This window comes from Thermomicrobiales bacterium, assembly GCA_041390825.1.
Classification (GTDB): Bacteria; Chloroflexota; Chloroflexia; order Thermomicrobiales; family UBA6265; genus JAMLHN01.
The window spans coordinates 1-57472 of sequence record JAWKPF010000025.1 but is presented as its reverse complement, the minus strand read 5'-3'; the positions used below and the strand labels follow the sequence as shown (position 1 = coordinate 57472).

Here is a 57472-nt window from a genome sequence, read left to right as displayed (position 1 = left end):
TCGGCAGCCTGGACAATGGGCTGGATCGGCGCGAGCCCTTTGGCCTGGCCACGCTCTTCGCGCTGATTACGCTGCAGGTCGAGTTCGACGCATCACGCCGCGCCAAACTTGCCCTGGTGCAGTCCGGTATCGTCGATGGCGGCGTGCCGAGGCTCGGGAGAGCAAAGGCGTGGATCTTGGTTCTGGGCGCGGCGGCATGGACCTATGTTGCCGGGTTCCTCGCCTCGCTTCTCTCGCTCTATTGGGTCATGCTGTTGACCGGCATGTCTCGCGACGAATAGCGGGTTCGCGCTGGCGAACACGCATGCCCGGAGGAAGCGCTCGGATAGCAATGTCCGGGCGCTTCGTTTACCCGGTGGTGTCGATTCGCAAGCGCCGCAACTTCGACGAGGCGATCCAGCGCTTCGTTCTCATAGAGATAGACACCCAGCGATTGCTGAAATCCGCCGATCACCAGCGCATTCGCGTTGCCCGCCTGGTTGTCAGACACCATGCTTGTCCGGGTGTGGCGGCGACTTGAACCGCATATCGCTGGCAAGCCCAACGATTCCCCAGTAGCGGCTCGGATCGACGTATTTGTTGAGACATCGAAGTATCCGGCCTCCCAGTTCGTTCCGAGTCCTCGCTGAGCTGGCACAGAACGACATTGCTGTTTTCGAGTTCGGCGATATCCCAATTCGTAGATCATGCGGGCTTGTTGACCTGGACGCCCTTGTTGTTGATTGGCTCGCCTGTTCGACAGTAGACATCGAACCCCAGCGCCCGCACCTTCGCCGCCAACCGAAGGTTATACTCCTGATCCGCCAGCGAAAACATCGGCCCGCTCAAATACACCCGCATGCCGCGACCTCCTCGGGAGTGCTCCATTCTAGCGGCCAAGGGCACTGGTTTGGTACACTCGCCGCAATCGATCATTACCGGAGAAGAGGTCACTGATGGTCATGAAAGCAACTGGCACGTCGTCGACTTCGCGGCTGGTGTCGCAGTGGGCGCCGTGGCCGGGGCAGGCATCGCCTATTTGACCACGCCTCGCAGCGGCGACGATCTGCGCCAGGAAGGGATCGATCTGGTCGATTCGGCGCGGATGCTGGTGAACGTGCCCGCATCGACCGCGAAGCAGAACTGCGCGACAAGTTCCGCATGCAAGTCGGTCGCCGTGACGCCCTCACCTCGACCCCGACAATGTGCGTTCGCCGAGTCGCATCCGCCCACGATTCCGCTCACCTGAGTCTCGATCCGAAAACTCAACAAGTCGATCGCGCAGGCATTGCAAATGCGAACATGTGTGCTATTCTGTTCGCATGGCAGCTACGAACTATGTCGACTCCCGTTGCAAGACCGCCATCAACCGCGTCTACGGCATGCCCTTCAAGTGGTCGCTCAATCCGTACATCGCGGCTGCATGCACGCCTGCCACTACTGCTATGCCCGCGAGTCGCACACCTTCCTGGGTCTCAATGCCGACAGTGACTTCGAGCGGCAGATCTGCCAAGAGCAACATCGCGGAAGCGCTCGATCGTGAACTGAGCCGGCCCGGCTGGGCGGGCGAATCGATCGCGATTGGAACAGCCACCGATGCGTATCAAGCCGCCGAGAAGCGCTGGCCTATACACGGGCCTGTCTCGAGGTCCTCCAGAAACACAACCAGCCGTTCAGTGTGGTCACGAAATCGCCGCTGATCGCACGCGATCTCGATCTCAGCCCGGCGATCTCCTGCCGGCGCGCGTGCATATCTACTTCACGGTCACCACCGTCGACGAGTCGCTCTTGACGATCGAGCCAGGAGCGTTCCCGCCCTGGCAAGCGGCTCGAAGCGCTGCTAGGGGGATGTTGCGGCAGAGGGCATCGTCTGCGGAGTCATGATGGCTCCGGTCATGCCAGGGCTGAACGATCGGCAGGACAGATCGAGGCCGTTGCAGAAGCTGCGGCAGCGGCGGGGGCAAGCACTTTGGGCAGGTCCGCTCCGGCCTGCGCCGCCGGTCCGCGAACTGCTTCTTCGCGTTCCTCCAACGCGAGTTTCCAACGCTCCTTCCCCCGGTACATGCGACGCATGGAAGGGCAACACTCCGCCTTGAGTCTGCGCAGTAACAGCGCATCGAGGACTGCGCCGCCAACGCGCGAGCGCGTTTCGGCCTTGCCGTGACGGAACGTCGCGCACATCCGAACCGGCGCGGTTCGGCCACTGCCGGCGCAACTCGCGATTCCACTTCCGGAACTCGATCCTCCCATGCCTATCCTGCCCGGTATGATCTCGCGCCTGACCGGCGCGATTCGAGGAGGAAGGAGCGGGGACCAATGGCGTCAGTCAGCCGGTGGCGGTTGGGTCGGTTCGAGGCGATCTCTGAAGCAGCATGGTGGCTGGCAAAGACACCGCTTGCCGCCCAGTTCGGCGCGAAGGTGCTGGAAAATGGCGGCAACGCGGTGGATGCGGCAGTGGTGACCGCTGCCGTCGCCGGCGTGGTCGAACCCTGGATGAACGGGTTCGGCGGCGGAGGTTTCCTCTGGTCCGACACGACAGCAAGAGCGGCGAGTCCTCGGCTGTTTCCTATCCCATGGTCGCTCCGTTATCAGCCACTCCGGACATGTTCCCGCTTTCTGGGAAACCAGATGCCGGAGCTGGCTGGCCAGGCGTTGTCGGCGTGGCGAACATCATTGGCGCACGATCGGTCTGCGTTCCGGGCACGCCTGCCGGTCTCGCGTTGGCGTTGCAGCGCTACGGGACCTATTCGTTCGCGGAAGCCCTGAACCCAGCCATCGACCTTGCGCGACACGGAATTCCAGTTTCCTGGCACATGTCGATGGAGATCGCGCGCGATCTGGAGAACTTGCGCAAGTTCGAGGCGACCGAAGCTCTTCTCTGTCCCAACGGGATCGTGCCCTGGTCGACCTCGCAGGACAATCCAACCCTGCTGAAACAGGAAGAACTCGCCGCGACCCTGGAATCAATTGCCAGGGACGGCGCCCGATCGTTCTATGAAGGTCAGATCGCGCAACAAGTCGTCTCACACCTCAACGGACTCGGCGCGAACCTTTCCTCGACGACTTCGGCCGCCGATATCAAGCAACCATCGAAGACGCGCTCATCGGCACCTACAACGGTCACCAGGTCGTCACGACGAACAACGGCACGGGCGGACCGACCCTGGCGGAATCGCTCGGCCTGCTGGACGGATTCGACCTGTCTCAGGTGCCAATAACTCGGTCGAGGCGCTGCACACAGCGCATTCGCCATCGCCTTCGCCGACCGTTTTGCCTATCTGGCCGATCCGAACTTCGTCGATGTCCCTATCCAGGCACCTCTCCGATGCCTGACCTCGACGGCGCTGCGAAGACATGGCTAGACCGCACGCGGTTCTACGGGCAGGCAGTAGGAACAACTCGGCGTCGCTCATGGGCTGAGGGCTCGATGCCCGACTACCGAGCGGGGGAAGCACGACCCATCTGAGCGTGATCGACAAGGACGGCGTGGCGGTTTCGCTGACACAATGCCGCTGAGTCTATGGGGCAGCCGGGTGACCGTTCCGGGAACCGGGTTGATCATGAACAACGGGATGATGTGGTTCGACCTCGAACCCGGGCGACCAACCGATCGAAGGCGGCAAGAAACCATTATCGAACATGTCGCCGGCCATCCTGGTTCGCAATGGAGAAGCTGCTGCCGCGCTGGGCGCCAGCGGTGGACGGCGATCATGAATTGCATCGCGCAGATTGCCATGAACTTGCTCGACCATGAACTTCAATGCAGGAGGCGGTCACATCGCTGCATCGACCGGTCGACCCCGACGCTCTTCGCCAGCAGCCGTCTGCCAAAGGCAACCGTCGATGGCCTCACTTCGCTGGGACATCGGGTGTCGGTGCGCGATGAGACGCTTTTCTTTGGCGACTTCGCGTCACCCGCGTGTGTCGAGCGGATTCCGAGTGGTCAACTCAAAGGCGGTGTCGACCCGTTCTACTATCCTGCCACGCTCACGGCGCCTGATCTGCTCGGGCCGTTATGGCGTATCGTTGGGGGAGCGCAATCCGTTTACCTCCAGGCGTGGAGTACTGAGTGCCGAAACGACAATCCGCCCTTCGAACGTCCCAAAGGCGGCTCATCCGCGTCGCCATTCGCGTACCGCCTGGACTTTTCCTCGCGCTCGCGGTCACGCTCGGCTTCCTCGAGCTTCACGCAGCGCGCATGCCGAACTAGAACGCACGATCCCGAGTCAGGATGCCATCCTCTCAAGCCCGCCGGAGAATTTACAGTTCTGGTTCACCGAGCGCGTGTCGATGGATCCGACTCCACCGGTCATCACGGCTTCTCGATGAGGACGGAAACAAGCTCGAGACCACTCAGTGTGACACTGATCCGAATGATCCGCGTCACCTCACGGCCGAGGTGTCGGGTTTCGTCTCCGGCACCTATACCGTCAGTTGGACGGCACCGGTTGACGACGGCCACACCCTGAGTGGCACTCTTCGGTTTTCGCATTGGCACCGCCGGGCGCCAGGAGCCGCCACCGCCGGCGAGCAGCCCGCAATCTGGGCGGTGGTCTTGCGCTGGATCACCTTCTCGGGGCGTGAGTGCCGCTGCCGCCGGATTGATCTGGATCGGGTTCAGCGCACGGTCTGATTCCGACAACAACAAGCCAGGCGTGGCGCAGCTGCGATGGTCGCTGCGGTCGCCGCGCTTCTGGCCACATTGCTCGAACCCGTACTGCAAGCCCAGTTCCCCCCGTCCGTGTCACCAAACCAACCCTTTCCGAAGCCGTCGCCGGGCTTCCCCAACCCGTGGTGGCTTCGTCCAGCGGGACCGGCAGTGCGTGTCGCTGCGCTCGGTGTCATGCACTTCTACCGTAAGAAAGACGCGCGGAAACCGATCGGCCTTGTTGGCGCGCTAGGCGCCTTGGCGGCATTGCTCGGGCTCGCGCTCACCACGCACGCCGCCGCTCAGGAAGACTGGAATCTGGCCGGCAAGCTCTCCGTGTCGCTGTACGGTTCTCCGGTTGGGCTGGTCGGGGGATTGATCCTGCTTGGTGTCTGCCTGGCCTCGCGGCGCGCCTGCGGAAGGCGAGACGTCCGGCAAGGATGCGCTGCGTGAGTTTAAGGCCGTGCCATGGTGTTGGCGCCGATCGGCATCGTGACCGGGATCGTGAATTCGGGCCTGATCTTGCCCTCGATCGATTCACTCTGGGAGACGAGCTGGGGCAAGATCCTGATCGTCAAGGTGGCGATTCTGGCGCCGGTCATGATCTCCGCGGCGCGCCATCACCCCCGGCTGCGCAAGCATCTACAACGGATCGGGAATGCCCTCAGGGAAGCGTGCGGCTTGAGACTGCGCTCGTCGCGGCAGTAGTGCTTGGCGGAACGATCCTGGCTCTCTCAGCGCCGCCAACCACCTCGAGCGGCGAGGTCACGAGCATCGACCTGGCGGCACCGCTGGCTGGCAACGATCAGGTCAGCGAGGTGCTGCACTCGATCATGTCGCCGATGCGCGCCGGCGAAAACGAGATTCGTGTGAATGTCGGCCTGCTCGACCCTCGATCAGGGGGCGAGGTGATCCTTATCCAGCGCGTGCGGCTCGACCTGATCAGCTTGAATCACGAAGCCGAGCAACGCGACGTCGAACTGGTGCAAGACCCCGCCACGGGTGATTTCGTTGCGAACGGACTGCAACTGACGATCAACGGCTGGTGGGAAATCGACGTGCTCGTCCGCCGCGGCGGACTGGAAGACGAGATCGTGCCGTTCTTCTTCTCATCCCTGATCCGAACATCAACGGGTTCGACGCGCCGCAATTCGACGCTCGTCGGATGAGGCACAAGGCTCTTCGAGAGTGCGCTGGATATGGAGATGACCACCAGCGTGCACTACACTGAGCGGCTGGCGTCCGGGTTGGGAGGTGTGGCGATTTCCGAACGAACGGTGAGCACCGGCAATAAAATGGTCGCCACTACCTCCCTAAAGCGGCAGGTGACCAGTGCATCGAGCTACTGACCATTGGCGACACCTCGGCAGCACGCTGGGCAACGAGTGGATCGAGCGGATCTACATTCCGATCTTCCCACCATCTGAATGGGGAGCAACCTACGACGGCGCGCGCGACTTCCAGCTCGGACGCCGTGTTGGTCGGCGACGACGTGGCGCGGTTATCACGTTCTATGTGACCCGGAGTCGGACACGTAGATTGCAGCCTGGTATGCGGTGGATCGATGAGGAGACCGGGCACCTCGTCAACGAGACGATGGTCTCCCGACTGCACTATATGCGCTGGCGGTTCTTCGACTTCGATGCCCCGGTCGATATCCCCGTTCCAGGAACCGTGGCCACACCGGTTGCGTCGCCTCAGGCGTCTCCGGTTGCCAGTCCGGCCGCGTCTGCCGGAGACGGACCGATTCCTGGCCTGAACAGCTCGTCATGACGATGGCCCGATCCAACCGCCACCGGGTCAGGCGCAATGCATTGGCTGTGACGAGCAATGACGTGCCAAGGTCGACCGCGACGGCCATCCAAAGCGTGGTCACCCCGACAAGGGTCAGCGCAAGCGCGACCAGCTTGACCGCCAACGAGATTCCGATGTTCTAACCGGATGATCGCGACGGTTCTGCGCGAGAGGTCGATTGCGCCTGGAACGAAGAGATCGTTTCGCAGGATTGCATTATCAGCGGTTTCCACGGCGAGGTCGGAACCGGTCAGCCCCATGGCAAACCTGACCGTGCTGCCCAGGGCAGGACCGTCGTTGACACCGTCGCCCACCACCGCCACGGCGCCGGGTTCGTTCACGCAGCGCAGCAACGCGAGACGCTTTCTCACCAGGAAGAAGCTCGGCCATCACCTCGTCGATACCGCACTCCCGCGTCCAATGACACTCGCGGTCGAGCGGTTGTCGCCGGTCATCATGGCAATGGGCTCGATACCCTGTTGGCGCAACCGCGCTGCCAACTGCCGCGCTTTCGGGACGGATCTGGTCAGCAAGCGCAATGGCGCCAACGGCGACAGCCTGTTCCTCTTCCTGGCGAGCTACGAGAAGAACGTATTTGTCGCCCAGTCCGTTTCAGTGCCGGGTACTGACCCCAAGCTCGACGAACCACGCCGGCGAACCGACCCAGACGCGCGAATCGTCGAGGATGGCGCTTGCGCCGCGACCGGCAGTGGCCGCAAACCCTGCTGCATCCTGAATCGGCACACCATCGCGAACCGCTCGCTCGACGATGGCAAGCCCAGGGATGTCGGAAAGCGCCTCGACAGCCGCCGCATGGAGCAGCACATCGTGCTCGCTCCCTCAAATGCGATGATCGAGGTCACAACCGGCTTTCCACGGGTAAGCGTGCTCGCCCGTCGAAGACAACCGCTCGCACCGAAGCGATTGCTTCGAGCGCCGCACCGCCCTTGACGAGGAAGCCTCGTTTCGCCGCGACGCCCACAGCAGAGACAATGGCCACCGGAGTCGAAAATGATCAGAGCGCATGGACACGCGATGAGGAGCACCAATCCGCGAGTCGCCCAATCCCGCCAGTCGCCGGTTGCTGCGCCACCAATGATGGCTACGAGAACGGCGGCTCCGACGACAACCGGGGTGTAGATAGCCGCGAAGCGATCGATGGTCTGTTCCGCATGACCACCGCCGCGGGCATCCCTGACCACCTGACGATGTTGGCCAGCAAATTCCGCTGCCGTGCAGGACACGCGCACCACGACCGAACCAGATCCGTTCAGCGATCCCGCATAGACTCCGCGAACCAGGGAACTTGTCGGCGGGCAGCGATTCCCCGGTGATCAACGATTCATCGACCGTGTAGTCGCCCCTTCGTCCAGCACACCATCTGCAGGAAATCGCTCGCCGGGCCGCACGCGGATGAGATCACCCGCGACGGCGTGACTCGATGCCGACGAGCCTTCTTCATTGCCGTTGGTGACGCGAAGCGCTTCTGACGGTGCTAGGGGTGGAAAGCGATGAAAGCGCTTCGGGTGCGATCGAAGGTGAGGCTTTGCGCGAGATTTCCGATGGCAAACAGCGGCGGCAGCAGGCGGCTTCCGCGCCCAGTCCCCAGCAGCAACGCACCGAGAATCGCAAGCGTCATCAAGACGTTCATGTCGATATGCAGGTTGCGTGCGGCTTGGCAGAGCGGCGCGGCCAAACGTCCACGCTCCGGCGACCACGGCCGCTGCGTATGCGATTCTGGCGACATCGTGACGATCGCCGATCAGGATGATCGCACCCCCCAGGATCCAGCGACCACTGCGGCGATCGCCAATTGGGAACGGCGGTCAGCAGCGCGAAGGAGCCCGGACGCGCGGGCTGCGCCTTGCGAAACAGCGCGATACCCCGCGACCTCGACAGCGTGCAACACACGCGGTGTCACGTCCACCTGGCTGCGGGAATCCGTCTCGACCGTCAACGTGCCGGCGCCAAAGTTCACCGTCGCTGCTGCGACGCCGGGGAGACGTTCCACCGCGGTAGCGACGCTCCTGGCGCATTCAGCGCATCCATCCCCGCACGTCGTAGACCGTGCGCGTGCCGGCAGCTCACCGCGCGGGGGCGTCATCCGGCTTGCTCTTCCGCGGTGGCAACGTCTTCGGCAACATGGTCCGACGCAACCGAAAGGATGTGGGCGACATGATCGTCGTCGAGCGAATAGAAGAGCACGCGGCCGTCGCGAATGATGCTTGACAAGATGGTTCTCGCGCAGGATACGGAGTTGATGAGAGACCGTAGTGCGGTTGATGCCCGTGGCTAGCGCGAGATCGCAAACGCAGAGTTCACCATCTCCAAGCGCTGCCAACATCCGCTGCCGAGTTGGATCGCCGAGCACTGGAGAACAAACGGGCCATTTCTGCCATCTTGGGCAGGTCCGAAGCTGCTCGCGGGCCGCGCGGACCTGATGAGGGTGAATACCAGTTCCTCGCAAGCGACCGTCGTTCACGCCAGCCTCCCATATGTGCGTTGTCATGCACATGTTACGACGCGAGCGTTCCCCGAGCAAGATCGTATCGAGTTCTGTGGCTAGGATCGGAATCCGGACAGCACCAGACCGATGAGCACGATGGAGGCAATGATGCGGTAGATAACGAAGACCGCAGTCGATTTCGTTTGCAGATACCGCAACAGAAAGCGAATGGCCAGGAAGCCAGAGACAGCAGATGCCGCCGGCGCCTCGGCCACGATTCGGGTGATTTCGGTTCCGCTTGGGTCTGACTGATCAGGTCGGCCAGTCCCTTGAGACCAGCGAAGGTCACCAACGGGATACCGAGCAGGAACGAGAAGCGTGCGGCATCCGCTCGCGTGAAATCCCGGAACAGCCCCGCCGTCAGCGTCACGCCCTCGACCGTGAGGTTCTGGCGAGCGCGATCGCCTGCGCCACTCCAATTGCAACGGCGTCGGGCACCCGGATCGAGCGCAGGATAATGGATCTCCTTGCCGTACTTGTCAGCGCCACAGCAGAATCGCAAAGGCCGCGAGCAAGACCGCAATCACGATGATCGCCCGCTCTTCGTTCGTATCGCTATGAAAGAAATCGTCGAGGCGATCCTGGAACAGGAGCCTGATGACTCCCGCCGGGAATGGAACCAATCACGATCAGAATGCCGAGCCGGGCATAGAACGCCGCACGATCAACGCACGCTGGCCCGACTCGCCGGGTTCGGGACCTTTGAGAAGTGAGACGTTCTTGTGCAGCATGGTTGGAATGGCGCGGAAGATGTCGACCAATTCACGCCAGAAATAGGTGAACACCGCGAGCAGCGTCCTGAGATGCAATGCGGCATCAGCGCGTGTCCTGGGGTCTCCCAGCCAAAGAGCCAGGGATGATGATGAGGTGTCCGGGAGGACGAAATCGGCAGGGAACTTCGGTGAGTCCCTGCGCAATACCCAGGATGATTGCCTCGATCAGCTCATGCGGCGCTACGAATGCAGCGGAGCGCCAGCGGCGGTCCGGGGAGTCGAGCTGCAGTTCGGACGCGTCCGTGTCCGCCTCGGGCTCGAGCCACGAATACTCGGCAGCTTCGACCTGCCGGAGGGAAAGGTGCGGCGGCTCCACCTCGATCACGCCTCCCAAATGGTGGAGCCGGGAAGCCAGAGCATGACATGCACCAACACACCATAGGAAAGCGCCAGCTCTCGGCTTCAACCCCAAAGCGCCGCTGAGCACCAGGATGACGGCGGCCTCGTACGGACCAACATAGCCGGGCGACGAAGGCACCAGCGCGCGAGATTTGCGATGCCGGTCGTGAGCATCGTTTCGCACGCCCATGGCCGCTTCGATCTGCCCACCAAAGGCGCGCCACCATGTAGTACATCGAGGCTTCGAACCCCAGGCGACAAGGGACGAAATGGAGACCAGCGCCAGTTCCCGCCAGCGATGAAAGATGCCCAGACCAGTTATGAACGACTCGGCCATGCGGTTGACCTTGACACCGAGCGATGCCGGCAATGGTCCGAGCGCAAGCTGGAGCATGCGGTCTCGCAGGCGACCGCCCTTCGCGAGAAGCACGAGCGCAACCAGCCCTTGCGAGGCCGAAGATCAGCATCGCCAGTTCGGCCACGCGGCTCAGTTGACTGGTGAGATCGACGAAGAGCATGGACGTCGCAATGAATGCGAGCAGCGCCATGCCGTCGAAGATGCGCTCGACCGCAATAGTGGCGAGCGCGGTCGGCTGGTGACGCTGGTGCGTTGTGATAGCGCGTAAGCGCGCACAGACTCCCCCGTGCGCAACGGCATGACGTTGTTGGCCATCAATCCGACGGCGTTGATGCCGACCAGTTTGCGAGCGGGAACCGCCTCGACCGGGCGGAGCAAGACACTCCAGCGATAGGCGCGCACCAGCAAACCGATGAAATAGAGGCCGAGTGCTGGGACGAGGTACCAGTAGGTAACCTGCGAAAACGCTTCCTTGATGGCCGCGTAGTCTTGTCCGCGGAGCGCGAAAACGAGGAAGAACGCGCTTACCGCAAATCCCAGAATGATGCGACGACGGTTCATGCCGGCCGGAGGGCCCTCTCAGATGCTGGGCGCTTCGCATCGCTTGTGACGAGCGCATGCCCTATCCACGCCTCGCCGCGCGGCGAACGTGCCCGAAGGAGTATACGACGGCAATTGACGACAGAATGGCGCGTTCTGATTGATTTCCGCAATCCGACCGAGGAATTCGCATCTCCGATCGGGTGAATCCATCGCTTAGAATGCACAGCACACGAGAAGCCTCCCCTGGGCGGGTCGATCCCACCCCTCTTGCCGCAATGAGGCGACTCCAGGAGGTAGCTCAAGACATGTCCACTTCCCCTGATTCGACCGTCTCCGACCGATTCGGCGCGCGCTCCCGACTGACAACCAAGGACGCCCAAACGGTTGCCTTCTATCGGATCGCAGCGCTCGAAGAGCGTGGATTGGGGACGATCGACAAGCTGCCGTTCACTGTGCGCATCCTGTTGGAAAACGTCCTGCGCAATGCGGGGAGCGAGTTCGTCGACGATAGCGTCGTGGAACGCCTGGCCGCGTGGACCCCACAATCAGCAGGCGAAGAATTCGAGCTGCCGTTCATGCCGGGTCGTGTGGTCCTGCAAGACTTTACCGGTGTGCCAGCGGTGGTCGACCTGGCGGCAATGCGCTCGGCAGTGGGGCGACTGGGAGGCGATGTCACACGCATCAATCCGCTGGTTCCCGCCGATCTGGTGATCGACCACTCGGTGCAGGTCGACCAATATGGCACCCTCCGCTCCTTCTTCTTCAATGTGGAGATGGAATACAAGCGCAACAGCGAGCGATACGCGTTGCTGCGCTGGGCCCAGCAGTCGTTCCAGAACTTCCGCGTCGTGCCGCCAGGCACCGGCATCGTGCACCAGGTGAATCTGGAATATCTGGCGCCCGTCGTCGCGACCAAGACCGAAGGATCGGAAACGGTTGCCTTCCCGGACACGCTCGTCGGCACCGACTCGCATACCACAATGATCAACGGGCTCGGCGTGCTGGGTTGGGGAGTCGGCGGCATCGAGGCCGAGGCAGTGCTGCTTGGCCAGCCGCTGTACCAGCTGATGCCAGAGGTGGTCGGGTTCCGTTTGACCGGGCAGCTGCAACCGGGCGCCACCGCGACAGACCTCGTCCTCTATGTGACGCAGATTCTGCGCAAGCATGGCGTGGTCGGCCGATTCGTCGAGTATTTCGGAAAGGGATTGAGCAGTCTGTCACTCCCCGACCGCGCGACGTTGGCCAACATGGCGCCAGAGTATGGCGCGACCGCCGGGCTCTTCCCGGTCGATGATGAGACATTGCGTTACTTGCGCGTGACAGGGCGCCCGGAGGCGCTGATCGATCTGGTCGAGCGCTACACAAAGGAACAGGGCCTCTTCCGCACCGATCAGACGCCCGATCCGGTGTTCAACGATGTGCTCGAGCTCGACCTGGGCGATGTTCAGCCGAGTGTGGCAGGTCCCCGCCGTCCGCAGGACCGGGTGTCGCTCCCGGACGTGAAGTCGACCTTCCGGGGCGCGTATCAGGACCAGATCGGATCGAACGGCGCGCATCACCTGGGCGCGGTGCCGGTGGTCATCGGCAACGAGAACGAAGAACTGCATCACGGCGCAGTCGCCATTGCAGCTATCACGTCCTGCACCAACACGTCGAACCCGGCGGTCATGCTCGGCGCCGGCCTGGTAGCCAAGAAGGCGGTGGAACGCGGACTCGATGTCCCGCCCTATGTCAAGACAAGCCTGGCGCCTGGTTCGCAGGTGGTGACGGCGATGCTGAACAAGGCGGGACTCACTCCTTATCTCGAAGCGCTCGGCTTCCACACCGTCGGCTATGGCTGCACGACCTGCATCGGGAACTCTGGTCCGCTGCCCGTGCCTGTGGCCGAGGCAATCGACGAGAACAAACTGGTCGTGGCAGCGGTGCTCTCCGGTAACCGCAACTTCGAGGGCCGAATCCATCCGCAGGTCCGCGCATCGTTCCTGGCGTCGCCGCCCCTGGTAGTTGCCTATGCGCTGGCGGGGAGTGTCGATGTCGATCTGGACAAGGATTCGCTTGGCGAGGATCCAAATGGGGAGCCGGTCTATCTCAAGGATATCTGGCCAACCCCGGAGGAAGTCCAGAACGCGCTCACCGTGGCGGTCGACTCCGAGATTTTCGCCAACGAGTATCGCAGCGTGTTCGAAGGCGACGAGCTCTGGCAGTCGATGGAGATTCCGAAGGGCGATCTCTACGAGTGGAACAAGGAATCGACCTACGTCCAGGAGCCGCCCTACTTCATCGACTTGTCTCCAACTCCGGAGCCATTGAGCGACATCAACGGCGCGCGGGTGCTGGCGCTGCTGGGCGATTCGGTCACGACCGACCACATTTCCCCGGCCGGATCGATCGCGAAGACAAGTCCTGCGGCGCAGTACCTCATCAACAACGACGTCGCGCCGGTGGAGTTCAACTCCTACGGTTCACGACGCGGCAATCACGAGGTCATGATCCGCGGGACGTTTGCCAACATCCGCCTGCGCAATCAACTGGTGCCTGGCAGCGAAGGCAATATCACCCGCTACTTCCCCACGGGTGAAGACATGTCCATCTACGATGCGTCGATGTTCTACCAGCAGAACGGCACGCCGTTGATCGTGATCGGCGGCAAGGAGTACGGTTCAGGCTCCTCGCGCGACTGGGCGGCCAAGGGAACGCTGCTGCTCGGCATCAAGATGGTGCTGGTGGAGAGCTTCGAGCGTATTCATCGGAGCAACCTGGTCGGCATGGGCGTGCTGCCTGCGGTCTTCCTGCCAGGTCAGAACGCTGAATCGCTCGGTTTGACCGGCGAAGAAGTATTCGATGTTTCCGGCATTGCCGAGGGACTCAAGCCAAACGGTCGCATCCAGATCAAGGCGACCAAGCCCGACGGCACGGTGACCGAATTCGAAGCGGTCGCCCGCATCGACAGCACGGTCGAGCTCGAGTACTACCGCAACGGCGGCATCTTGCAGACGGTGCTTCGCCGCCTCACTGCTCCGGTGGCATAGGACCCTGAGATCTCAGCACGACGACCCCTTCCGGGATGCCTGGGAGGGATCGCTTGCTCTGATGCGGAAACCGGACAACTGCTAAGGGGTATATCCCAGCGTTTCAACGGTGGAACTGCGCGGAGCGAAGGTGGAATTGCCCAAAGCTGGACTCCGCATGAAGCGTCTTGGCGCTTCGACCGAAGCGCTCAGATTGCGATGTACCGATCTCCACGGAGGGCATTCGAGGCGGCAATGGCGACCCGGTAGTGGTACCGGTCGAGACCGCACGCGAACTCGCTGCGCGTGACAAGCGTCGGGGTCAGGATTGCAGAACCAGCTTTGAGCTCGAGTGCGTCGGCAGCCACAATGCCATCCCCGAAGATGGCGAGCACATCGGCAAGCGGGAGCTGGACGAGAGATTCGAGCTCTTCCGGATTCGGCGTAAAGGCGGAGAGCGGTTCGTCCACACGCCACAGAAACACGGTCTGGATCTCCCGGTCGAGGATGCCGGGCGCGTCTTCACTGACGCCGAACCGAACGCCAACTGGCAGGAGTTCCGCAAGCGTCACGGTCCGGCCAATCTCTTCCTGAACCTCACGCAAGGTGTCTTCGACCGACTCACCGGCGCGGAGATGCCCCCCAACGGTGGCGTCGAGCTTGAGAGGCAACGTGTCCTTGAATCTTCCTCGCCGCTGGAAGGCGAGATAGGGTCCGCCCTGGTCGATCCCGTAGACCCAAACATGGATCGAGGCGTGCCAATCCCCGTCTCGATGCACCAGAGCACGCTGTTTGGCAACGCCGGTGCGCTTCCCATCGGCGGTGAGCACGTCGAATAGTTCAGTGAGGTCCTGAGCGCGGTCGGTCACACGGTTTCTCCCTGGTCGGTTCGCAGCCTGCCGAAGATCAGCACATCGTGCCAGGCGCCGTCGAGATACCTTGCCTCGCGCAACCGCCCCTCCAGGATGAATCCATGCTTGGTGAAGAACCGGTGCGCATCGCTGTTGAATGCCTCGGAACGCACGGTGAGTCGGTGCAGGTTCCATTGACTGAAAGCGACATCCGCAATGGTGTCGAGCGCGTCGCTCCCAAATCCTCGGCCACGATGCTGCCTCGTGAGCACGATGCTGAGCTCTCCATTGCGGTCGACCTGCCCGATATCAGAGAGCACGAGCAGCCCGCACGTTTCTCCTGCCAAAGTTTCGATGAGAAAGGCGACAGGATGCCCAAGCGCTTCTTCCGATGCGAGCCACTGCTCGATGCGCTGCACGACATGGTTGCGGGACACGGCAGGCACCCCGTATCCCCAGAAGCGCATGAGCTCGGGATCATCCAGCCAATCGTGGACAAGTTCGAGGTCGGATCGATCGATCGCGCGGAGGTTGATGAGCTCGCCGGAAATCATGAGGCAGAGACCGAGATTGCGAGAACAGATAGACAGGCGCGATCTGGGAGGTTTCTGGCTCTGTCCGATTCGACCGGACGCAACGATCCCCAGAGTGGGCGGGCGGCCAATCTCTGGGGATCGATCATGGATCTCGATCGAGCACCGTGCTCAGGGGTTGTTGACCTGAGCAGCGTCCGGGGTCTCCCCCGACTGCGCGATGGTGAGCGCGCTGGTCCAGTCGTCGCTCAAGTCGACGATTCCGGCCGAGAAGAGACCAAGGACCAGATTGCCGATGACCAACAGAATGATGGCGACGTTCAACAGGGTTGTGCGCAGCGGTTTGAGCTCCGCCTGGTTGCCCGGACTGAAATACATCACCGCTACAACCCGCAGGTAGAAGTAGGCGCTGATCCCAGAGGCGATAACGACCGCGATCGCCAGCCAGAGCATGTCGGCTTCCATGGCTGCCAGGATCACGTAGTACTTGGCATAGAAGCCGATAAGCGGCGGAATGCCCATGAGGGAGACCATGAAAACCGCCATGGCCGCTGCTGGCAATGGATCGGTGCTGGCAAGTCCAGCGAAATCGTCCAGTGTGGCGCCCCGACCACGCGACTGCACCCACACGATGACCGCAAAGGCGCCGACATTCATGAAGACGTAGGCGAGCATGTAGTACAGCAGTGAAGAAACGCCGCGGGTGCCAATGACATCCTGCAGGTCGTTCCCAAAGCCGGTTCCCTCACGGTAGGCGGCCAGACCGACCATCATGTAGCCGGTGTGGGCGATCGAGGAATAGGCCAGCATGCGCTTGAGGTTCCGCTGCGTCAGGGCAACGATGTTGCCGAGCAGCATGGTCAGCACAGCCAGGACCGCGATGAGCCAGCGCCAGTCGTCCGACAGCGGGCCGAGCGCCTGCACGAGAATGCGGATCATGGCGGCGAAACCGGCGGCCTTCGGAATGACCGACATATACGCCGTCACGGGAGTGGGCGCGCCCTCGTAGGCATCGGGCGTCCACATGTGGAACGGAACCGCCGCGATCTTGAAGCCGAGCCCAACGATCAGCAACAGCAGCGCCAGCAGGACCGACGCTTCGTACCACTCTTTCCCTTCGACCGCGGCGCCAATGCCCGAACGGATGTTATCCAGGCCGGTCGAGCCCGAGAGCCCATACGCCCAAGACATGCCGTAGAGCAAAATGGCGCTCGCGAAGATGCCGAGCAGGAAGTACTTCAGGGCGCCTTCGACTGACTGGGCATTCCGCTTGGTGAATCCGGTCAGCACGTAGGTTGCCAACGCGGAGAGCTCGATGCCGACGAAGATCGTGATCAGATCTCCGGCGGACGACACCACCAGCGCGCCAAGCACGGAAAACGCGAGCAGGATGTAGTACTCGCCGACTGGCACCCGGTCGCCATAGTCCTTGATGTAATTGGCCGAAACCAATACGGAGAAGATCGCGGCAACAAGGATGATGAGCGACAGAAAAACGGTCAGGCCGTCCGCGCGGAAGCTCCCCTGAAAGGTCTCGCCGAGGCGGTCATGTTGCCGATAGAGCGCGCCCATCGCCAGGACGTAGCCCACCAGTGAGATCCCGGTCAGGATCTGGAAGCTCCGGTGCTTGGGAATGAAGGCATCAGCAAAGACCAGCACCACCGCCAGGATGAAGACGATGAGCTGCGGCCAAAGCAGATGCCAGTCTGGAGCGCTAAGGTCGAGATTGAAAAGGTCCACCCGATTTGCCCCTATCCGCCCAACGGGCCGCGCAAGAACGGATCCATGATCCGCTCGAAGGACGGACCGACAATATCGAAGACTGGATTGGGATAGATTCCCAGCACGATCGTAAGCACCGCCAGCGGAACCAGCGTGATGAGCTCTTTCCGGGTCAGGTCCGGCCAGAGCGACGAATCATGCTCGTCGTGGTCATGGTCGTGCGAACCACCCGAAACAGGCGCAAAGGCGACCCCGTGATCGTCGTGGCCATGCCCGTGGCTGTCGCCGTGCGCAGCCAGCATCGCCTTTTCCTCGTCGGTCAACAGACCGTCGCCATGATCCGGCAATTCGTTGTGCGCGCGCCCGAGGACGACCCGCTGGAACATCGAAAGCATGTACCAGGCGGCAAAGATGACCACCAGGAACGCGACGATAGCGATCCACTTGTGGTACTGCCAGGCACTCAGGATCGCCAGGAACTCACCGACGAAGCCCGACATGCCAGGCAGACCGATACTGGCGAAGGTGAAGAGTCCCAGGAAGAAGGCGTAGAACGGCATGCGCCCCGCAATGCCGCCGAACGCCGCGATCAGGCGGGTGTGCGCGCGTTCGTAGAGCATACCGACCAGAAGGAAGAGCGCTCCGGTGTTGAGACCGTGGGCGATCATCACCATCATCGAGCCGTTGAACCCGCTGAGATCGGAGCGGGAGGTCAGGAAGATGTTGGTAAAGATGCCCAGCGTCACGAATCCCATATGGGAAACGGAAGAATAGGCGATCAGCTTCTTGAAGTCTGGCTGCACAAGGGCAACGAGCGCTCCATAGATGATGCCGATCAGGGAAAGCGCGATGATGATCCAGGCCCAGTCCTCTGACCCCTCCGGGAAGAGCGGCAGATTGAAGCGCAAGAGACCATAGCCGCCCATCTTGAGCATGATCGCGGCCAGGATGACCGACGCGGCGGTCGGCGCCTGGACGTGCGCATCCGGCAACCATGTATGGAACGGCCACATCGGGATCTTGATGGCGAACGCGATCAGGAAGGCTGCGAAGACCGCTCCCTGGAAGACATCGCTGTAGGCGCCCTTGTCCCACCCGGTCTGCAGCTCGAGGATGTTGAGCGTGCGGACGCCAGTGGCGTTGTAGTACGCCTGATAGGTGGCGACGATGCCGATCAGCATCAGCAACGACCCGATCAGCGTGTAGATGAAGAACTTGATCGCCGCGAAGACGCGGTTTTCAGATCCCCAAATACCGATGAGCAGGGCCATCGGGATAAGTACGAGTTCCCAGAAGATGTAGAAGATGAAGAGGTCGAGCGCCATGAAGACGCCGAGCATACCGGTCTGCAGCAGGAGCACGGTGATGTAGTACTCACGTCCCCGGTTGTTGACCGAATCCCACGACCAGATGACCGCGATGACCCCGATGAAGGTCGTCAGCACAATCAGGAGAAGCGCGATACCGTCGATACCCATCCGGTACGAAACGCCGAGCTCCGGGAGCCACTTGACGTACTCGGTGTACTGAAACTCCGCGTTCTTGTCGAAGTCCTTCAGCATCCAGAGCGAGAGCAGGAAACTGACCACGGTCGCGACAAGCGCAATCAGACGCGCTTGCTCCCGCTTGACCGAACGGAGGGCGAAGATCAGCACCGCGCCGACCAGGGGCGCGTATGCCGTCATGCTCAGAATGGGCAGGTTGTCCATAACTGTCTCCTACCCCCTACCGGAAGAGATCGCTGAAGGCGGCGAAGTAGACGCCGACGATAACGACCATACCAAGCGCAATGGCGAGCGCGTAATTTCGAACCAACCCAGTCTGCAACGTGCGCAAACCCTGGCTGAGTTCCTCGACTCCCCTGGCGACACCCATGAGGGTGCCGTCGATGACTTTCACATCGATCACGGTCCAGAGGTACATCGCAAGTCTCCGCATCGGGAAGACGACATCGGCGTTGTACACCTCGTCGAAGTACCACTTGTTGTAGAGGAACTTGTAAAGCGTCGGATGATCGGCCGCAAACGCGACCGGGTCGATGCGCCGCTTGAGGAACACCAGGTAGGCAAGCAGGATCCCGCCGAGCGCCAGAATGGTGGAAATCGCGGCAAAGCGAATGATGACTTCGTTGGAAATGTGATGCGCCCCTTCCTCATGCTCGGCGGCCTCGGCAGCGACGCCCGCCTCGCCGGCTTCCTCTTCATGGGTCGCGTCTTCCGCAACGACCTCCACATCATGCTCCTGCGCCGTCGCAAAGACCGGCTCGAGGAACTTGTGGAAGCGCCCGGCATCCGGCGGATACCCCACCACGCCGAAGAAGATGGTGACCGCCGCCAGGATGATGAGCGGAATCGTCATCACGGCTGGTGATTCGTGCGGATGCACATGCGCTTCATCGAAGCGCGGCTTGCCGAAGAAGGTCAGGAAGACCAGGCGGAACATGTAGTAGGCGGAAATGAAGGCCGTGATGAGCGCGACGACGGTCAGCAGGTCGCCGAAGCGCGGAAAGATGCTGCTCTCCCACGCTCCGGTAATGATCTCGTCTTTCGACCAGAACCCTGCGAACGGAAAGACACCGGCATTGGCCAGCGAGGCGATCAGGAAGGTGCCGAAGGTGACCGGCATGAACTTCCGCAAACCACCCATCTTCTGGATGTTCTGCTCTTCGTGCATTCCGTGGATCACCGAACCGGACCCAAGGAAGAGGCATGCTTTGAAGAACGCGTGTGAAACGAGGTGGAAGATGGCGGTCACCCAGGCGCCGACGCCGAGCGCAAGCGCCATGTAGCCGAGCTGGCTGACCGTCGAATACGCGACCACGCGTTTGATGTCGTTCTGCACCGTGGCAATCGATGCGCCCAGAAAGGCGGTGAAGCAACCGATCACCGCAACGACCAGCATCGCATCGGGCGCCTGCATGTAGATCGGATTCGAGCGCGCCACCAGGTAAATACCCGCGGTGACCATGGTGGCCGCATGGATGAGCGCGGAAACCGGAGTCGGACCCTCCATGGCGTCGGGAAGCCAGACATGCAGCGGGAACTGGGCGCTCTTGCCGATGGCGCCAGTAAAGAGCAGGATGCCGATACCAGTCAGGATCTTCTCGGACGTGTGTCCCTCGCCAACCTGCGCGAAGACTCCATGCTCGCCGGCGAAGGAGATGGTGCCGAAGGTCGTGAAGATCAACATGATGCCGAGCCCGAAGCCCACGTCACCGATGCGGTTGACGATGAACGCCTTCTTGGCGGCATTCCCGGCGGACCGGCGCTTGTAGTAGTAGCCGATCAGCAAGTAGGAGCAGAGTCCCACGCCTTCCCATCCGAAGAAGATGAGCAGGTAGTTATCGGCCATGACCAGGCAGATCATGGTGAAGACGAAGAGCGGCAACCAGCTAAAGAAGCGGTAGTAGCTCGGGTCGCCGTGCATGTACCCGACCGAATAGATGTGCACCAGCAACGACACGAAGGTCAGCATCACGAGCATGACCGCGGTGAGCTGATCCGCGTAGAGCCCGATCTCGGCGTGGAAGTTGCCCGAGGCAATCCAGCTCCAGAGATGCTGATGCAGCGGCTCCTCGTTGTCGTAGAGGTCCTTGAAGACCAGCACCGACAGTACGAACGACCCGGCTACGCCCAGGATCGCGAAAATGTGCGACTTATCCGGGAAGTACTTCCGGGACACCAACAGATTGAACGCGCTTGCCAGCAGCGGCAGCAGCGGAATGAGATAGAGATACCTCTCCACGCTACGCTCCCATCTGCATTGGCAACCGCATATCGGCTCCCATGCCCCACGAACCCATGATCATCACGATCCCCTGCGTCTCCCGCATCAGTCTTTCAGCGACCGGAAGTCATCGATATCGACCGACCGGGTGCGCCGGCTCATCGCCAGGATGAGAGCGAGGCCCACCGCGGCTTCCGCGGCGGCCACGGCAATCGAGAACAGCGCAAACGATTGGCCATCGAGCGTATTGGTCTCACGGCCGAACGTCACAAAGGTGATGCTGACCGCAGCGGTCATCAATTCGACACAGAGGAAGATGATCAGCACGTTGCGGCGAACCAGGACGCCCATCAAACCGATGATGAACAACGCCGCGCTGAGGCCGAGAAAATAGTTGGCGGTCAGTTCCATCTGGCGCTCCCGGTCATGACCGTCGTCCTCCAATGTTCATCGGTTGATCGTCGGGATCGCTTGCCATGATGAGCGTGCGCCCCACACCGGCCGGCTCGGCATTCGGCCGCGAAGAAATGCGCGCCGCCTCTTCACCAGACTCGATGGGAAGCACCGCATCGGTGCCCCGCGGATGCCCCAGTGAAATCGTGTCGCGCCGGCGACCCGAATCGAGTCCGAGCCGCTCCGGGAGGGCCAGCACGATTGCGCCAAGCACGCCAACCGTCAGCACCATGGAAATGAGTTCGAAGGGGAGAAGGTACTTGGTGTACAGCACGCGGCCGAGCGCCTGGGTATTGCCACCGACCAGCGCGACATTTTCCGGAGTGGCGGCGCCTTGCGCGCCAGTGATGGTGCGTGTGCCAATCGCAATCGCCACCTCGATCAGCAGCATGATGCCGAGTAGCGCGCCGATCGCCCGTGTCAGTGGTTCCTGCGTGTGGAACTCAGGCAAGTCGTCGATATCGACCAGCATGAGCACGAAGAGCAGCAAGACCATCACGGCGCCGGTGTAGACGATGATCTGGATCACGGCCAAATACTCGGCCCCCAGCATCACGAAGACGCCGGCAACCTGGATGAAGCAGATCACCAGGAAAATCGCCGAATGAACCGGGTTTGTCATCGCCACCATTCCGAGTGCGGAGATGATGGCCAGCCCCCCGACGAGTAGGAATATCACCAGATCCCAGGGCATCAGAAGAGCTTCCCGTCGCTTGCCAGCCGGATCGCGGCCGTGACTACCAGGTTCAACAAGACCAGCGGGAAGAGCACTTTCCAGGCAATTCCCATCAACTGGTCATATCGGAATCGAGGAAGGGTAGCGCGAAGCCAGACATAGAAGAAGAGGAAGATGATCGTCTTGGCGAAAAGATAGATCAGCCCCAACCACCAGTGATTCGTGGAACCGGGACCGCTCGGTCCTCCCAGGAACAGGGTGGACGCAAAGAGCGAGATCACGATCATCGCGATGTATTCGCCCAGGAAGTAGAACGAGAAGCGGAACGCCGAGTACTCGGTGTGGAACCCCGAAATCAGCTCGGTTTCGGCTTCCGGCAGGTCGAACGGGGCGCGGTTGGACTCCGCCACCGCCGCGATCAGGAAGATCACGAAGGCAAGCGGCTGGCTGAAGATGTACCAGTTCTTGATCTCGACCGGGCCGATGCTGAGATTCTGCTGCTGCTCGAGCATGATGTCCCGCAAGCTGAGCGAACCGGCCAGCAGGAAGATGCCGGCAAGCGAGAGCCCCAGGATCAGTTCATACGAGACAACTTGCGCCGCGGAGCGAAGACCGCCAAGCAATGAGAAGCGGTTGGCCGAGGCCCACGCGCCCAGGATGATGCCGTAGACGCCGATACCGCTGACAGCCATTACCAGGAGCGCGCCAACGTTCAGGTCGGCGGCATAGAGATTGACATCACGGCCAAAGAGATGAACGGTCGTGCCAAATGGAATGACTGCCGACGAGACAATCGCCGCTACGAAGACGACCAGCGGGGCGAAGAAGAAGACCCATTTGTCCGCGTTGCGCGGAATGAGGTCTTCCTTTCCGAGCAGCTTGATGCCGTCGGCGATCGGCTGCAAGAGCCCCTTGGGACCCGTGCGCGTGGGCCCCATGCGGTCTTGCATGGCCGCGAGCACCTTGCGCTCGAAGTAGGTCATGTACGCCATGCCAATCAGGAGCACGTTCATGATGATGAACGCGACCAGAAAGGTTAGCCAGATCGGCTGGTCGTTCATGTACTCCCTTGCTCCGCCCACTTCGTGCCGCTCGACGGCGGTTCGACTGCGTTTCCGGTGCGCTCACGCGCTGACGAACACGCAAAAGCGCGACTCCCCAATTCGCCGCGCCAGTGCGAATCTTACTCTGTCACTTGCCGCGGGGCGATCATGCGATCCCTCCCGCGACCGAACCTGATCCCTAGCGGTCGACCGACCCGAGCACGATATCGATCGTACCGATCAGCGCCACCACGTCCGCCAACATCGCCCCATTGGCGACATATGGCAGCACGCCGAGATTCACGAAGTCTGGAGAGCGAATCCGGAATCGATACGGAATCGACGTGCCATCGGAGACGACATAGTAGCCATTTTCGCCCTTGGGATGCTCGACGGCGACATAGGCTTCACCGACCGGCGGACTGAAGCCCTTGATCACCCATATGAAGTGCCGCTGCATGTCCTCGGCAGTCGTCATCGTCCCCTTGTGGGGCGGGATGACATAGGCCGACTCGTACGCCATGAGCGGTGTGTCCATCGATTCGACGGCATCCAGGCATTGGCCAATGATGCTGATGGCCTGGCGCATCTCCTCCATACGGACGAGATAGCGGTCATAGACATCGCCGTGCGTGCCGATGGGCACCTCGAAGTCGAGCCGGTCGTAGACCAGGTACGGCATCGCCTTGCGGATGTCGTAGTTCACGCCTGAACCGCGCAGACAAGCGCCGGTCAGGCAGTAATCGATGGCAGCTTGCGCGGAGATAACGCCGATATCCTTGGTGCGCGCGATCCAGATCGGGTTCGCGGTCAGCAGTTCAGCATATTCCTTCTGCCGCTGCGGGAAGACCTTCAGGAAATCCCTGATCTGATCGGGCAGGAACTCGGGAATCGGCCGCGAGAACCCGCCGATTTCCATGATGTTCGTCGTCAACCGGGCGCCGCAATACGCTTCGAAGACATCGAGGATCAGCTCGCGCTCCCGGAAGCAGTAGAGCGACATCGAAAGCGCACCGATATCGAGAGCGTGGGTGCCGAGCCAGACGAGATGCGACGCAATACGCGCAAGCTCCGAGAAGATCACGCGCCAGTACTGTGCCCGTTCCGGCGACTCGAGACCGGCCAGCTTCTCGAACGACATGACGCAGCCGAGATTGTTCATCGGCGCGGCGACGTAGTCGGTTCGGTCGGTCCAGGGAACCACCTGGGCGTAGCGATGCGACTCGCCAAGCTTCTCGACCCCGCGATGCAGATAGCCGATGATCGGGTCGCAATCGACGATCACCTCGCCATCCAGCCGCAAGACGACCCGCAGCACGCCATGGGTGCTCGGATGCTGCGGCCCCATGTTCAGCACCATCTGGCTCTCGGTGTCCGAGAGGCGGACCTCATCGGTGATGGTGTAGGTCCCGGTTGCCGGAACGTCCTGTATCAGGTCGATCGCGTCTGGCGTCCACTTTGGATCGGTGGTCGTGCTCATGCTCAAACTCCCCGGCCTGTCCAGCGGGTGCGTGTGCGCGGCACCATCCGCTCGGTGTTGTAGCTCGGGTATTCCTTCCAACCGCGCAATGGATAGTCCTTGCGCAGAGGGAAACCTTCGTCCCAGTCATCCGCCAGGAGAATGCGCTTCAGGTTGGGATGACCTTCGAACACAATACCGAACATGTCGTAGGTTTCGCGCTCCAGCCAATTGGCGCCGGGCCAAAGCGGCACCAGGGACGGCACCGCATCACCGTCGTTCACTCCCGCTTTGATGCGCAAGCGAACCCGGTTCTTGATGGAATAGAGAAGCGCAACCACGTCGAACCGTGGAGTCGTGCGCAGCTTGAGCATATCCACCGCGGTGACATCAGTCAGCGCGACGAATGCCAGCTGCTGATGCGTGCGCAGGTAGTCGCAGAGGTCGCGGAAGTACTCCGGCTTCACGTGAATCGTCGTCTCGTCGCGAAATCGCACGACGCTGACGATCGCCGGTCCGAAGACCGCGCGCGTTTCACGCACGGCGGGATGCCGTTCCACGTCCTCGTGGAAGTAGTTGTCGCGTGACCAGAGATCCTCCGGCTCAGAAAAGGCCGATTGGAACTCGGAAAGGCTGACGTCGTCGCTCACCAGATGCCCCAATCGTTCCTACGCGCGAACCGCGGACATGGCCACCTGACGCTCGATCTGCCGGAAGTTCTCCGCTTCAGCGAGACCTTGCTTCTTGGCCATGGTGTCGTACTTGATGACCTTGTTCTGCAGTTCCAGGATGCCGTAATAGAGCGATTCAGGCGTGGGCGGGCAACCCGGCACATAGATATCGACCGGCACAACCTGGTCGACACCCTGCACGACGGCGTAGGTATCGAACGGGCCGCCCACGTTGGCGCAGGAACCCATCGAAACGACCCACTTGGGATCGGACATCTGGTCGTAAAGCGTGCGGACCACCGGCGCCATCTTCTTGGTCACCGTGCCCGCAACGATCATCAGGTCAGCCTGACGGGGCGAAGCGCGGTAGAGCATGCCAAAGCGCTCGGCGAGATCGAACCGCGACATCGATGCGGCGATCATCTCGATCGCGCAGCAGGCCAGGCCAAACTGCAGCCACCAAAGCGATGAACGACGCGCCCAGTTGAAGACGAAGTCGAGCGATGTGACAAAGACGTTCTTGTCGAAGCGATCGTCGATCAAACCCATTCGAGGGCTCCCTTCTTCCAGGCGTAGACGTATCCATCGAGCAGGAGAAAGAGGAATACCAGCATCGCCAGGAAGCCGTACCTTCCCAGGGCGTCGAACGCGACGGCCCAGGGGAAGATGAACACAGCCTCGATGTCGAAAACGACAAAGAGCATCGCAACCATGTAGAAACGAGGCGTGAAACGAGCTCGAACGGGCGAGACGTCGGGCACACCAGACTCGTATGGGTCGCCCTTGGTCTTGTTCGGCCGGGATGGACCGATGAGAAGGTTGAGTCCGAGAAGAAGCAGGCCCATACCCAGAGCCGCAATGGCCATCAGGCCGACGATCAGCCAGTTGTCACCGAACGTCTCCAATTGCCGCTTTCTCCAGCTCGTCGACCGTTCGGATCGGCCGGCCTCGTCAACCCATGTCGCTTCGTTTCCAGCCTGAGCGGCCACCCGTTCGGGCGCACCTCGGGCACCGTCGCGACGTGCGCAATCCTAGCATAGTCAGGATCGCGTTCAGGCCCGACATTCCGCAACAATTCATGGCATTTTGGTCGGAATTCCTGGTTCACAAAGCAGCACCTCGATCGGTGAAACTTGACTCGACGTCTGACGAAGGGACAGCGTCGCGAGGTGCGGCAAGCTCGGTCCGGATGCGATGAGCCAGGCGGTGCATTCCCGGCCAATGTCCATGCGGCGATCTGCTTTCGGTCACAAGCGGGCGACTGCAATGCAATTCAGATCCAGGTCGGAAAACCAGCGAAAACAGGCGCTTCTCGATCAACTGCGGAAGCAAGGGATCAGGGATGGTCGCGTGTTGGACGCCATGGAACGCATTCCGCGCCAGATCTTCGTGGAGCCAGGTTCGGAGGAAGCTGCCTGGGACAACACTGCCCTGGCAATCCCGTATGCCCAGACAATCTCCCAACCGTTTGTCGTTGCACTCATGTCCCAGGCGCTCGAGCTCACGGGGACCGAGCGCGTGCTGGAGGTCGGCACGGGTTCGGGGTATCAGGCTGCGCTGCTCGCGATGCTGGCGCGCGAGGTGATCACGATCGAGCGCATTCCGGAACTGGCAGAGTCAGCGGTGAGTCGTTTCGAACAGTTGGGACTGAACAATGTCATGTCGATCGTCGGGGACGGGGCATTGGGCTGGGAACCGGGAGCACCCTACGATGCAATCATCGTGACCGCGGGAGCGCGTTTCGTGCCGTCCGCGTTGCTCGAGCAACTCTCGGACGCCAATGGGCGCATGGTCATCCCGGTTGGCCGCGAAAACCATGCACATCTGCGACGCTTGCGCAAGCAGAACTGGACGATCGAATCGACCGATCTGGGAGCGGTTCGTTTTGTGCCGCTCATTACGGGAGACGAGGACACGAACCGGGCATGACAGACATCGATCGAACGCAAACGGCGTTGCACGACGCGCTCGCAAATGCGAGGCTGGGATTTACCGGCCGGCAATCCTTGTACGCGAAGAACCTGACAACCGGCGAGATCGTTGCGACGGACAGCGACGTCGAGGTTCCCACCGCCAGCGTCATCAAGGTGCCGATCATGGCCGCGCTCTATCACGAAATCGACCGCGGCCGATTCAGCTCGGACATGCTCTTGCCGATGCAGGAAAGCGATCGGCGCTACGGCACTGGAGTGATGCGGGATCTCACCGTTGGCCGCGAATTCTCCCTTTTCGATCTCTGTCGATTGATGATCGTGCTGAGCGACAACACAGCCACCCGCATGTTGATCAACCTGATCGGGCTCGACCGAATCAACGAGCTGATTCGGGGATGGGGCTATGCCATCACCGAGCTCCGGTATCAGTCCTGGACGCCGCCTGATCCGAAGGAGTATGCCGTTTCGACCGCCGCCGAAATGGCCAATCTGCTGGAGCGCCTCGACGCTGGAGATCTGCTTTCGCCAGCGTCGACCGCGGCTTCCATGCAGCATTTGCGCGATCAACAAGATCACCAGCAGCTCCCGCGCTGGCTCCCCTATCACGAGCACTACCAGCGCAGTGGGCTCGAAAATCACTTGCTCATCTGGAACAAGACCGGTCAAATGACCGGGGTACGGACCGACGCGGCCATCTTCACTGTGCGTTCTGTCAAATGGGTCGTTGCATCGTTCACTCGAGACAGCATCGATCACAGCTACCGGCTGGAGCATGAGGGCATCCTGCTCAATGCCCGAACCGGGCTCGCGCTCTATGACGCCTGGGGACGCCCGGCTTTGGAGAAGGAGTAACCCGCTATGCCCTATCGAACGCTTGCTCCCGACCTCATTCTCACCGGAGGCATCATTCATACCGTCGATGCCCACAACCGGACGGCGACCGCCATCGCGATCAAGGACGGCCACATTGTCGGCGTCGGACTCGATGATGAGATGCGCGATTTGGCCGGCATGGGAACCACAGAGGAATCGCTGGACGGCTATGTGGTGATCCCGGGAATCGTCGATGCGCACAACCACCTGCTCTTCACCGGATTCCTGATTCAGGAGATCCAGCTATACGATTGCCGCTCGATTCCAGAGATCGTCGAGCGCATCCGCATGGCCGCGAACGATGCGGCGCCGGGCGAATGGATCGTCGGGCGCGGTTGGGACGAGAGCCTGCTCGACGAGGGCCGGTTTCCCAACCGGCATGATCTGGATCCCGTCTCCCCCAACAATCCTGTGCTGCTCCATCGCGTGTGGAACAAGCTGACCTGCAACTCCGCGGCGTTGGCTGCCGCAGGAATCGACCGTAACACGCCCGATCCCCCTCGCGGCGTGGCCTACAGTGGCTCGTTCGACCGGGACGAGCATGGCGAGCCGACTGGACTCTTCCGCGACCGCGCCAAGGACTTGATCATGAGCGCGATGCCCGCAAGGTCCGATGCCGACTACGCGCGCGCTGTTGCAGTGGGAAGCACGCACTACAACGCCGCAGGCATCACCGCGGTGGGCGAACCGGGTCTGTATCCGGCGGAAGTGCACGGGTTTCACCAGGCTCATCTCGATGGCGATCTCTCGGTCCGGACAGAGATGATGTTGGCGGGCTGGGGGTTCGGGTCGATCGACGACGAAGCCGACCTGACGAATCGCTTCTCATCGCTTGGTGTCATGACCGGATTCGGCGACGACATGCTCCGCATTGGAGGCGTCAAGTTCATGCCCGACGGGGGGATTGGCGACCGGACCGCGCGGATGTTCACGCACTACCAGGAAGAACCGGACAACTTCGGCCAGTGGATCGTCGAGCCAGCCGAGCTCACCCGCTTGATCAGGTTCGTGCATGACCGTGGTCTTGCGATCGATACGCATACCTGTGGAGACGAAGCGCAAGAGGTGACCGTTGCAGCTTACGCAGCGGCTCAGCAAGCCAACCCGAAACCCCGGCTGCGTCACCGCGTGCACCATGCCTACCTGCCGACCGAGCGGGCACTGGACATTATGGCGAGTCACCGGATTCCGGCGGTCGTGTCGAACCCGTTCCTCTATTCGCTCGGCGAGAGCTACATCACGTCCCTTGGATTCGAACGGGCGGCACGGATGATGCCAATGCGCACCTATCTCGACCGAGGCATCCCGCTGGCTGGGTCGTCGGACTCTCCGGTTGCTGTGTTCGATCCATGGATCGGGTTTCGCGCGGCGATCGTGCGAGAGACGGTCAAGGGCACGCAACTCGACGAAAGCGAGCGCATCACCCCGCTGGAGGCCTTGCGCTCCTACACGATCGGCGGCGCGTACGCGCTCGGGCGGGAAAAGCAGATCGGTTCGCTCGAAGCGGGCAAACTGGCGGACTTGTTGGTCCTGGCCGACGATCCGCTAACGGCGAATCCCGATCGATTCCTGGACTGGAAACCGCGCGCCACGATGGTCGGCGGAGTCTGGACCGTGGATAACCGTTGAACATGCGTGTGTTCGATGTCGCCATAGCGGGAGGCGGTCTCGCCGGCTCTTCGCTGGCGGGGGTGCTGGCCCGCGGCGGTCTCGATGTGGTGCTGGTCGAACGAGAGCACGCCTTCCGAGACCGAATCCGCGGGGAATTCACGTGGCCATGGGGCCGCGCCGAAATCGACCGGCTGGGCATCTTGCCAGTCTTCGAATCGATTGGCGCGCTTCCACTGGCGCGCATGGATGAGTACCTCGATGGCGAATACAACCGCAGCATCGACGTGATCCCCCAACACGGGCTGACCTACCAACATGCCCAGCTACAAGACGCGCTCATCGCGTGGGCCGAGGAGCAAGGGGCGACCGTCGTCCGTCCCGCTCGGGCCAAGGAATACGTAAGCGAAACCGTCTCGGAACTGAAAATCGACCACGACGGCAAGGAGCAGACGATTCGAGCGCGGCTAACGGTGGCCGCTACGGGAAAAGAGTCAGGTGTTCGCGCCTGGACAGGCGGAGCGTCCCGCACTGATCCCGAGCACCACCGTTTCGGCGGCGTCCTGGTTCAGGGCGCGTCGTTTCCGGACGGATCGCTCCTTCTGGGACAGAACTCGCCGGAGCAGGCGTTGCTGTTCCATGTGGGAGGCGGTCTTGCGCGGCTCTATCTCCGCACGTTCGACGACGTGCTGCAACACACCGGGATCGCCCGCTCGTTCGAGACCATGCTCGCGTATGTGCGGCCATGGTTCGCCGCCGAAGTACTCGCGAATGCTGAGCAGGCAGGTCCGTTGGGGTTCTTCCCCAACAGCAACACTTGGGCAACTACGATCGCAGCACCGAATCTTGTACTGATCGGCGATGCCGCCGGCAGCGCGGACCCAAGCGGCGGCCACGGCACGAGTTTGGTTTTTCGGGACGTGCGGGTGCTGAGCGACCTGCTGATGCGCAACGCAGATTGGCCATCGGCAATCGAGGAGTTCGCTCGAGAGCGCAAAGCGTATTTCGACGTGATCCATGCGCGCGATCGATGGTATGGGCTCGTCGCGGCCGGACGTGGCGCCGAAGGCGAGGAACGGCGCGCTCGCCAGGCCAAGGCGCGGGAGATCGACTCGACGCTGGGAGGGTTCGGCGCAATCGAATTTCTCGGACCGGACGGCCTGACACCGGATGAAGAACACCGAAGTATCTACTTCGGCGAACACGTCTCACTCGACATCTGACCGTGCGTTCCAGTCACATGCTGGGCCATTCGCCACACCATAGCGAGGACTTTCGCGCCGGGTTCGTCGCCACGATGCCATTGTGGTTGGCGATCATCCCCTTTGCCACGGCGTACGCGCTCCTCGCCCGAACCAACGGGTTCTCGGAGATCGAGACAATTTCCATGAGCTTGTTGGTCTTCGCAGGCAGCGCGCAACTGGCGATCGTGGACATGGCGCCGGAGAAGGCCGGGTACCTGGCGATTCTCCTGACGGTCCTGCTGCTGAATTTGCGGCATGTGCTCTACGCATTGACGCTGGACCTCAAACTCTCCCGCCCTCGATCGATTCCGAAACAAGTTCTGGCGGCCGGCATGACCGATGAGAGTGTCGGGTTGACGATCGCGCATTTGCACCGCAATTCGGCGTCGGACTGGTATTTCATGGGGACTGTAGTCAGCCTCTACGCATCGTTCGGGGTAGCGACGATCGCTGGTGTCGTTCTCGGTGGGCGCATTCCCGATCCGGAGCGGCTGCACCTCGACGTGGTATTCCCGCTCACGTTCGTGGCGTTGCTGCTCCCATTGGTGCGCAATCGGCGCGGAGTTGCAATCGCCGTGACAGCCGCAGGGCTTTCGGTCGGCTTGCGCCCGTTGTTCGGCGCGAGCAACTCCGTGCTCGTCGCCATCCTGGCGGGAGCCGCCGTTGGGTTTCTGCTGCCTGTCGACTCGTCTCGACGGGTACCGACCGCCAGCGAGGATCGCTCGCCATGATGCCGCTCATTGTGGCTGCCGCGGTCATCACCTACCTTACCCGCATCAGTGGGTTCTACATGCGCGCCGAGCGGTTCTCGCCACGACTCAAGCAGTTCCTGGACGATGTTCCGATTGCGGCGTTCGCCGCGTTGGCTGCGCCGGGAATCCTTGCCAGCGGCGACGCGTCTGTGCCGAGAATCACGGCGGTGCTCGTCGGCGCGGTGTTCGCGTTCAAGTTCGGCAGGCTTTGGGTGTGCGTTACGGCAGGGTTTGCTGCCTATTGGGTGGCCCGGCTCGTCGCCAGGGTCTAGCGAAGCTGGTCGCCTGGTTCCCGCTCCCGCGGAGGCAACGAATCCAGCAGGTTGCGTACCGGGGAACGTGGACACGGCGGCCGATTTGACCGCCGTGCCCCAACAGGTTTCGGGATGCCGAGATCGACCTACATTCCCATCGCGTGGTAGCCGTTGTCGACGAAGATCGTCTCGGCGGTGATCGCCTTGGCGCCATCGCTGGCAAGAAAAACGGCCAGTTGGGCAACGTCCTTGGCATTGAAGGTGTCCTTGAGCGGGGCGCGCTCACCGAACATCTCCACCATGGACGAGAAGCCGGGGATTCCGCGGGCTGATGCCGTTTTCACCGGACCGGCGGAAATCGCGTTGACGCGGATCTTTTCCTGGCCCAGGTCATACGCGAGATAGCGAACGGCAGATTCGAGACCGGCCTTGGCGACCCCCATGACGTTGTACTGCGGGAACGCGCGATCGGCGCCGAGATACGTCAAGGTTGTGATGCTTCCCCCGTTTGGCATCAGCGGCACGAGCTTGCCTGAAACGGCGATCAACGAATAGACGCTGACCGACATGGCCGTGTTGAACCCGGCGCGGGTCGTCTCGCGAAACGGATTGGTCAGCTCAGCAGCCGGGGCGAACGCGACACTGTGCACGTAGCCGTCCACCGTGCCGTAGTCTGCCTTCAACCCCTCGACGAGCGTGTCGATCTCCTCGTCATTCTCGACATTGCAGGGATAGAGCTTGCTCTCGGGCGAGTCCTTGATCAGCTTCTCGCAGTCCTTTTTCATGCGTTCGTCGAGATAGCTCAGCGCCAGCGTGGCGCCGGCATCCAGCATGGCCTGGCCGATGGCATAGGCGATGCTCCACGGGTTGGCCACACCCATGATCAGAATTGTCTTTCCTTCGAGTGTGCGGTTGTCGCTCATCGAGCTCTCCTCTCTTCCGTCGTGTCGTTCGGGCGCATCGGGAGGCGGGCACTTACCGACGAATGCCGATCGATGGGCCACCCTGCGAGCATTTTAGTGCATGATAGCGGCCTGGAGAACGATGAGACGACCTGAACCGGTTGGTCACCACGGGAGCATGGCTTGGCACGCATTCCAATTTTCGATGGGCACAACGACACGATTCAGCAAATTGGCGAGGGAAAGCGCTCGTTCTACCGGCGAGGCGCGAAGGGACATCTCGATCTGCCGCGCGCGCACGAAGGAGGCTTGATCGGCGGGTGTTTCGCCATTTTCTGCCCCGATCCGGACGAGGACGTCGCCCAAATGGAACGAGAGGGCTTCGACCCAAGCGAGAAGAAGAAGCATGCGTCGCCGGCGCTCGAGTTCTCCTACGCCTACAACAGCATGGTCGACCAGCTGTTGGGGCTGTACAAGATCGCCGGAGAGTCGGATGGTGAAGTCGCGATCGTCCGAACGACAAACGACATTCGCTACAACATGGGAAGCGACATTTTCTCGATCGAGATTCACATGGAGGGGGCGGACGCCATCGACGACGATCTCGATTCGCTCGAATGGCTCTACATGGCCGGACTTCGCTCGCTTGGCATTGTCTGGTCCCGCCCGAACAACTTCGGCTCAGGAGTGCCGATCAAGCGTACGGGATCACCGGATGTTGGACCGGGCCTGACCGATCTGGGAAAAGCGCTGGTGCGGACCTGCAACGAGCTCGGGGTCCTGATCGACGTTTCCCATCTCAACGAAAAGGGATTCTGGGACGTCGCGTCCATCTCCAGCAAGCCAATCGTCGCGTCGCACTCGAACGCCAACGCACTCGCGCCGGCCGTGCGGAACCTGACCGACAAGCAACTCGACGCGGTCAGGGATTCGAACGGGCTGGTGGGCATCAACTATCACTGTGGATTCCTGCGCAAGGACGGATTCTCGAGTCCGCACGATACATCCCTCTCGCTGATCGCCGATCACCTGATCTATATCGGCGAGCGCATCGGGATCGACAAGGTGGCGCTTGGTTCGGATTTCGATGGCGCTGCGATGCCGGGCGATCTGAAGGACGCGGCCGGAATGCCGAAGTTGATCGATGAGCTGCGGTCGCGCGGATTCGACGACGACGCGCTGAACAAGATCGGGTGGGAGAACTGGCTGCGCGTGTTCGATGCCACCTGGGTGCAATAGGCGCATCATTGATATCGGGCTTGCTCTGATGCGCGTGTGCTACCCTCTGCCGGGTCGCAATTGCGACCCGCTCTATCACCTATTGGCGCATCGCGCAACAGGCTGAATGCCAGAACTTCCCGACAGCCTACAGACCGACAACCACCTGCTTTGGGTGTTGATCGGCGTCAGCATCGCCATGGTCCTGACGCTCGATGCCATCCAGAGCGCGGTCGACGGAGCATGGCCGCATCAACACCGCCCAAGCCGGCTGCTGCCTCACGAGCGGACCGCGCAGTCGATCTGGGGAGTCGTGGCGCTTCTCGTGATTGCCGGGGGATTGCTCCTGATAACCAATTTGGGCATCCTCCTCTGGCAGGACATCGACTACGGTGACAATCTTGTCCTCGGCAGCATCTTGCTTGCCGTGGGATGGGTCGTCTTCATGTTGACCAGCATCGAGTCCTTCGGCATTCGACGGTATCTGTCGTCCATCGGTCCAACCGCGCCGATGGCAGTGATGGTTGTGTTGATTGCCGCCATCGTGCTGCTCGTGCTGAGTCTGCTGGATATCGTGCCGCCGTGGGAGGAATTCCAGGACGCGTTGCCGATCATCTATGCTCCAATGAGATCTATTGCATTGTTGATCGCCACAGGCTGAGCGAAGATGCCTCCGGAGCAACCAACCGATCCGGAAACCCCTCCAAAGCCGACGCGAAAGCGCCAGCCGAAACCGGCAGACCCGAACCAGCAACCGCCAACGAGCAAGCGGTCCGCCAGGGCACCCTCGGCGAAGACCACTGCAGCGGAGTCCGCGTCGAAGCCCAAATCTTCCACCAGCAAGCCCCGGGTGAAAGCAAGCCCTGGCGCTTCTTCAAATGCAGGCTCCAGTTCGGCTCCTCCTGACCAGGCCAAGGCGACGAAGTCAGCGAAGCCGAAAAGCGCGTCCTCCCGCTCCAGGAAGACCACATCGGTCGATACGCTGAGCGGCACATTCGAGCAGAAGCAGGGCGACCCGGAGCTGTATATCGCGCGAACGATCCGGGACGAGCCGGAGAGCGTCGCGCCGATCGACCTGCCGTCGGCGCCGATGTCGGTCACGGATCTCCCGTCGATCGAGGGAACCATCGTCGAGATCGAGCGACACCGGGATTCCCTGTTCGACAACCCGACCTTTCTCGCTTTCTGGCTCTCTCGCTTTCTGGTGCAGGCAGCCCAGGGAGCGCTGATGTACGGGTTGCTCGTGCTGGTCGTCGATTCGACCGATTCGTCGGTGTTCAATTCGATCTTCGTCGTTTGCTCGGTGATTCCCGCCATCATCTTCGGGCTACCCGCCGGAGTCGCCGTCGATACGCTTCCGCGCCGACCGTTGCTGGTGGCGCTGAATCTGGTGCGTTTTCTGTTCGTGCTGGCGCTGGTGGTGCATCCGCCTTCGATCGTTGGCATCTTCGCGACCACGTTGGCAATCTGGCTGATTCATCAGTTCTACGCGCCGGCGGAAAGCTCGACGCTGGCATCGATCGTGCCACGCAGTCGATTGGTCGATGGACAGGCGCTCTCGAATCTGGCGCTCGTCATTGCACAAGCAGTGGGCGTGATCGCAATTGCTCCGCTGCTCCTGAAGACGAGCAGTCCCAGCTATCTCTTTGCGGTCTGCGCTGCCTTCTTCCTCACCGCGGCAGGGCTGGTGCTTCAAATCCACGTCGGCGAACTCAAGGGCCAATTGGCGCAGATGAGCCGGCATCCCGATGGGATACTGGCGACCCTGCTGCGCGGTTTTCGAGTCACCGTGGGTGATTCGGTGCTTTTCCGCGTCACCGCCGCCGATGTGATGGTGGGCATCGGGCTGAGCGCTCTCGTCGTGGTGGCGCCGATCTATCTCAAGCGCATTCTGGATACATCGTCGGAAAACACCGTGTTCGTTTTCGCGCCAGCAGCGATCGGCGTGCTGATCGGGTTGCGGGCGGCTCCCTATCTCGGTCGGTATTTCGGCTTGCGTTGGGTGGCGGTCTATGGGCTGGCGCTCTTCGCGCTATCGATCGCGTCATTCGGATTCCTGAGCGACATTCACTGGCTGCTGGTCGATACCTTCCACATTCCCATCGACCGCATTGCGCATGCGCTCCACTTGCCACCACTCGCGCTGCTGGTGATGCTTTTCTCGATACCGGCGGGCTTTGCGTCTTCGATCGTCGGCGTCGCCGCGCGCACGATAACGCTCGAACGAACTCCGCTCGCTTTCCGTGGACAGGTCATCGCCACGCAATCGCTCGTGCAGAATCTGGGCGCGCTCGTGCCCACCATGCTTGCCGGTATCGCGGCCGATCAGTTGGGCGTCGAACGTGTCGCGATCATCATTGCGGCGTTGATCCTGGCAGGGATCATCGCGGCATTCTTCATCAGCCGCCCAACGGACACCAATCCCGCGCCCGCATAGCGACGATCGCTAGCCTGCTCGAAAATCGACTCGTTTGAACCGCTTCTTGCCAACCTGGAGCAAGATGGCCTCGCGCTCTGAGGGCGCCGGCTGATCGACATCGTCCACCCGGACGCCGTCGATCGAGAGGCCGCCCTGCTGAGCGAGCCTGCGGGCTTCGCCGCGCGAGGCAGTCATCCCAGCCCGTACGAAAAGCTCGGCGATCGGCATCTCCTCAGCCGGAAGCGTGACCGAAGGGATGTTGGGATCGGCCATGCGCGCTTCGATCGAGGAATCCGATGAGAACAGCGCCGCTGCCGCCGCGGCGGCCTCACTGGCGGCAGCCTCGCCATGCGTCAGCGCCGTCACCTCACGGGCAAGCAACTGCTTGGCCGGCCGGAGTGCCTCCCCGTCTCCAGCGGTGATCGCGGCGATCTCTTCATCCGGGACGAAGGTGTAGAGCTTGAGCAATCGCTCCACATCGGCGTCGTCGACATTCACCCAGTACTGGTAGAAGTCATACGGAGAGGTCATCGACCCGTCCAGCCAGACCGAGTTGCCTTCGCTCTTGCCCATCTTTTGCCCACTGGCCGTCGTGAGCAACGGGCTGACCAGGGCGTAGGCTTCCCCTGACTCGACCCTGCGAACCAGGTCGGTTCCCGCCACGATGTTGCCCCATTGGTCCGAGCCACCCATTTGCAGACGGCAGCCAACGGTTTGGAAAAGATGCAGAAAGTCGTATGCCTGCACGATGCGGTAGTTGAACTCGACGAAGTTCAACCCCGCGCCCGACTCGACACGCACCTTGTAGGTCTCAGCGGCCAGCATCTCGTTGACCGAGAAATGCCTCCCGATGTCACGAAGGAACGGGATGTACTCGAGTTTGAGCAACCAGTCGGCGTTGTTCATGAGGAGCGCGGCGGGATTGTCGCCAAAGCGGTCGCCCCGGAAGTCGAGAAATCGATCGAACTGTGGCAGGATGCTCTTGAGGTTCGAACGAATCGACTCCTCGGTGAGCAGCACACGAGTCGAGGTCTTGCCCGATGGATCGCCAACCAGAGCAGTGCCGCCGCCGCCCAGCGCAATCGGACGATGCCCGAAGCGCTGGAGCACAGCCAGCATCATGATGCCAATCTGGTGTCCCACATGCAGTGAAGGCGCGGTTGGGTCGAATCCGATGTAGGCAGTGACGGTCTCCCGCTCGAAAAGCGCCCGTAGCCCGGCTTCATTCGAGATGTCTTGCACGTAGCCTCGGCGGCGCAGGTAATCAACCGGGTTTTCCCCAGCGAGCCGCGCCTGAACGGCGGCGTCACGCGTGTGCGATGCGGTCGAAACGTCAGATGTCGCCATTCAAGAATCCCTGCACATAGCCCGGAATCTGGGACCAGTCTCCGGAGTAGATCCACATCCCTTCGCTGGTGGTATCGCCCCAAACGAAACTATCCAGATCGGTGAACGAAATCGATTCCGCCGTGAACGACGGGGCGGCGAGCGCCAATGCCAGCCGGCGGGATTGTCCCAGATTGTTGCGCACGACCTTGCGGTAGTCCTCGACCAACGTTGGCAATTGGTCGCGGAACTCGTCGGACGTGACCTTGCTGAGCATCGCGAGCAAGACGAGGTGCTGACGCATGACTCGACCGGTGTCGGCGTCCTGATGCCGGGTACGCACGTAGTCGAGTGCATTCAGGCCGTCGAGGTGGATGGTTCCCGCTGGGAAAAAGATCTCCTTGATGCCGTAGTCGGGGGTCGGAAACTCACCGTCGTAGAGATCGTACGGGTTTTCCACGTCGATGCCACCGACAGCGTCGATGATCTCCTCGAACCCCGAAAACGTGGTGGCCACGACGGCGTCTGCAGTGATGCCGAAGTTCTCGGCAACTGTGTCGATCATGGTCTGCGCGCCGTACTTGAACTCGGAGTTGTGTGCTTTCGAGCCAAAGTCGTAGGTGCGGGTGATCTTGTCGTATCCGAAGCCAGGAATGCTGACATACAGATCGCGCGGCACGCTCACCGCGCGGACGGTCGCGTTCGGGACGTCGATCCTGGCGATCATGAAAACGTCAGCGTTTTCCGGCTGGTCCGGTTCGCGCGAATCGAGCCCTGCCGCCAGCACGGTCAGCTGGGTGATATCAGCGGGAGTGACGTCGTCCTGCGCGAGGGCGCGCTTGATCTTGTATCTGACCGAAAGCAGCGCAAATGGCAGCGCCGCGACTCCTCGCACAATGGTGCGCCGTTTGATTGGAAACGCCATGGACCCTGACCTCTAGTTCGACGAACGTGCCCTGTGCGCTCCACCGCGCAGCCGGGGCGCACCGACGGTACCACCGGGATGGCACGTTGGCAAGGAATCCGGCCCTCTGTCCGCGCGGCCGTGCAGCTCGCGATCGTCGACGGCAGCTTCTCTGCCTTCGAACATGAGATCGAGGGGCACACCGACCTGATCGCGACCCAGCGACTCAGCACGATTCGGCATGCAGCCACTATCATCGTGCTCGAAGCGGCAGAAGCGGAGATCGGCTGATCGAGTTTCATGAGCTTCCGGGGTGTAGTTGAGGAGCGTCGCGCGAGGCGGTGCGACGAAGGTGCGCCCCAAGCCATCCTGTCCTGGGCTACACTCCCAAATCCGCGCGGTGAGGCGTGGACGATTTCGCACTATCGAGGGAAATCAATGAGCCAGGGCGGAACGCCAACGATCGACGATCTGGAAGCGAAGATTCGCTCGATTCCGAACTTCCCGAAACCCGGCATTCTCTATCGGGACATCACACCGCTGATAGCAGACGGTCCGTATTTCAAGGCGGCGGTCGATCTGATGGCAGCGCCCTATGAGTCGGTCGATCACATTGTTTCGATCGAGAGCCGCGGATTCGTCTTTGGCGCTCCGATGGCATATACCCTCGGCGCCGGCCTGGTGACCGTGCGCAAGGTGGGTCGGCTCCCTGGCAATACCCTGCAGGAAGACTACGAGCTGGAATACGGCGTCAACACGGTCGAGATCCATTCCGACGCCATCAAGCCCGGTCAGCGCGTGGTCATCGTGGATGACCTGCTGGCAACCGGCGGCACCATTCGGGCCGCGATCAACCTGGTCGAGCGTCTCGACGCGGAACTCGTCGGGGTGTGCGTGCTCATCGAGCTCAGCGAGCTCAATGGGCGCAAGAAGCTCGAAGGGCACGACGTGCGGAGCTTGATCGTTTTCTAGCGCCGCGTCTCCGAGCACCGACTGCAACCAAACGAGGGGCGCCACGACGCTGCCATCGCAGCGCGGGCGTCCCATCTTTGTGCGATCCGATCACCACCTGACTCAGGACACGTTTCTCAAACGCGTTCAGTTGCACTCTTCATTGCGAAGAAAGTCATGCGCCGCTTCTCCGAGCCGCTGCGCGCCCAGCCGAATGCGATCGACTGGCAGGGACGAGAAACTCAGCCGAAGCTCGTTGTATTGGACGTCTCCCAACGGATAGAACCAGGAACCTGGCAGATACGCCACATCGTGTTGGGCGGCGGTGATCAGCAATTGATTGGCCGATACGTTTTCTGGCAGGCGAATCCAGAGGAAAAAGCCGCCGCCGGGAACGTTCCATTCGATCTCTGACGGCATGGAGGCCTGCAGACCTTCCAGGAGAACGTTGCGGCGAGCGCCGTAGAAATCGCGCAGGCCAGCGACATGCTGATCGAGAAATCCGTCCGCAGCGTGATACACCGTGCGCGTCGCGATTCGGTTGCTGTGGATGTCGGCGCCTTCCTTGGCCATGAGGAGAAGATCCAGCATGTCCGGCGGTGGCACCATCCAGCCGACGCGCAGACCGGGCGCGATCGTCTTCGAGAAGGATCCGAGATAGACAACCGAGGGGTGATCGGCGCGGAGCGCGGGGACCGGCGGTTGGTCATACCAAAGCTCGCCGTAGGGGTCGTCTTCGATGATCAGAAGATGCCGGCGTTCGGCAAGCTCGAGCAGCGCGTCACGTCGCTGAAGCGAGATCGAGGCCCCAGTTGGGTTTTGGAACGCTGGAATGGTGTAGAGCAATTTCGGTTTTCGCTCCAGCCGTTCGAGCCGTTCTTCGAGCGCGACCACGTCGATGCCGTGATCGTCCATGGGAACCACTGCGTAGTCGACTTCGTAGGCATCGAAGGTCTGCATCGCGCCGATGTACGTTGGCCCCTCGACCAGGATCGAGTCGCCGGGATCGAGCATGAGCCGCGCGATCAGGTCGATTCCCTGCTGGCTCCCGTTCGTGATCATGATCTCGCCGGGCGATGCGCATATCCCCCGCACCTGCATGCGCTCGGCAATCAGTTCACGCAGCGGCGCGAATCCCGCCAGTTCTCCGTAGCCGAGGTTCCCGGGTGCGTCCGACCAGGCGCGCCCCGCTGCTTCCTGCAGTCGCGCGAACGGCTGAACCTCGGCGTTCGGAGCTCCGTCGCCGAAGTAGATCGCGTCTGGCCGGTCTCTTATGAGGTCCGTTGCCTCCGACCATGGAGAGTTCTCGAACGCGCGCGCGCGCGACGCACGCATGCGGAGGTGATTGGCAACTCGGCTCGTGCCCTGCTGACTCATGAACGGAACATCGTTTCCACTTGCGCGCCATTCGGGCGCGCCAAATCCCACCTATCGGTTACATCCCGCAGCAGGCTTCGCGATGATATGGGCGTGCGAGATGATCGTCAATTGTCGCGCACGACCACGTGACCGGCAGTCACGCCATTGTGTGGACCAAATCGCCAGTTGCCAATCGGATGGTAGCGTACGTACAATGCACGCACGCATATCCCGAGTCACCGATCAGGCGGAACCGTGCCTCATGTCACAGGATGTGGCTGACCAGAATCGACCCGTCCAGAACTGGGCGAACCTGAACATCGAGCGGGGGATCGTCGATCTCTATGCACGACGAGTAGCGCTGGCCGCAGAGCACCGCACAGCCGACCAGCAGGATGCGCTCGATCGCCTGGTCGTCACCAAGCCGTTCGGGCGGCCATTCACCGCGCAGCCGTCGTTTCCGCCAGATCCTGCCGAGGATGCCGGCGCCCAGGCCAGCGGCCTGGCTGGTCTGCGGCGACGGCTTGCTGGCGGAACCTCACCCACACGGAAGTTCGCAACCTCCTGATCCCTCTCTGACAGTGCGCTTCGTTATAATCCGGGCATCACGGAGCCGGAGTCGTCGATTTCGGCGCTCGACTGACGTCAGAGGAGCCTACGATGTCCGACACTGTTGCCAAATCTCGCTATTTCGTGGGCGATACCGTCGAGGTCCACATGCCTCGCGGCCACAACAAGCGCGGTGTGTGGGGCATCAGCGTGCTCTACACGACGTCGCCGGAGGCGAAGTTTGACGGCGCTGTCGGGAAGATCGTCGAGATCAACCCGGAAGGGCCGTACACCATTCCCCTCTACCTGGTCGACTTTCGCGATAGTGGAAACAAGGCCGCGATCCCCTGGCAAGCGCAGTGGTTTCGGGAAGAGTTCCTCCGGCCAGCGAAGGCCAAGTCGCGCGCGTCCTGACGCACAGGGCCGATCGGCCTCTGTCCCTGGCTCGACAATATAGCGCCAGGGATGTCGGTCCCGTTCGCATTTGAACGCACCAACCAGTTGCCCGACCTGAACGAACGGCCGGAGTTTTCGCTCCGGCCGTTTTCGCGCTGTGATCTCGGCGGCTAGATCTTCGCGAGCGCCTGGTCGAGGTCCGCGATGATGTCGGAGACGGTTTCGAGGCCCACCGAAAGGCGAACGTAGTCCGGCGAGACACCGGTGGTCGCCTGCTCCTCCTCAGTCAGCTGGGAATGCGTCGTCGACGCCGGATGGATGATCAGCGACTTGGAATCACCGATATTCGCAAGGTGAGAGAAGAGTTTCACGTTCTCGATCAGCTTGCGTCCAGCGTCGGCGCCGCCGCGCACGCCAAATCCGAGAATCGCGCCATAGAGTCCGTTGCGGAAGTACTTGCTTGCAGTCTTGTACGCGGGATGGCCAGGAAGACCCGGATAGTTGACCCAGGACACCTTCGGATGCTCGGTCAGGAAACGCGCGACTGCATGCGCGTTCTGGCTGTGGCGCTCCACACGCACAGCCAAACTCTCCAGCCCCGCGATGAAGAGCCAGGCATTGAACGGGCTGAGCGCCGCTCCGGTGTCCCGCAAGAGATGTGTGCGCGCCTTGATGATGTACGCGATGTTTGCGCCGAAGTTGGCTGGACTGAACACATCGTTGTAGACAAGCCCGTGGTAGCTCGGATCCGGGGTCGTGAAATCCGGGAAACGCCCCGACGCGCCCCAGTCGAACTTGCCGCCATCGATCAGGACGCCGCCGATCGCCTGACCATGACCGCCGATGAACTTCGTTGCAGAGTGGACGACGATGTCGGCGCCATGCGCCAGCGGGTTCAGCAGATAGGGCGTCGGGATCGTGTTGTCGATGATGAGGGGGATGCCTGCTGCATGGGCCACGTCGGCGACCGCTTCGATATCGAGAGTCAACAGATCCGGGTTGCCGACGGATTCTGAATAGACCGCTTTCGTCTTGTCGGTGATGGCGGCCTTGACAGCGGCGGCGTTCGGCTCGGTGAAGATCACCTTGACGCCCATCTTCGGAAGCGTGTAGTGGAAGAGGTTATAAGTGCCGCCGTAGAGGCTCGTGGTGGAAACGACTTCATCGCCGGCATTGGCGATGTTCTGAATGGCCGCGGTTTCGGCCGCCTGACCAGAGGCGAATGCAAGCGCCGCCGCGCCGCCTTCGAGCGCGGCAATCCGCTTTTCGAAGACATCGGTGGTCGGATTCATCAGACGCGTGTAGATGTTTCCAAATTCCTTGAGCGCGAACAGATTTGCTGCATGTTCCGGACTATCAAAAACATACGAGGTGGTCATGTGAATCGGAACCGCACGCGATTTGGTCGTGGGATCGACCTCCTGGCCGGCATGCAGCGCCTGGGTTTCGAATCCGGGTTGTGTTTCGGTCATGCGTTCTCCTCTTTCTGCCGGGGCGCCAATCGCCCGGCACTCGTTCCTATGTTGCGTTCGACTCACCCATGACGGGCAACGTGAGATTCGGGTTGCTCGAGCTGGTCGAGCGAAGCAGTAACGAAGGGTCCGATGGCGTCGGTCATCATCTCCCACTCCTTGAGAAAGGCATCGTGGCCATCGGGTGAATCGAGCTCGATGTATGCGACGTCCTTCCCCCGCGCGGCGACCTGCTCGCCCAACTCGATAACGCCTGCTGCTGGGTAGAGCCAATCGCTGCGAATGCCGAGCAGCAACATCGGCGCGGCAATACGGTCGAGCCATTCTTCGACGCCGCCATCGCGATAGAGATCATAGAGATCCATGGCGCGGGTCAGATAGAGATGGCTGTTGGCATCGAACCGGCGCACCAACGCGGCGCCGTGATAATGGACGTAGCCCTCGACATCGAACGTGCCGCCAAATGACGGATACAGGCTGGGGCGGGTGGCCGGTTTGCGCCCAAAGCGCGCGCCCATGCTCTCTGTAGAGTGGAACTGCGTCATCGCGATCATACGCGCAATCGCGAGCCCGTCAGCGGGAAACACCCCTTCACTGGCGTACTCTCCGCCTCGCCAATCAGGGTCGGCCATGATCGCCCGGCGGCCAGCTTCGTTGAGCGCGATGGCCTGGGGGCCAAGTGCGGCTGTGGCTGCCACGGGCACGGAAGCGCGCACGAGCTCGGGATGACGAGTCGCCCACTCCAGCGCCTGGCATCCACCGATCGAACCGCCAATGGCGATCAGGCCGCGAATGCCGAGCGACTCCACGAGACGCCGCTGGACGGTCACCATGTCGCCGATGGTGATAAGCGGAAAGCGCATTGCATACGGCCGGCCGGTGAGCGGATCGATCGATGCTGGGCCAGTGGTGCCCTGACAGCCGCCAAGGATGTTCGAACAGATGACGAATGCACGGTCGGTGTCGATGGCTCGGCCGGGTCCGATCAACGGTTCCCACCAGCCGCCGTCGTTGGCCGCGTTGCTGTCGCCAGTAAGGGCATGCAGGACGAGAACCGCGTTGTCCCGATGCTCGTTCAGAGTTCCCCAGGTGCGGTAGGCAACCGTGACACTGGGGAGGATGCCGCCGAGCTCGAGCTGCACTGGACCCGTGGTGAACCAACGGAGCTCGCCGTTCTCAGCCTCGCCGGACATGTTCAATGGCGGCAAGAGCTGCAGATGAGAACCGCGCTCGAGTTCGGCGCCGGTATCTGGCGCTTGCATTGGAAAGAAAATCGAACCGTCGAATCGTTGCTTCACGCGTTGTGCCCGTTCATCTGGCCAGTTGGCCGGTGCAGGTTCAACAAAAAACCCCTGCCGGGGGTGACAAGGGTTGCGCGAATGCAGCAGTCCCTTATCTCGCGAGTTTCCTCGCCGGAATTGGCACCTTGCCGCGCAATGCGGGGCAGGCTGCCGGGCTTCACAGGGCCGTATCCCTCCACCTCTCCTGATAAGGATTGATATTCAGTTGTTGACTGAGAATTTAGCGATTTGGCAGGCCGGTGTCAAGACGTGCGGAGGGGAAATGTGCCGGAGCCCCGACGTTTCGGCTCATATCAGTCACGCCTTGGCCCAGATTGTCGAGCTGGTCTCCTGCAATCTCCCATCCCGGGTTTCGTAGAACGTATCGAAGCCGACGCGATCGAGAAATGCGCGGTCATGCGACACGGCAACGATCGTGCCTGGATAGCGCCGAAGCGCCGACTCGAGTTGCTCGATGGCCGGAAGATCGAGATGGCTGGTCGGTTCGTCCAGGACCAGCACGTTCGCCCCGGCCGCTGCCATACGCGCGAGCTCGAGCCGGATGCGCTCGCCAGCGCTTAGCTCGCCCACCGGCTTGAAGACATCGTCACCAGCAAAGTGGAACTGAGCCAGCAGGTTTCGCAGTTCGGTCTCGCTGCTGGCATCGACGCTGCGCAGCGCGTCGAGCACGGTCGATTTCAATCGCACACCGGAGCGCAGGAGTTCCTGGTTCAGGTACCCGAACTGGATTCCCGGCGCTCGATAGACCCTCCCGGCAGCAGGCTCGATCTCCCCAAGGAGCGTGCGCAGCAAGGACGTCTTTCCGCTGCCGTTGTCGCCAACAATGGCAATGCGGTCTCCACCTCGTATGGTGAGATCGACGCCGCGCAAGATCGTGCAATCGCCAGGCGCAATCGAAAGACCTTCTGCAGCGATCAGCGTTCGTCGGTCGCTGAATGCGGCGCCAACAATGCCGTCCAGGTAAATGGGCTTATCGTTCTCGGGCCGCTCTAAATGGTCCTCGCTTGCGAGGTCGCGCTCCAGGCGATGTTTCTGAACGGTCGCGCGACGGGCGATGCCTTTGGCGACCTTCCGGTAGTGAAAGTGAATCGTCTCCTGCTCGATGCCGCTTGCGGCCTGATCGAGCTTGCGGATGGCAGCCTCAGTCCTGGCGATGGCGTCTTGCTGATCCTGATACGCCATCTCATGCTGCCGGCGCTCGCGGGCCCGTTCATGCGCATAGAAGCTGTAGTTGCCCGGAAACGACCGAAGCGTGTGCGTACGATCATCGAGCTCGAGGATGCGGGTTACCGTTGTATCGAGGAACCGGCGATCGTGCGAAACAACCAGCATCGAAACCGGCGAGCGCAGCACAAAGCTCTCCAGCCATTCAAGGGCGGGAAGGTCGAGATAGTTCGTTGGTTCGTCGAGCAAGATGAGCGACGGCTCGGAGATCAGCAATGGCTCCCAGCATGACGCGGGTCTTCTGTCCGCCGCTCAGTTGGAGAAATGGCTGGGCGTCCGAGATCGATCCCAGCCCCAACCCATCTCGAATTGCGGCGATGCGCGCCTCGACTGCCCACCCGCCGGCAGCCTCGAACGTGTCGACTGACTTCCTGCGTAGCGTCCCATGTGGTCATTTGAGGCTCGCTTCTCAGCGGAGAGCTGCTCCAACGCGCGCCCATGGCATCCCGGGCAGCGGTCCATCCGCTCGCGCCACGCGCCAGCATGTCGAACACAGTGGCGTTGCCGGTATCGAACGGGACTTGCGGCAGGTAGCCGATCGCTCCGCCGCCAATGAACTGGATCGAGCCGGAGGTCGGTTTTCGCCGCCCGGCAATGAGTTGCAGCAGGGTCGACTTGCCGGAGCCATTGGCGCCGACGAGCCCGACCTTTTCACCCACCGGAATCGAGAACGTGACGTCGTCCAGGATGCGAATGCCGTCGATATCAAATGTGACTGCATTGACTGAAAGCATGCACGGGTTTCCATCGCGGAACCGCGCCGAGTCCTGTGGAATGCGTCAACTGGAAAAGGAGCGTACAGAATCCCGTGAGGGGAGAGAACGGCTGCGGGCAGGCTCCAGAACAGAGACAGCTCACCATCAGGCATCGGCCCAAATCCGCTCGTAAACGGATGGACAAGAACGCTGATGTGTGAACTAGTCCGTCAACGGAGACCTCCTGCGAAACCTGTCGCTATGGTCGCAGAACCCAGGTCATTCCGTCAACTTGTTTGGCGCTTGATACTACCCAGCAGACCGCGGACCAGTTGGCGTCCAATTTCACGGCCCACCTGATTCGACGCCGACGCAATGACATCGTCGAATGGGCTCTTCTGCTGCCGCTTATGCGAGGTCGTGGTCTTCTTCTTGGACTCTTTTTCCAGTTCGGCCTGTCGCTTCGCTTCCAGTTCGTCGATTTCGGCCTGTTTCTTCGCCAGCTCGGCGTCGGCCTCGTCCTGCTGATGTTTCGCCTCGATCATCTCGGCGGCAGACATGGTGTCGACCGCGGTGGCGTACTTGAGTCCGTAGGTAGAGGCCTGCATGACCGCGGCTCGTTCAGCGTCTGTGATCGCCCCGACCCGACTGCGCGGCGGAATGATCAAAGCACGCTGCACCACACCTGGAGCCCCTTTGTCATCGAGGAAGGAAAGCAGCGCTTCGCCGACCTGCAGTTCCGTGACGGCGGTTTCGACATCCAGGTCTGGGTTCGTGCGAAACGTCTCGGCAACGGCGCGAATCGCTTTCTGGTCGCGCGGGGTATAGGCGCGCAACGCGTGCTCCACACGGTTGCCAAGCTGCCCGAGGATGACCTCGGGAATATCGATCGGCATCTGCGTGATGAAGAAGACGCCCACGCCCTTCGAGCGAATCAGTCGTACGACTTGCTCGATCTTGTCACGCAACGGTTTCGGCGTGTCTTCGAAGAGCAAATGCGCCTCGTCGAAGAAAAAGACGAGATTCGGCTTGTCCGGGTCGCCAACCTCAGGCATGGACTCGAACAGCTCCGAAAGGAGCCAAAGGAGAAAGGTCGAATAGGCGATTGGCGACTGGTAGAGCGTTGCGGCGGCAAGCACGTTGACCTGCCCCATGCCGTTCGCGTCGGTCTTGACGAAATCGCTCAGATCGAGCCCCGGTTCGCCAAAGAACTTGTCGACGCCTTGCTGCTCCATCGTCAGGACAGCGCGCTGAATTGCGCCGACCGACTGCACCGAAACGGTTCCGTAGTCCTTGAGAATATTCTTGCGGTTGTCCGCCACTTCACCCAGAAGCGCTCGCAGGTCCTTGAAATCGATCAGTGGATAGTTCTGCGCATCGGCCCAGGCGAAGACGATCTGCAGCACACCCGCTTGCGTGTCGTTCAACTGCATGAGACGGGCCAGCAGGACCGGGCCCATTTCAGAGACCGTGGTGCGGACCTGATGCCCTTGCACCCCATAGATGTCCCAGAACACGACCGGGTAGCCACGGGGCGTATAGTCCGGAATGGCCATTTCGGCCAACCGCTGATCGACCTTCTCGTTGCCGCCGCCCGGTTGCGAGAGACCCGCCAGATCGCCCTTGACATCAGCCACGAAGACCGGGGTGCCGATTTCCGAAAATCGCTCGCACATGGCCTGGATTGTGACCGTCTTGCCGGTACCGGTTGCTCCGCAGACGACTCCATGCCGGTTGGACATGCCCGGCAAGAGGTCGACATTCTCGGCTCCCGATTTCGCAATCAACAACGGCTCGACCACGCCAGCTCCCTTTCAATAGCGAATGTCCTCTATAGGGAAAGTATGCCCGAAACTAGCGTTCGTACGCGAGCAGGTCGAGCCAGTCGAGCTCGGACCGGCTGAGTGCGATATCGAGAGCGGCCACATTTGCCGCAAACTCTTGCGGGTTCTTTCCTGCCGTGATGGCGTAGACATCGACCTGTTGCTCGAGGATGAACGACAGCGCGATTTGCGCCACGGTGACGCCCTTCTCTTCGGCCAGCACTTCGGCGCGGCGCAACCGCTCGAAGTTGTCATCCGAGCCATACGTCTCGAGCACAAAGCATTCGAAGTCGTTGGCCGGTTCGCCGCGTTGGTCACTCCGGAACTGGCCTGAAAGAAAACCGTGCGCGAGGCTCGACCAGGCGAAGACCGGCATTCGGGTGGTCCGATACCAGGCACGGGACGAGGCGTTGCCTGGTCCGCTGATGCTGACCGTGTTCGCCCAGGGGGATGCGATCTGGTCGGCCAGGCTGTAGTTCGGACTGCTGGCGGTGAACGGTTCCATGCCGTGTTCGCGCGCAGAGCGGTTTGCAGCCTGGATCCGCTCGACCGTCCAGTTCGAGGCACCAATCGCGCCGATCTTTCCGGCAGTGATATGCGCGTTGAGCGTTCCGATGATCTCTTCCACCGGCACGTCCGGGTTGTCCCGGTGCAAGAAGTAGAGATCGATCCGTTCGAGCCCTAGCCGCGCCAGCGAATCATGCAGATCGGCGGTGAGATCGAACGGCGTCACACGTTGCCGGTCAGGCGTATGGTGGCATCCCTTCGTGATGACCAGCACCTGATCCTGATTTCTTCGCTCCGCCATCCATCGGCCAAGCAGGCGTTCGGCATCACCCTGGAGATAGCTCTGGGCGGTATCGAACGTGGTGCCACCGAGCTCGAAGATGGCGTCCAGCAGCGCAAACGACGCTGCAGGATCGGCAGGGTCGAGCACAGTAGTCCCCTGCACGACCCGCGCGACCGGCTTGTCGACCGATGACAGCGTCCCATATTTCATGGCATCGTCCCGAGTTTGCCTGCCGTTTCAAGAGCGTGGGCGGTCCGGATACCGAACCGCCCGCGCGTTCGCCATGCACACAATAGCAGCGGGCGCGCTACTCGGTCCGCAGCCATACCTCCATTGGGCCAGCCTCGCGGTTCGCCCAAACGAAGTACGGGATCAGCTCGACCGTGCGAACCTCCCCTGCATCACGTCCAGGCGCACAATCTGCAGACAAGTAGAGCTGCGTGCTCCATGCGTCACTTGGTGGCTCCAGGACGACATCCGTCGTGAGAACCGTAACGCCACCGAGCAGATCAGGTCTGTGCTCGACAGAGACGTGCGGCGATGACGGCAGCCTGGCATCACGCGGATCGATACCGGAATTGCCTGCCTGTTCCAGACAATAGAGCAGTGGTCCACGCATGACCGCGGTTCGTCCGCGATTCTCGAACAGATTCGGATGTGAAACCAGGAACCGGACAGCCATAGGAAAGTCGATTTCGACCTTGTCGCCCGGAGTCCACATGCGGCGAATCTCGAGATAGGACCCGGGGGAGACGTTGTCGACCATCGAACCGGCGGCTTTCGCGGTCGCCCCATGCGCCCAAGATGGAATGCGCAAGAAAAGGGAGAACTCCCCCGCGCTATCGACTGTTATGTCGATTGTGCCGTTCCATGGATAGTCAGTTCGAAGAGAGATCTTGACCGAATGGCCGCTATCGAGGACGAGGTCGAGGTCCGACTGGGCGTAAAGGTGAAGCCAGACACCCTCAGGAGACGTGGTCGCGAAATATCCACTGAGCTGGGCGAGAGTGCGAGCGATGTTCGGAGGGCAGCAGGCACAATCGAACCAAGGTTCACGTCGGTGATGTCCATCGTCGGACAACGGGTTTTGATAGAAGTACAGATCGCCGCTGATAGAAATGCCCGGCAGCATAGCGTTGAACAGGGTGGTTTCGATCAAGTCGGGATACTTGGCGTCGCCGGTGATCAGGAGCATCCTCCAGTTCCACATCACACTGCCAATCGCCGCACAGCTTTCTGTGTACGCGCGCTCGTTCCCAAGTTCGAGATCGCGCCCGAACGCCTCACCATCCCAGCGCGACCCAATACCGCTGCTGACATAGATGCGCCGATGCGTCATGTTGTCCCAGAGACGGTCGAGGGCAGCCCTGATCGAATCGTCGCCCACCTCGGTATAGATATCGGCGGCGCCAGCGGTGAGATAGACCTGCCGCACGGCATGCCCAACCACCTCGCTGGCATCTCGAAAGGGTACGTGGTCCTGATGATACTCATCTCCGCCGACCAGACCGTGGCCGCGCGCATCCAGGAAGTAGAGCGCTTGATCGATGTAACGCTGGTTGCCTGTAGCGCGGCCAAGTTCGACGAGCGCCAGTTCGACTTCTTCATGACCATCGGTGCCGGGTGTTTTGCCCTCGGATTCGGGACCGAACGTGTCGCAGATCAAGTCCGCGAACTTGCAGCAAATATCGAGCAGATTCGTCTTGCCAGTAGCTCGAAAATGGGCCACCCCGGCCTGAAAGAGATGCCCGGCACAATAGAGCTCGTGAGTAACCGTGAGATTGGTCCACCGTTTTTCGAGCTGATCGACGGTGTAGAAGTTGTCGAGGTAGCCATCTGGCAACTGGGCCGCCGCCACAATCGCGATGACGTCGTCCACAAGCCTGTCCAGCTCCGCATCGTAGTCCATCGCGAGTGCCCAGGCAGCAGCCTCGAGCCATTTGTAAACGTCGGAGTCATTGAAGTAGCGACCATAGAAGGGACCATCGAGCGTTCCTGCCCCACGCCGGAAGTTGTCCAGCCGTTGGCTGCTCTCCAGGAGCGCATGCTGTTCGGGAATAGTGCGTTCGGATGTCAACTTGCGGCGCGGCTCCCAGATGGGATCTGAGAGGCGTACGTCGCTCACGGCCACGGGGCGCAACCTCGCAAATGGACTGGCAGAAGTATCGACAATAACTGCCTTGGTACGGATCTCGGTCGACATAGTTCCTCCTGATGTGCACAGCACTCGCTTGCCGCCCGGATCTGCAGGCGGGAAATCAGATACTCGTTGCCCTTGAAACGGAGTCCTTTGGATCGATAAGTCGTGCGGGGGACCCGCTTCGTTACTCGGTCCCCAGTTCACGACCTGCGCGCTACCCTTTCACGCCTGTCAATACGACGCCGTGCACGAAGTAGCGTTGCGCGACGATGAATACCAGGATGGTCGGAACCGTCATCAGGGTCGACGCTGCCATGAGATAGGCCCAATTGGTCGTGTAGTTACCCATGAAAAGCGAAAGCCCCAGGGACACGGTGTACTTCGAGGTCGAAGTGATGTAAATCAGGGGCGCGAGGAAGTCGTTCCAGGTATCGAGGAAGACAAACACCGCCACCACTGCCAGCGCCGGCTTCGACAACGGCAGAACGATCTGCCAAAAAGTTCCGGAACTCAGAGGCCCCATCCAGCTTGGCCGCATCGCTCAAGTCACGCGGTATGGTCCGGAAAAACTGCCGTAACAGAAAGATGAAGAAGACACTACCGCCGAACCAGTTCGGGACGATGAGCGGGAGCCACGAATCGAGCCAACCAAGCTCGCGAAATTCGATGTACCGCGGGATCATCAGCACGGAAAATGGGAGCATCAACGTGGAGAGCAGGATCATGAAGATGACGTCTCGCCCTGGAAAACGTAGCCGTGCGAAGGCATAGGCTGCCATCGAGGCAGTCAACAGCACACCCGCAATATTGAAACCCGCAATGATGAGCGTGTTGGTCGCGAACCGCCCGAACGGATAGGCGGAGAGTGAATCGCTGAAATTGCTCCAGATTGCTGGATCGGGCAGCCACTCCGGCGGATAGGTAAAGATCTGTTTGCGGCCCTTCAACGCGGTGCTGACCATCCAGAAGAGCGGTGCAAGCAAGATCAACGACACCCCGATCAAGACCAGGTAGATCAGACCGTTGCGTACCCCATGGCGGACCGTTTTGGAGCGATGCGAGGGTCCCGCGCTGATGTAGGCTCCCGAGTCAGCACTCATGACTCTGTCTCCTTCGGGCTATTTCCCCTCGTCCTCGTAGTAGACCATGCGGCCGAACGAGCGGAAGACGAGGAGTGAGATCGCAAGAATGATGAAAAAGAGCACCCAGGCCAACGCGGAGGCGTAGCCCATACGGAATTGATCGAAGGCGCGATCGTAGATCATCAGTGTGTAGAAACGGGTCGAGTTCTGCGGGCCGCCCTGGGTGATGATGTAGGCAGAAGTGAAGACCTGCAGTGCGCCAATCACGCCCAACACGAGATTGAAGAAAATCACCGGGGACATCATCGGAATCGTGACCGTGCCGAGCCGGCGGAAGAAACCAGCGCCGTCGAGTTCGGCAGCTTCGTAGAGATGTTCTGGAATTCCCTGCAGCGCAGCCAGGTAGATCACCATGGTTGCTCCGAATCCCCAGAGTGAGATGATCACCATCGCGGTCATGGCATAGCGCGGTTCCTGGAACCAGAGGATCTTCGGCAAGCCGAGCTTCCTCAAATAGAAGTTCAGCAAACCGAACTCCGGGTTGAAGATCCATCCCCACAGAAATGCCCCAGCAGCGGCCGGAATGACAACCGGGAGATAGAAGGCCGAACGGAAGAACTTGACTCCGCGCACGTTCGTGTTGAGCAGCATTGCAGTGGCGAAGCTGAGAATCTGGAAGAGCGGGACCAACAAAATCGCGTATGTGAACGTCGCGCGAAGGGATGTCCAGAAAAGATCGTCGTGCCAGATCTCCCGATAGTTGCCGAGACCCACCCACTCCGCGGGATTGCGCATGTCCCAGGTATGAAAACTCATCCAAAGGGAATAGAACATCGGTCCAGCCGTCCAGAGCAAGAAGCCCAGCACGGCAGGCAGGATGAAGACATAGCCGATAAGGGCCTCACGGCGGCGAAGCGAGATACCCGAACGGCGCCCGGCCGCGACCGAAGTCGCGACCGGCGCGGAAACGGACGAATCAAGAGAAGCCATCTGGCATTCCGAGATGCTAGACCGCTTCGATCAGCTTTTGCTTCTCGAGCAAGAGCGCGCTGACTTGATCGGCCACACCAGAATCGACCAAAGCCTCTTGCGCGGTCTGTTCGCCAATCCAGACCGGGTCGAGCGCTGCTTGCAAGAGCTGGTCAGACTCGGTGTATCCCGCAGGATAGAAGAGCGCCTTCCCGTAGTTCAGCACATAGTCAGACGCAATCTGTCCATATCCTTCCGGGTGCACATCTGGAGTGAGCCATTCGGCCTGCCCCTCCTCCGAGAGCAAGCTGGTATGGCTCGGCAGCCAGAGCCCTGCCTGGCAGAGACCGAGCTGATACTCATTGGACGACAGGTATTGCAGCAGACTCCACGAGGCTTCGGGCTGATCGGTGTCGGCGCTTATCACATGGCAGTGAGCCAACATGACCGTAGCTGGTTCTGCGAGCACAGGCAGCACACCGCAGCCGAACGCGAAATCGAGCTTTGAAATGTCTTGCAACGCCCAGGAACCGTCGATAATGATGGCGACGTTGCCCGTGGCCAATGCTGTCCATGCATCCATGCCCATCTGCTCAAAAGCGGCCGGGACTGGTGCGATCTGATGCACAAGCTGCAGATCGGCGACCTGCTGGATGGCAGCCACCGACTCTGGCATGCCCCAGCCAGAGGTGTAGTCAGTGCCATAGGTGTAGCCGCCGTTCGAATAAATCGCTGCTGAAAGCGCGATGAAGTAGGTCGGCCAGCTCACTCCCCATTGCCGGACATTGTTGATGTCAAATCCTTCGTCGCCTGGGTGGCGTCCCTCGGAGTCGAGAGTCAACAAGCGACCGGCTTCGAGGAACTGATCCCAGGTCCAGGCTTGTGCCGGATCAGAGGAAGGCGGGTCGACTCCGGCCTCAGCCAGGAGATCGGTGTTGTAGTAGATGTGTGGCGCAACCCAACACGAGCCAATACCGAACCACTTGCCATTGACCGTGGCGCGCTCGGTTTCCTGAGGTTGCAGAAAGTAATCAGGGGCGCCAAGGATCGGATCGCTGCTCACCAGTTCGGTGATGTCTTTGACCGCACCAATTGCAACGAAGTCCTGCAGGTTCGTGGCCCAAAAGACATCCGGCGCTGTGTTGCCGGCAATGGCGGTCTTGAGCTTGGTGTCGTACTCGTCGGGAACATGGATCCACTCGACCGCGATATCCGGATTGGCCTCCTGGAAAACCTGGAGCCCCTTTTCGACATTCTCTTGCTCCAGTGGACTACCCCAACCCATCATGCTGATCTCGACCGACTCCTGCGCCGCCGCCGAGTGGGAAGACCGGCCACCGATCATGGCCATTCCAGTCACTCCGGCGCCGGCAAGTGCGGACGCTCGCAAGAGTGATCGACGGGTCGCTGTGAGACTCAAAGTGCTCGATTTGGCGCGATTCATGCGGTACCTCCAATGGTAAAGCGATGCGCTGTGAACTCGTGTCTCGATGGGAACGAAATCAAACGTCTCGGGGCAGACCTCCTTACACCGAACGAAGTCTCTGAAGTGGCGGGGTTGGCCAATTGACACGCATTGTTCGGGACAAATCCCCAAACGCTGCATGTCCCTTGCCTACGATGACCGATTGACACGAAACGCGAACACTGTTATCTAAACGATTAGACTGAGCGTACCAGCGGAGCGGCGTGCTTGTCAACCCAGCCAAGCGTGCATACTTCGCGGCCGATGTATTGAGCAAGGAATGGTGAACCTTGGCAGGGCGAAAGCGAGCCACAGTGCGGGATGTCGCCGAACGGGCCGGCGTCTCGACCGCGGTCGTTTCTTATGTCATCAACGACGGTCCGCGTCCCACTTCGCCAGAGGTGCGCGTGCGTGTCCGGCAGGCGATCGAGGAGCTCGACTACCACCCCAACAGCGCTGCACGGGGCTTACGTGCAAATCGCACCCATACAATTGCGTTCGCGACACACGACTTTCGCCCCACCGAGAGCTTTTTCTCGACCTATCTCGGTGTGATGCTCTCAGCCATGACGCAAGAGCTCCAGGACCACGGCTACTATCTCCTGCTATTTCCATTACCGATCGGGGATAGCCATTCTGCGCTACGACAACTCTTGCGGGAGAGACGTGTCGATGGCATTGCGGCAAGGTTCGTGACGGATCCCCCAGCAACTGACTCGGTGCTCGAGGTCATTCGCGAAAGTCGGGTACCCTGTGTTTGTGTCGAACGCCCTGGAGACACCAGATTCGGATTTCCGTCCGTGTCGTATGACGATCGTGCCGGCGCACGGTTGGCGGTCGAGCACTTCCTGGCCCAGGGGCATACCCGCATCGCCCATATTCACGGCGATCTGCGCTACTCCTCGGCTCAACGGAGACTCGAGGCATATCTGAGCACGTTGCAGGATCATGGAATCTCCCCGGACCCTCAGCTCATCGTTGGCTCTCCGTGGAGCACCCGCGACGCAAATCTCGCGACCCACTCGCTTCTCCAGCTCGACCAAGCACCGACCGCGATCTTTGCGGCGAGCGATGAACTGGCTATCGGCGCGGTGCAAGCAATCGAGCATTCCGGTCGGAGCGTTCCCGGCGATGTCGCGGTGATTGGGTTCGATGATGTATCGCTCTCCAGCGAAATGACACCGCGTCTGTCTACCGTGCGATTGCCTTTGGGGGAAATGGGGCGCCGAGTTGCCCAGATGCTCACGATGCCTAACGCCGGCGAGGGTCCCGCTGACGAAGTGTCATTGCCGGTCGAACTCCTGCTGCGTGAGACAACCTGACCCGCGAACGTACGGCCAAGCTGGCGAGAACTGGAGCGCGCAGCTTGCGCTGATGGGCGATCAGGATGTATAAGAGAGACTGTGGTCGGGACAGTTCGATTGTCCTTGGCTTTTTTGTTCCCCGGTCCAGCACGCATGGCGTGTTGGGTAGGGTTCGCTGGAGGACGTCGCGATGACAATCATGTTCCGCGTGGAGGGTCCTCCCCGCTCTCCGCTGCGGCGGCCAGAGCGGTAGCAGAGCCGTTCGGGGTCGCCAACATTTCGTAAACAACTTCATCGCTTCATGCGATAGATTCTCGATGGGACTCGTCCCATCGTTGCCCGTGTTGACGGGGAGTAGTACAGAGTTCGTTCATCCAAGCGACTCGGGGATAGTGGAAGCCCGAGACCGATGGACAGCTCTCGAACGCGCCCCCGAGCGGCCAGCCGAAGAAAGGGCAACAGCCCAAGTAGGTCTGGGTGAGTGGCGCACACGCAAGTATTCGCCGAGAGATACCTGGCTCCTCATGCCAGGCAAGAAGGGTGGTACCGCGGGCCTCGACGCTGCTCGCCCCTTCCGCTCGCACGCCGCGAGCAACGCGCGTCTCGGAGTTTTCGAGAGCCGGAAGGGAGCCACCTTGGCCGATTCCACTGTCCCAGTCCATTTGCATGCGCCCGCCGGGGCTAGCCCGTCGGAACAGTTGCGCGCCCAGGCGAAGAATCTCCAGATCGTCGACCGTCTGAGCGACCTGCAGCAGAAATCGCTGGGTGGCGGCACTCCGGAGAAACTCCGCACCTTCACCGTCAGCACTCGCCTGCGGGGCCGCAGCCTGGTGGAAGACAGCGACCTTACGACTGACGAGATCCTGGACCTGTTGGACACGGCGGCACGCTTGAAGCGGATGCATCGCCAGGGCGAAGCGCACACCTATTTGCCCGGCAAGACGCTGGGGATGGTTTTCCAACATCCCAGCACGCGCACCCGGGTGTCGTTCGAGGCGGGCATGGCCCAGCTCGGGGGCACCGCCATCTACCTGGGTGTGAACGATCTGCAGCTTCGTCGGGGCGAGACTGTTTCTGACACCGCCAAGGTGCTCGGACGGTATGTCGACGTCCTGGTGGCGCGCGTGAAGCTGCACAGCGACATCCAGGAGCTCGCCGCGAACGCCGGAATCCCGGTCATCAACGGTCTTTCCGATCAGTTCCATCCAACGCAGGCGTTGGCCGATCTCCTGACCCTGCAAGAGAACTTTGGCCGATTGCCGGGGCTCAAGATCGCGTACGTGGGCGACGGAAACAACGTAGCCGTTTCACTCATGTTGGCGGCGGCGTCGGTCGGTGTCAGCGTTCGAATGGCAAATCCGATCGGCTACGAGCCGCCCGCCGAGATCGTGACGCAGGCAACCTGGTTGGCGGCGGCCAGCGACGCGACGCTGGAG

Annotated in this window: 62 protein-coding genes and 1 riboswitch (1 of these 63 cut by a window edge); of the genes, 25 read left to right on the top strand and 37 right to left on the bottom strand. The window is 61.2% G+C overall.

What is annotated here, in order from left to right; genetic code table 11:
- On the top strand, window positions 1-281 hold the 3' portion of the coding sequence (locus R2855_14030; GenBank protein ID MEZ4532123.1) for a zinc metallopeptidase. 199 nt of this gene lie to the left of the window's left edge; 281 of the gene's 480 nt are visible here — the last part of the coding sequence; its start codon lies beyond the left edge, outside the window; it ends in the stop codon at window positions 279-281.
- Here R2855_14030 and R2855_14025 read toward each other — a convergent pair.
- Both R2855_14025 and R2855_14020 read right to left on the bottom strand, forming a co-directional pair.
- Window positions 239-490, bottom strand: coding sequence for a hypothetical protein (locus R2855_14025; GenBank protein ID MEZ4532122.1), 252 nt, complete (start codon window positions 488-490; stop codon window positions 239-241). The genes R2855_14030 and R2855_14025 overlap by 43 nt on opposite strands.
- A 194-nt stretch (window positions 491-684) precedes the next feature.
- Window positions 685-840, bottom strand: coding sequence for a hypothetical protein (locus R2855_14020; GenBank protein ID MEZ4532121.1), 156 nt, complete (start codon window positions 838-840; stop codon window positions 685-687).
- A gap of 49 nt (window positions 841-889) precedes the next feature.
- On the opposite strand from R2855_14020, the gene R2855_14015 reads away from it, so the two are divergent.
- Entirely contained in the window at window positions 890-1228 is a 339-nt protein-coding gene (locus R2855_14015; GenBank protein ID MEZ4532120.1) for a hypothetical protein, read from the top strand.
- A 126-nt stretch (window positions 1229-1354) separates the two neighbouring features.
- Here the strand turns inward: R2855_14015 and R2855_14010 are convergent, their stop codons facing one another.
- A complete protein-coding gene (locus R2855_14010; protein ID MEZ4532119.1) occupies window positions 1355-1501 on the bottom strand; it encodes a hypothetical protein in 147 nt (48 codons plus the stop codon).
- An 850-nt stretch (window positions 1502-2351) separates the two neighbouring features.
- Here R2855_14010 and R2855_14005 point away from each other — a divergent pair.
- From R2855_14005 to R2855_13975, 7 genes are all read left to right on the top strand, one after another.
- Window positions 2352-3197, top strand: a complete 846-nt coding sequence (locus R2855_14005; protein ID MEZ4532118.1) for a gamma-glutamyltransferase — start codon at window positions 2352-2354, stop codon at window positions 3195-3197.
- A gap of 1451 nt (window positions 3198-4648) precedes the next feature.
- A complete protein-coding gene (locus R2855_14000; protein MEZ4532117.1) occupies window positions 4649-5080 on the top strand; it encodes a hypothetical protein in 432 nt (143 codons plus the stop codon).
- A gap of 15 nt (window positions 5081-5095) precedes the next feature.
- Window positions 5096-5335, top strand: coding sequence for a CopD family protein (locus R2855_13995; protein MEZ4532116.1), 240 nt, complete (start codon window positions 5096-5098; stop codon window positions 5333-5335).
- Window positions 5302-5796, top strand: coding sequence for a hypothetical protein (locus R2855_13990; GenBank protein ID MEZ4532115.1), 495 nt, complete (start codon window positions 5302-5304; stop codon window positions 5794-5796). Before R2855_13995 ends, R2855_13990 begins: the two co-directional genes overlap by 34 nt.
- 36 nt (window positions 5797-5832) lie before the next feature.
- Window positions 5833-5976, top strand: coding sequence for a hypothetical protein (locus R2855_13985; protein ID MEZ4532114.1), 144 nt, complete (start codon window positions 5833-5835; stop codon window positions 5974-5976).
- Complete coding sequence (locus R2855_13980) at window positions 5960-6400, top strand: hypothetical protein (GenBank protein MEZ4532113.1); 441 nt, start codon at window positions 5960-5962, stop codon at window positions 6398-6400. The genes R2855_13985 and R2855_13980 overlap by 17 nt, the downstream gene beginning before the upstream one ends.
- Before the next feature lie 279 nt (window positions 6401-6679).
- Window positions 6680-7372 (top strand): hypothetical protein, encoded by a 693-nt coding sequence (locus tag R2855_13975; protein MEZ4532112.1) that lies wholly within the window; start codon window positions 6680-6682, stop codon window positions 7370-7372.
- A gap of 544 nt (window positions 7373-7916) precedes the next feature.
- Here the strand turns inward: R2855_13975 and R2855_13970 are convergent.
- From R2855_13970 to R2855_13940, 7 genes are all read right to left on the bottom strand, one after another.
- Window positions 7917-8117 (bottom strand): hypothetical protein, encoded by a 201-nt coding sequence (locus R2855_13970; GenBank protein ID MEZ4532111.1) that lies wholly within the window; start codon window positions 8115-8117, stop codon window positions 7917-7919.
- A gap of 66 nt (window positions 8118-8183) precedes the next feature.
- Window positions 8184-8525, bottom strand: coding sequence for a heavy metal-associated domain-containing protein (locus R2855_13965; protein ID MEZ4532110.1), 342 nt, complete (start codon window positions 8523-8525; stop codon window positions 8184-8186).
- Window positions 8522-8653 (bottom strand): hypothetical protein, encoded by a 132-nt coding sequence (locus tag R2855_13960; GenBank protein ID MEZ4532109.1) that lies wholly within the window; start codon window positions 8651-8653, stop codon window positions 8522-8524. Before R2855_13960 ends, R2855_13965 begins: the two co-directional genes overlap by 4 nt.
- A 330-nt stretch (window positions 8654-8983) precedes the next feature.
- Window positions 8984-9142: a hypothetical protein gene (locus R2855_13955; protein ID MEZ4532108.1), complete on the bottom strand. Its 159-nt coding sequence runs from the start codon at window positions 9140-9142 to the stop codon at window positions 8984-8986.
- 414 nt (window positions 9143-9556) lie between these two features.
- The gene (locus R2855_13950) at window positions 9557-9736 is read right to left on the bottom strand and encodes a hypothetical protein (protein MEZ4532107.1); all 180 of its coding nucleotides are present in this window, start codon (window positions 9734-9736) and stop codon (window positions 9557-9559) included.
- A 7-nt stretch (window positions 9737-9743) separates the two neighbouring features.
- Window positions 9744-10469 (bottom strand): hypothetical protein, encoded by a 726-nt coding sequence (locus tag R2855_13945; GenBank protein MEZ4532106.1) that lies wholly within the window; start codon window positions 10467-10469, stop codon window positions 9744-9746.
- A gap of 57 nt (window positions 10470-10526) precedes the next feature.
- Window positions 10527-10958: a lysylphosphatidylglycerol synthase transmembrane domain-containing protein gene (locus tag R2855_13940; protein ID MEZ4532105.1), complete on the bottom strand. Its 432-nt coding sequence runs from the start codon at window positions 10956-10958 to the stop codon at window positions 10527-10529.
- 287 nt (window positions 10959-11245) lie between these two features.
- On the opposite strand from R2855_13940, the gene acnA reads away from it, so the two are divergent.
- Window positions 11246-13969 (top strand): aconitate hydratase AcnA, encoded by a 2724-nt coding sequence (gene acnA / locus R2855_13935; GenBank protein MEZ4532104.1) that lies wholly within the window; start codon window positions 11246-11248, stop codon window positions 13967-13969.
- Window positions 13970-14157: 188 nt separating this feature from the next.
- On the opposite strand, the gene R2855_13930 is transcribed toward acnA, so the two are convergent.
- The 12 genes from R2855_13930 to R2855_13875 all read right to left on the bottom strand — a co-directional run bounded on the left by R2855_13930 (window position 14158) and on the right by R2855_13875 (window position 25987).
- A complete protein-coding gene (locus R2855_13930) occupies window positions 14158-14817 on the bottom strand; it encodes an NUDIX domain-containing protein (protein MEZ4532103.1) in 660 nt (219 codons plus the stop codon).
- Entirely contained in the window at window positions 14814-15353 is a 540-nt protein-coding gene (locus R2855_13925) for a GNAT family protein (GenBank protein ID MEZ4532102.1), read from the bottom strand. Before R2855_13925 ends, R2855_13930 begins: the two co-directional genes overlap by 4 nt.
- Before the next feature lie 150 nt (window positions 15354-15503).
- Complete coding sequence (locus R2855_13920) at window positions 15504-17072, bottom strand: NADH-quinone oxidoreductase subunit N (GenBank protein MEZ4532101.1); 1569 nt, start codon at window positions 17070-17072, stop codon at window positions 15504-15506.
- Between the two features lie 11 nt (window positions 17073-17083).
- Window positions 17084-18763 (bottom strand): NADH-quinone oxidoreductase subunit M, encoded by a 1680-nt coding sequence (locus tag R2855_13915; GenBank protein MEZ4532100.1) that lies wholly within the window; start codon window positions 18761-18763, stop codon window positions 17084-17086.
- 16 nt (window positions 18764-18779) lie between these two features.
- A complete protein-coding gene (gene nuoL, locus R2855_13910) occupies window positions 18780-20798 on the bottom strand; it encodes an NADH-quinone oxidoreductase subunit L (protein MEZ4532099.1) in 2019 nt (672 codons plus the stop codon).
- Window positions 20799-20885: 87 nt separating this feature from the next.
- Complete coding sequence (nuoK, locus tag R2855_13905) at window positions 20886-21191, bottom strand: NADH-quinone oxidoreductase subunit NuoK (GenBank protein ID MEZ4532098.1); 306 nt, start codon at window positions 21189-21191, stop codon at window positions 20886-20888.
- A gap of 13 nt (window positions 21192-21204) precedes the next feature.
- Window positions 21205-21864: an NADH-quinone oxidoreductase subunit J gene (locus R2855_13900; GenBank protein MEZ4532097.1), complete on the bottom strand. Its 660-nt coding sequence runs from the start codon at window positions 21862-21864 to the stop codon at window positions 21205-21207.
- 62 nt (window positions 21865-21926) lie between these two features.
- Window positions 21927-22970, bottom strand: a complete 1044-nt coding sequence (nuoH, locus tag R2855_13895; protein MEZ4532096.1) for an NADH-quinone oxidoreductase subunit NuoH — start codon at window positions 22968-22970, stop codon at window positions 21927-21929.
- Window positions 22971-23151: 181 nt separating this feature from the next.
- Window positions 23152-24432, bottom strand: a complete 1281-nt coding sequence (nuoD, locus tag R2855_13890) for an NADH dehydrogenase (quinone) subunit D (protein ID MEZ4532095.1) — start codon at window positions 24430-24432, stop codon at window positions 23152-23154.
- Window positions 24433-24434: 2 nt separating this feature from the next.
- Entirely contained in the window at window positions 24435-25061 is a 627-nt protein-coding gene (locus R2855_13885; protein ID MEZ4532094.1) for an NADH-quinone oxidoreductase subunit C, read from the bottom strand.
- 18 nt (window positions 25062-25079) lie between these two features.
- Complete coding sequence (locus tag R2855_13880; GenBank protein MEZ4532093.1) at window positions 25080-25631, bottom strand: NADH-quinone oxidoreductase subunit B family protein; 552 nt, start codon at window positions 25629-25631, stop codon at window positions 25080-25082.
- Entirely contained in the window at window positions 25622-25987 is a 366-nt protein-coding gene (locus R2855_13875; GenBank protein ID MEZ4532092.1) for an NADH-quinone oxidoreductase subunit A, read from the bottom strand. Before R2855_13875 ends, R2855_13880 begins: the two co-directional genes overlap by 10 nt.
- A gap of 289 nt (window positions 25988-26276) precedes the next feature.
- Between R2855_13875 and R2855_13870 the strand changes: the two genes are divergently transcribed.
- From R2855_13870 to R2855_13845, 6 genes are all read left to right on the top strand, one after another.
- The gene (locus R2855_13870) at window positions 26277-27011 is read left to right on the top strand and encodes a protein-L-isoaspartate(D-aspartate) O-methyltransferase (protein ID MEZ4532091.1); all 735 of its coding nucleotides are present in this window, start codon (window positions 26277-26279) and stop codon (window positions 27009-27011) included.
- Window positions 27008-27868 (top strand): serine hydrolase, encoded by an 861-nt coding sequence (locus R2855_13865; protein ID MEZ4532090.1) that lies wholly within the window; start codon window positions 27008-27010, stop codon window positions 27866-27868. The genes R2855_13870 and R2855_13865 overlap by 4 nt, the downstream gene beginning before the upstream one ends.
- 6 nt (window positions 27869-27874) lie before the next feature.
- Window positions 27875-29518: an amidohydrolase gene (locus R2855_13860; protein MEZ4532089.1), complete on the top strand. Its 1644-nt coding sequence runs from the start codon at window positions 27875-27877 to the stop codon at window positions 29516-29518.
- Window positions 29519-29520: 2 nt separating this feature from the next.
- Window positions 29521-30720: an NAD(P)/FAD-dependent oxidoreductase gene (locus tag R2855_13855; protein MEZ4532088.1), complete on the top strand. Its 1200-nt coding sequence runs from the start codon at window positions 29521-29523 to the stop codon at window positions 30718-30720.
- Between the two features lie 74 nt (window positions 30721-30794).
- Window positions 30795-31472, top strand: coding sequence for an AzlC family ABC transporter permease (locus tag R2855_13850; GenBank protein ID MEZ4532087.1), 678 nt, complete (start codon window positions 30795-30797; stop codon window positions 31470-31472).
- Window positions 31469-31765, top strand: a complete 297-nt coding sequence (locus tag R2855_13845) for an AzlD domain-containing protein (GenBank protein MEZ4532086.1) — start codon at window positions 31469-31471, stop codon at window positions 31763-31765. Before R2855_13850 ends, R2855_13845 begins: the two co-directional genes overlap by 4 nt.
- Before the next feature lie 128 nt (window positions 31766-31893).
- Here the strand turns inward: R2855_13845 and R2855_13840 are convergent, their stop codons facing one another.
- The gene (locus tag R2855_13840) at window positions 31894-32670 is read right to left on the bottom strand and encodes an enoyl-ACP reductase (protein ID MEZ4532085.1); all 777 of its coding nucleotides are present in this window, start codon (window positions 32668-32670) and stop codon (window positions 31894-31896) included.
- Between the two features lie 162 nt (window positions 32671-32832).
- On the opposite strand from R2855_13840, the gene R2855_13835 reads away from it, so the two are divergent.
- The 3 genes from R2855_13835 (at window position 32833) to R2855_13825 (ending at window position 36304) form a co-directional block, all read left to right on the top strand.
- On the top strand, window positions 32833-33888 hold the full coding sequence (locus R2855_13835; protein MEZ4532084.1) for a dipeptidase: 1056 nt from the start codon (window positions 32833-32835) through the stop codon (window positions 33886-33888).
- 106 nt (window positions 33889-33994) lie between these two features.
- Window positions 33995-34528, top strand: a complete 534-nt coding sequence (locus R2855_13830; protein MEZ4532083.1) for a hypothetical protein — start codon at window positions 33995-33997, stop codon at window positions 34526-34528.
- Between the two features lie 189 nt (window positions 34529-34717).
- The gene (locus R2855_13825) at window positions 34718-36304 is read left to right on the top strand and encodes an MFS transporter (GenBank protein MEZ4532082.1); all 1587 of its coding nucleotides are present in this window, start codon (window positions 34718-34720) and stop codon (window positions 36302-36304) included.
- A 9-nt stretch (window positions 36305-36313) separates the two neighbouring features.
- Here the strand turns inward: R2855_13825 and tyrS are convergent, their stop codons facing one another.
- Both tyrS and R2855_13815 read right to left on the bottom strand, forming a co-directional pair.
- Window positions 36314-37633 (bottom strand): tyrosine--tRNA ligase, encoded by a 1320-nt coding sequence (gene tyrS, locus R2855_13820; protein MEZ4532081.1) that lies wholly within the window; start codon window positions 37631-37633, stop codon window positions 36314-36316.
- On the bottom strand, window positions 37620-38537 hold the full coding sequence (locus R2855_13815; protein ID MEZ4532080.1) for an LCP family protein: 918 nt from the start codon (window positions 38535-38537) through the stop codon (window positions 37620-37622). The genes tyrS and R2855_13815 overlap by 14 nt, the downstream gene beginning before the upstream one ends.
- A gap of 78 nt (window positions 38538-38615) precedes the next feature.
- On the opposite strand from R2855_13815, the gene R2855_13810 reads away from it, so the two are divergent.
- Together R2855_13810 and R2855_13805 are read left to right on the top strand one after the other, a co-directional pair.
- A complete protein-coding gene (locus R2855_13810) occupies window positions 38616-38807 on the top strand; it encodes a hypothetical protein (GenBank protein ID MEZ4532079.1) in 192 nt (63 codons plus the stop codon).
- 147 nt (window positions 38808-38954) lie between these two features.
- Window positions 38955-39488, top strand: coding sequence for an adenine phosphoribosyltransferase (locus R2855_13805; protein MEZ4532078.1), 534 nt, complete (start codon window positions 38955-38957; stop codon window positions 39486-39488).
- A gap of 126 nt (window positions 39489-39614) precedes the next feature.
- Here the strand turns inward: R2855_13805 and R2855_13800 are convergent, their stop codons facing one another.
- Complete coding sequence (locus tag R2855_13800) at window positions 39615-40844, bottom strand: PLP-dependent aminotransferase family protein (protein ID MEZ4532077.1); 1230 nt, start codon at window positions 40842-40844, stop codon at window positions 39615-39617.
- Between the two features lie 244 nt (window positions 40845-41088).
- Between R2855_13800 and R2855_13795 the strand changes: the two genes are divergently transcribed.
- Entirely contained in the window at window positions 41089-41394 is a 306-nt protein-coding gene (locus R2855_13795; GenBank protein MEZ4532076.1) for a hypothetical protein, read from the top strand.
- Window positions 41395-41486: 92 nt separating this feature from the next.
- Window positions 41487-41789: a hypothetical protein gene (locus R2855_13790; protein ID MEZ4532075.1), complete on the top strand. Its 303-nt coding sequence runs from the start codon at window positions 41487-41489 to the stop codon at window positions 41787-41789.
- A gap of 152 nt (window positions 41790-41941) precedes the next feature.
- Here the strand turns inward: R2855_13790 and R2855_13785 are convergent, their stop codons facing one another.
- The 11 genes from R2855_13785 to R2855_13735 all read right to left on the bottom strand — a co-directional run bounded on the left by R2855_13785 (window position 41942) and on the right by R2855_13735 (window position 54711).
- Window positions 41942-43243 carry an O-acetylhomoserine aminocarboxypropyltransferase/cysteine synthase gene (locus tag R2855_13785; protein MEZ4532074.1) on the bottom strand — a complete coding sequence of 434 codons (1302 nt, stop codon included), beginning with the start codon at window positions 43241-43243 and terminating at the stop codon, window positions 41942-41944.
- Between the two features lie 62 nt (window positions 43244-43305).
- Complete coding sequence (locus R2855_13780) at window positions 43306-44541, bottom strand: homoserine O-acetyltransferase (protein ID MEZ4532073.1); 1236 nt, start codon at window positions 44539-44541, stop codon at window positions 43306-43308.
- A 91-nt stretch (window positions 44542-44632) separates the two neighbouring features.
- Window positions 44633-44738, bottom strand: a riboswitch (SAM riboswitch).
- Window positions 44739-44841: 103 nt separating this feature from the next.
- Complete coding sequence (locus tag R2855_13775) at window positions 44842-45984, bottom strand: ATP-binding cassette domain-containing protein (protein ID MEZ4532072.1); 1143 nt, start codon at window positions 45982-45984, stop codon at window positions 44842-44844.
- Window positions 45978-46502, bottom strand: coding sequence for an ATP-binding cassette domain-containing protein (locus R2855_13770; GenBank protein ID MEZ4532071.1), 525 nt, complete (start codon window positions 46500-46502; stop codon window positions 45978-45980). Before R2855_13770 ends, R2855_13775 begins: the two co-directional genes overlap by 7 nt.
- A gap of 248 nt (window positions 46503-46750) precedes the next feature.
- A complete protein-coding gene (locus R2855_13765) occupies window positions 46751-48265 on the bottom strand; it encodes a helicase HerA-like domain-containing protein (GenBank protein MEZ4532070.1) in 1515 nt (504 codons plus the stop codon).
- Between the two features lie 52 nt (window positions 48266-48317).
- Complete coding sequence (locus tag R2855_13760) at window positions 48318-49286, bottom strand: aldo/keto reductase (protein ID MEZ4532069.1); 969 nt, start codon at window positions 49284-49286, stop codon at window positions 48318-48320.
- A gap of 97 nt (window positions 49287-49383) precedes the next feature.
- Window positions 49384-51201: a glycoside hydrolase family 127 protein gene (locus tag R2855_13755; GenBank protein MEZ4532068.1), complete on the bottom strand. Its 1818-nt coding sequence runs from the start codon at window positions 51199-51201 to the stop codon at window positions 49384-49386.
- Window positions 51202-51430: 229 nt separating this feature from the next.
- Window positions 51431-51664, bottom strand: a complete 234-nt coding sequence (locus tag R2855_13750) for a hypothetical protein (protein MEZ4532067.1) — start codon at window positions 51662-51664, stop codon at window positions 51431-51433.
- Complete coding sequence (locus R2855_13745) at window positions 51558-52316, bottom strand: carbohydrate ABC transporter permease (GenBank protein ID MEZ4532066.1); 759 nt, start codon at window positions 52314-52316, stop codon at window positions 51558-51560. Before R2855_13745 ends, R2855_13750 begins: the two co-directional genes overlap by 107 nt.
- A gap of 18 nt (window positions 52317-52334) precedes the next feature.
- Complete coding sequence (locus R2855_13740) at window positions 52335-53288, bottom strand: sugar ABC transporter permease (GenBank protein ID MEZ4532065.1); 954 nt, start codon at window positions 53286-53288, stop codon at window positions 52335-52337.
- A 16-nt stretch (window positions 53289-53304) separates the two neighbouring features.
- Window positions 53305-54711 (bottom strand): sugar ABC transporter substrate-binding protein, encoded by a 1407-nt coding sequence (locus tag R2855_13735; protein MEZ4532064.1) that lies wholly within the window; start codon window positions 54709-54711, stop codon window positions 53305-53307.
- A 311-nt stretch (window positions 54712-55022) separates the two neighbouring features.
- On the opposite strand from R2855_13735, the gene R2855_13730 reads away from it, so the two are divergent.
- Window positions 55023-56054 (top strand): LacI family DNA-binding transcriptional regulator, encoded by a 1032-nt coding sequence (locus R2855_13730; GenBank protein MEZ4532063.1) that lies wholly within the window; start codon window positions 55023-55025, stop codon window positions 56052-56054.
- 617 nt (window positions 56055-56671) lie between these two features.
- Window positions 56672-57472, top strand: an 801-nt coding sequence (locus R2855_13725) for a hypothetical protein (protein MEZ4532062.1), incomplete at its 3' end; no start/stop codon positions are given.

Excerpts from the sequence above, each read along its gene's own strand:
- R2855_13785 (MEZ4532074.1), bottom strand. The coding sequence starts at position 43,243 with ATGACCGAAACACAACCCGGATTCGAAACCCAGGCGCTGCATGCCGGC.
- R2855_13965 (MEZ4532110.1), bottom strand. The coding sequence starts at position 8,525 with ATGACGCCCCCGCGCGGTGAGCTGCCGGCACGCGCACGGTCTACGACG.
- R2855_13855 (MEZ4532088.1), top strand. The coding sequence starts at position 29,521 with ATGCGTGTGTTCGATGTCGCCATAGCGGGAGGCGGTCTCGCCGGCTCT.
- R2855_13850 (MEZ4532087.1), top strand. The coding sequence starts at position 30,795 with ATGCCATTGTGGTTGGCGATCATCCCCTTTGCCACGGCGTACGCGCTC.
- R2855_13840 (MEZ4532085.1), bottom strand. The coding sequence starts at position 32,670 with ATGAGCGACAACCGCACACTCGAAGGAAAGACAATTCTGATCATGGGT.
- R2855_13940 (MEZ4532105.1), bottom strand. The coding sequence starts at position 10,958 with ATGAACCGTCGTCGCATCATTCTGGGATTTGCGGTAAGCGCGTTCTTC.
- acnA (MEZ4532104.1), top strand. The coding sequence starts at position 11,246 with ATGTCCACTTCCCCTGATTCGACCGTCTCCGACCGATTCGGCGCGCGC.
- R2855_14005 (MEZ4532118.1), top strand. The coding sequence starts at position 2,352 with ATGGTGGCTGGCAAAGACACCGCTTGCCGCCCAGTTCGGCGCGAAGGT.
- tyrS (MEZ4532081.1), bottom strand. The coding sequence starts at position 37,633 with ATGGCGACATCTGACGTTTCGACCGCATCGCACACGCGTGACGCCGCC.
- R2855_14000 (MEZ4532117.1), top strand. The coding sequence starts at position 4,649 with ATGGTCGCTGCGGTCGCCGCGCTTCTGGCCACATTGCTCGAACCCGTA.
- R2855_13805 (MEZ4532078.1), top strand. The coding sequence starts at position 38,955 with ATGAGCCAGGGCGGAACGCCAACGATCGACGATCTGGAAGCGAAGATT.
- R2855_13810 (MEZ4532079.1), top strand. The coding sequence starts at position 38,616 with ATGGCACGTTGGCAAGGAATCCGGCCCTCTGTCCGCGCGGCCGTGCAG.
- nuoK (MEZ4532098.1), bottom strand. The coding sequence starts at position 21,191 with ATGGAACTGACCGCCAACTATTTTCTCGGCCTCAGCGCGGCGTTGTTC.
- R2855_13760 (MEZ4532069.1), bottom strand. The coding sequence starts at position 49,286 with ATGAAATATGGGACGCTGTCATCGGTCGACAAGCCGGTCGCGCGGGTC.
- R2855_13845 (MEZ4532086.1), top strand. The coding sequence starts at position 31,469 with ATGATGCCGCTCATTGTGGCTGCCGCGGTCATCACCTACCTTACCCGC.
- R2855_13735 (MEZ4532064.1), bottom strand. The coding sequence starts at position 54,711 with ATGAATCGCGCCAAATCGAGCACTTTGAGTCTCACAGCGACCCGTCGA.
- R2855_13900 (MEZ4532097.1), bottom strand. The coding sequence starts at position 21,864 with ATGGTGGCGATGACAAACCCGGTTCATTCGGCGATTTTCCTGGTGATC.
- R2855_13865 (MEZ4532090.1), top strand. The coding sequence starts at position 27,008 with ATGACAGACATCGATCGAACGCAAACGGCGTTGCACGACGCGCTCGCA.
- R2855_13745 (MEZ4532066.1), bottom strand. The coding sequence starts at position 52,316 with ATGAGTGCTGACTCGGGAGCCTACATCAGCGCGGGACCCTCGCATCGC.
- R2855_14010 (MEZ4532119.1), bottom strand. The coding sequence starts at position 1,501 with ATGTTGCTCTTGGCAGATCTGCCGCTCGAAGTCACTGTCGGCATTGAG.
- R2855_13860 (MEZ4532089.1), top strand. The coding sequence starts at position 27,875 with ATGCCCTATCGAACGCTTGCTCCCGACCTCATTCTCACCGGAGGCATC.
- R2855_13880 (MEZ4532093.1), bottom strand. The coding sequence starts at position 25,631 with ATGGGTTTGATCGACGATCGCTTCGACAAGAACGTCTTTGTCACATCG.
- R2855_13740 (MEZ4532065.1), bottom strand. The coding sequence starts at position 53,288 with ATGGCTTCTCTTGATTCGTCCGTTTCCGCGCCGGTCGCGACTTCGGTC.
- R2855_13870 (MEZ4532091.1), top strand. The coding sequence starts at position 26,277 with ATGAGCCAGGCGGTGCATTCCCGGCCAATGTCCATGCGGCGATCTGCT.
- R2855_13925 (MEZ4532102.1), bottom strand. The coding sequence starts at position 15,353 with ATGATTTCCGGCGAGCTCATCAACCTCCGCGCGATCGATCGATCCGAC.
- R2855_13985 (MEZ4532114.1), top strand. The coding sequence starts at position 5,833 with ATGACCACCAGCGTGCACTACACTGAGCGGCTGGCGTCCGGGTTGGGA.
- nuoD (MEZ4532095.1), bottom strand. The coding sequence starts at position 24,432 with ATGAGCACGACCACCGATCCAAAGTGGACGCCAGACGCGATCGACCTG.
- R2855_13790 (MEZ4532075.1), top strand. The coding sequence starts at position 41,487 with ATGTCCGACACTGTTGCCAAATCTCGCTATTTCGTGGGCGATACCGTC.
- R2855_13995 (MEZ4532116.1), top strand. The coding sequence starts at position 5,096 with ATGGTGTTGGCGCCGATCGGCATCGTGACCGGGATCGTGAATTCGGGC.
- R2855_14020 (MEZ4532121.1), bottom strand. The coding sequence starts at position 840 with ATGCGGGTGTATTTGAGCGGGCCGATGTTTTCGCTGGCGGATCAGGAG.
- R2855_13795 (MEZ4532076.1), top strand. The coding sequence starts at position 41,089 with ATGTCACAGGATGTGGCTGACCAGAATCGACCCGTCCAGAACTGGGCG.
- R2855_13975 (MEZ4532112.1), top strand. The coding sequence starts at position 6,680 with ATGGCAAACCTGACCGTGCTGCCCAGGGCAGGACCGTCGTTGACACCG.
- R2855_13770 (MEZ4532071.1), bottom strand. The coding sequence starts at position 46,502 with ATGCTTTCAGTCAATGCAGTCACATTTGATATCGACGGCATTCGCATC.
- R2855_13800 (MEZ4532077.1), bottom strand. The coding sequence starts at position 40,844 with ATGAGTCAGCAGGGCACGAGCCGAGTTGCCAATCACCTCCGCATGCGT.
- nuoH (MEZ4532096.1), bottom strand. The coding sequence starts at position 22,970 with ATGAACGACCAGCCGATCTGGCTAACCTTTCTGGTCGCGTTCATCATC.
- R2855_13815 (MEZ4532080.1), bottom strand. The coding sequence starts at position 38,537 with ATGGCGTTTCCAATCAAACGGCGCACCATTGTGCGAGGAGTCGCGGCG.
- R2855_13830 (MEZ4532083.1), top strand. The coding sequence starts at position 33,995 with ATGCCAGAACTTCCCGACAGCCTACAGACCGACAACCACCTGCTTTGG.
- R2855_13915 (MEZ4532100.1), bottom strand. The coding sequence starts at position 18,763 with ATGGACAACCTGCCCATTCTGAGCATGACGGCATACGCGCCCCTGGTC.